Annotated in this window: 59 protein-coding genes (2 of these 59 cut by a window edge); 20 read left to right on the top strand and 39 right to left on the bottom strand. The window is 70.8% G+C overall.

Features of this window, described 5'->3' with window-relative positions:
- A protein-coding gene (locus ABZX22_RS34195) for an AAA family ATPase (protein ID WP_354917422.1) crosses the window boundary here: on the top strand, positions 1–663 show its 3' portion. 66 nt of this gene lie to the left of the window's left edge; 663 of the gene's 729 nt are visible here — the last part of the coding sequence; its start codon lies off the left edge, out of view; the stop codon is at positions 661–663.
- Between the two features lie 256 nt (positions 664–919).
- On the opposite strand, the gene ABZX22_RS34190 is transcribed toward ABZX22_RS34195, so the two are convergent.
- The 6 genes from ABZX22_RS34190 to ABZX22_RS34165 all read right to left on the bottom strand — a co-directional run bounded on the left by ABZX22_RS34190 (position 920) and on the right by ABZX22_RS34165 (position 6833).
- Entirely contained in the window at positions 920–2806 is a 1887-nt protein-coding gene (locus ABZX22_RS34190) for a molybdopterin-dependent oxidoreductase (protein WP_354917419.1), read from the bottom strand.
- A 245-nt stretch (positions 2807–3051) separates the two neighbouring features.
- Positions 3052–3639 carry an RdgB/HAM1 family non-canonical purine NTP pyrophosphatase gene (rdgB, locus tag ABZX22_RS34185; protein ID WP_354917416.1) on the bottom strand — a complete coding sequence of 196 codons (588 nt, stop codon included), beginning with the start codon at positions 3637–3639 and terminating at the stop codon, positions 3052–3054.
- Positions 3636–4355: a ribonuclease PH gene (gene rph / locus ABZX22_RS34180; protein ID WP_354917413.1), complete on the bottom strand. Its 720-nt coding sequence runs from the start codon at positions 4353–4355 to the stop codon at positions 3636–3638. The genes rdgB and rph overlap by 4 nt, the downstream gene beginning before the upstream one ends.
- Before the next feature lie 40 nt (positions 4356–4395).
- On the bottom strand, positions 4396–5148 hold the full coding sequence (locus ABZX22_RS34175) for an MBL fold metallo-hydrolase (RefSeq protein WP_354917411.1): 753 nt from the start codon (positions 5146–5148) through the stop codon (positions 4396–4398).
- A complete protein-coding gene (gene murI / locus ABZX22_RS34170; protein WP_354917408.1) occupies positions 5145–5969 on the bottom strand; it encodes a glutamate racemase in 825 nt (274 codons plus the stop codon). The genes ABZX22_RS34175 and murI overlap by 4 nt, the downstream gene beginning before the upstream one ends.
- Positions 5970–6041: 72 nt before the next feature.
- Positions 6042–6833 (bottom strand): thioesterase family protein, encoded by a 792-nt coding sequence (locus ABZX22_RS34165; RefSeq protein WP_354917405.1) that lies wholly within the window; start codon positions 6831–6833, stop codon positions 6042–6044.
- A gap of 109 nt (positions 6834–6942) precedes the next feature.
- Here ABZX22_RS34165 and ABZX22_RS34160 point away from each other — a divergent pair, with 109 nt between their 5' ends.
- Positions 6943–7260 carry a hypothetical protein gene (locus tag ABZX22_RS34160; protein WP_354917402.1) on the top strand — a complete coding sequence of 106 codons (318 nt, stop codon included), beginning with the start codon at positions 6943–6945 and terminating at the stop codon, positions 7258–7260.
- Positions 7261–7361: 101 nt separating this feature from the next.
- Positions 7362–9170, top strand: a complete 1809-nt coding sequence (locus ABZX22_RS34155; RefSeq protein ID WP_354917476.1) for a DUF3352 domain-containing protein — start codon at positions 7362–7364, stop codon at positions 9168–9170.
- Between the two features lie 86 nt (positions 9171–9256).
- On the opposite strand, the gene ABZX22_RS34150 is transcribed toward ABZX22_RS34155, so the two are convergent.
- Positions 9257–9937: an SDR family oxidoreductase gene (locus tag ABZX22_RS34150; RefSeq protein WP_354917399.1), complete on the bottom strand. Its 681-nt coding sequence runs from the start codon at positions 9935–9937 to the stop codon at positions 9257–9259.
- 265 nt (positions 9938–10202) lie between these two features.
- Here ABZX22_RS34150 and ABZX22_RS34145 point away from each other — a divergent pair, with 265 nt between their 5' ends.
- The gene (locus ABZX22_RS34145; RefSeq protein ID WP_354917396.1) at positions 10203–10730 is read left to right on the top strand and encodes a GNAT family protein; all 528 of its coding nucleotides are present in this window, start codon (positions 10203–10205) and stop codon (positions 10728–10730) included.
- A 128-nt stretch (positions 10731–10858) separates the two neighbouring features.
- Here ABZX22_RS34145 and ABZX22_RS34140 read toward each other — a convergent pair whose 3' ends face one another.
- The 5 genes from ABZX22_RS34140 to clpS form a co-directional block, all read right to left on the bottom strand.
- Positions 10859–11806 carry a cysteine synthase gene (locus ABZX22_RS34140; RefSeq protein WP_354917393.1) on the bottom strand — a complete coding sequence of 316 codons (948 nt, stop codon included), beginning with the start codon at positions 11804–11806 and terminating at the stop codon, positions 10859–10861.
- A 493-nt stretch (positions 11807–12299) separates the two neighbouring features.
- Positions 12300–12578, bottom strand: a complete 279-nt coding sequence (locus tag ABZX22_RS34135; RefSeq protein ID WP_354917390.1) for a MoaD/ThiS family protein — start codon at positions 12576–12578, stop codon at positions 12300–12302.
- Between the two features lie 196 nt (positions 12579–12774).
- Positions 12775–13179 (bottom strand): M67 family metallopeptidase, encoded by a 405-nt coding sequence (locus tag ABZX22_RS34130; protein WP_354917387.1) that lies wholly within the window; start codon positions 13177–13179, stop codon positions 12775–12777.
- 138 nt (positions 13180–13317) lie between these two features.
- Entirely contained in the window at positions 13318–13842 is a 525-nt protein-coding gene (locus ABZX22_RS34125) for a DUF2017 domain-containing protein (protein WP_354917384.1), read from the bottom strand.
- A 10-nt stretch (positions 13843–13852) separates the two neighbouring features.
- A complete protein-coding gene (gene clpS, locus ABZX22_RS34120) occupies positions 13853–14146 on the bottom strand; it encodes an ATP-dependent Clp protease adapter ClpS (RefSeq protein ID WP_354917382.1) in 294 nt (97 codons plus the stop codon).
- Between the two features lie 40 nt (positions 14147–14186).
- Between clpS and ABZX22_RS34115 the strand changes: the two genes are divergently transcribed.
- The 3 genes from ABZX22_RS34115 to ABZX22_RS34105 all read left to right on the top strand — a co-directional run bounded on the left by ABZX22_RS34115 (position 14187) and on the right by ABZX22_RS34105 (position 16760).
- Positions 14187–15476 (top strand): nicotinate phosphoribosyltransferase, encoded by a 1290-nt coding sequence (locus ABZX22_RS34115; RefSeq protein ID WP_354917379.1) that lies wholly within the window; start codon positions 14187–14189, stop codon positions 15474–15476.
- Positions 15477–15543: 67 nt separating this feature from the next.
- Entirely contained in the window at positions 15544–16113 is a 570-nt protein-coding gene (locus tag ABZX22_RS34110; RefSeq protein ID WP_354917376.1) for a nicotinamidase, read from the top strand.
- A 122-nt stretch (positions 16114–16235) separates the two neighbouring features.
- Positions 16236–16760 (top strand): hypothetical protein, encoded by a 525-nt coding sequence (locus ABZX22_RS34105; protein ID WP_354917373.1) that lies wholly within the window; start codon positions 16236–16238, stop codon positions 16758–16760.
- A gap of 123 nt (positions 16761–16883) precedes the next feature.
- Here the strand turns inward: ABZX22_RS34105 and ABZX22_RS34100 are convergent, their stop codons facing one another.
- The 6 genes from ABZX22_RS34100 to ABZX22_RS34075 all read right to left on the bottom strand — a co-directional run bounded on the left by ABZX22_RS34100 (position 16884) and on the right by ABZX22_RS34075 (position 24458).
- Complete coding sequence (locus ABZX22_RS34100; RefSeq protein WP_354917369.1) at positions 16884–18635, bottom strand: DEAD/DEAH box helicase; 1752 nt, start codon at positions 18633–18635, stop codon at positions 16884–16886.
- 115 nt (positions 18636–18750) lie between these two features.
- Positions 18751–19497, bottom strand: coding sequence for a hypothetical protein (locus ABZX22_RS34095; protein WP_354917366.1), 747 nt, complete (start codon positions 19495–19497; stop codon positions 18751–18753).
- 73 nt (positions 19498–19570) lie between these two features.
- Positions 19571–20854, bottom strand: a complete 1284-nt coding sequence (locus tag ABZX22_RS34090; RefSeq protein WP_354917363.1) for an MFS transporter — start codon at positions 20852–20854, stop codon at positions 19571–19573.
- 135 nt (positions 20855–20989) lie between these two features.
- The gene (locus ABZX22_RS34085; protein WP_354917361.1) at positions 20990–22414 is read right to left on the bottom strand and encodes a M43 family zinc metalloprotease; all 1425 of its coding nucleotides are present in this window, start codon (positions 22412–22414) and stop codon (positions 20990–20992) included.
- Between the two features lie 110 nt (positions 22415–22524).
- Positions 22525–22782 carry a DUF3039 domain-containing protein gene (locus tag ABZX22_RS34080; protein ID WP_354917359.1) on the bottom strand — a complete coding sequence of 86 codons (258 nt, stop codon included), beginning with the start codon at positions 22780–22782 and terminating at the stop codon, positions 22525–22527.
- 95 nt (positions 22783–22877) lie between these two features.
- On the bottom strand, positions 22878–24458 hold the full coding sequence (locus ABZX22_RS34075) for a DHA2 family efflux MFS transporter permease subunit (protein ID WP_354917356.1): 1581 nt from the start codon (positions 24456–24458) through the stop codon (positions 22878–22880).
- 121 nt (positions 24459–24579) lie between these two features.
- On the opposite strand from ABZX22_RS34075, the gene ABZX22_RS34070 reads away from it, so the two are divergent.
- Entirely contained in the window at positions 24580–25203 is a 624-nt protein-coding gene (locus tag ABZX22_RS34070) for a TetR family transcriptional regulator (protein ID WP_354917353.1), read from the top strand.
- Here ABZX22_RS34070 and ABZX22_RS34065 read toward each other — a convergent pair.
- Positions 25200–25778 carry a YqgE/AlgH family protein gene (locus ABZX22_RS34065; RefSeq protein ID WP_354917350.1) on the bottom strand — a complete coding sequence of 193 codons (579 nt, stop codon included), beginning with the start codon at positions 25776–25778 and terminating at the stop codon, positions 25200–25202. The genes ABZX22_RS34070 and ABZX22_RS34065 overlap by 4 nt on opposite strands.
- A gap of 120 nt (positions 25779–25898) precedes the next feature.
- Here ABZX22_RS34065 and ABZX22_RS34060 point away from each other — a divergent pair, with 120 nt between their 5' ends.
- A complete protein-coding gene (locus ABZX22_RS34060; RefSeq protein WP_354917347.1) occupies positions 25899–26738 on the top strand; it encodes a hypothetical protein in 840 nt (279 codons plus the stop codon).
- A gap of 12 nt (positions 26739–26750) precedes the next feature.
- On the opposite strand, the gene ABZX22_RS34055 is transcribed toward ABZX22_RS34060, so the two are convergent.
- A complete protein-coding gene (locus tag ABZX22_RS34055; protein ID WP_354917344.1) occupies positions 26751–27362 on the bottom strand; it encodes a TetR/AcrR family transcriptional regulator in 612 nt (203 codons plus the stop codon).
- Between the two features lie 68 nt (positions 27363–27430).
- Between ABZX22_RS34055 and ABZX22_RS34050 the strand changes: the two genes are divergently transcribed.
- Positions 27431–28834 carry an MFS transporter gene (locus tag ABZX22_RS34050; protein ID WP_354917341.1) on the top strand — a complete coding sequence of 468 codons (1404 nt, stop codon included), beginning with the start codon at positions 27431–27433 and terminating at the stop codon, positions 28832–28834.
- 84 nt (positions 28835–28918) lie between these two features.
- Here the strand turns inward: ABZX22_RS34050 and ABZX22_RS34045 are convergent, their stop codons facing one another.
- Positions 28919–30328, bottom strand: coding sequence for an NAD-dependent malic enzyme (locus ABZX22_RS34045; protein WP_354917473.1), 1410 nt, complete (start codon positions 30326–30328; stop codon positions 28919–28921).
- A 186-nt stretch (positions 30329–30514) separates the two neighbouring features.
- On the opposite strand from ABZX22_RS34045, the gene ABZX22_RS34040 reads away from it, so the two are divergent.
- On the top strand, positions 30515–31672 hold the full coding sequence (locus ABZX22_RS34040) for a phosphatidylinositol-specific phospholipase C1-like protein (protein ID WP_354917338.1): 1158 nt from the start codon (positions 30515–30517) through the stop codon (positions 31670–31672).
- On the opposite strand, the gene ABZX22_RS34035 is transcribed toward ABZX22_RS34040, so the two are convergent.
- The 3 genes from ABZX22_RS34035 to ABZX22_RS34025 all read right to left on the bottom strand — a co-directional run bounded on the left by ABZX22_RS34035 (position 31647) and on the right by ABZX22_RS34025 (position 33841).
- On the bottom strand, positions 31647–32276 hold the full coding sequence (locus ABZX22_RS34035; RefSeq protein ID WP_354917335.1) for a cytidylate kinase-like family protein: 630 nt from the start codon (positions 32274–32276) through the stop codon (positions 31647–31649). The two genes, ABZX22_RS34040 and ABZX22_RS34035, sit on opposite strands and share 26 nt — an antisense overlap.
- Positions 32277–32285: 9 nt before the next feature.
- Positions 32286–33218, bottom strand: coding sequence for a tetratricopeptide repeat protein (locus ABZX22_RS34030; protein WP_354917332.1), 933 nt, complete (start codon positions 33216–33218; stop codon positions 32286–32288).
- A 122-nt stretch (positions 33219–33340) separates the two neighbouring features.
- Entirely contained in the window at positions 33341–33841 is a 501-nt protein-coding gene (locus ABZX22_RS34025; protein ID WP_354917329.1) for a MarR family transcriptional regulator, read from the bottom strand.
- Positions 33842–34058: 217 nt separating this feature from the next.
- Between ABZX22_RS34025 and ABZX22_RS34020 the strand changes: the two genes are divergently transcribed.
- Both ABZX22_RS34020 and ABZX22_RS34015 read left to right on the top strand, forming a co-directional pair.
- Positions 34059–35393, top strand: a complete 1335-nt coding sequence (locus ABZX22_RS34020) for a hypothetical protein (protein WP_354917326.1) — start codon at positions 34059–34061, stop codon at positions 35391–35393.
- Between the two features lie 39 nt (positions 35394–35432).
- Entirely contained in the window at positions 35433–36083 is a 651-nt protein-coding gene (locus ABZX22_RS34015; protein ID WP_354917323.1) for a DUF4230 domain-containing protein, read from the top strand.
- Here the strand turns inward: ABZX22_RS34015 and ABZX22_RS34010 are convergent.
- A complete protein-coding gene (locus ABZX22_RS34010; RefSeq protein WP_354917320.1) occupies positions 36080–37717 on the bottom strand; it encodes a DUF885 family protein in 1638 nt (545 codons plus the stop codon). The two genes, ABZX22_RS34015 and ABZX22_RS34010, sit on opposite strands and share 4 nt — an antisense overlap.
- Positions 37718–37887: 170 nt before the next feature.
- On the opposite strand from ABZX22_RS34010, the gene ABZX22_RS34005 reads away from it, so the two are divergent.
- Positions 37888–38040 (top strand): hypothetical protein, encoded by a 153-nt coding sequence (locus ABZX22_RS34005; RefSeq protein ID WP_354917317.1) that lies wholly within the window; start codon positions 37888–37890, stop codon positions 38038–38040.
- 110 nt (positions 38041–38150) lie between these two features.
- Here the strand turns inward: ABZX22_RS34005 and ABZX22_RS34000 are convergent, their stop codons facing one another.
- Positions 38151–39341, bottom strand: a complete 1191-nt coding sequence (locus tag ABZX22_RS34000) for an acetyl-CoA C-acetyltransferase (RefSeq protein ID WP_354917314.1) — start codon at positions 39339–39341, stop codon at positions 38151–38153.
- 139 nt (positions 39342–39480) lie between these two features.
- On the opposite strand from ABZX22_RS34000, the gene mce reads away from it, so the two are divergent.
- The 3 genes from mce (at position 39481) to ABZX22_RS33985 (ending at position 42788) form a co-directional block, all read left to right on the top strand.
- Positions 39481–39906: a methylmalonyl-CoA epimerase gene (gene mce / locus ABZX22_RS33995; protein ID WP_354917310.1), complete on the top strand. Its 426-nt coding sequence runs from the start codon at positions 39481–39483 to the stop codon at positions 39904–39906.
- Between the two features lie 189 nt (positions 39907–40095).
- Positions 40096–41406, top strand: coding sequence for a DivIVA domain-containing protein (locus ABZX22_RS33990; RefSeq protein WP_354917307.1), 1311 nt, complete (start codon positions 40096–40098; stop codon positions 41404–41406).
- A 113-nt stretch (positions 41407–41519) separates the two neighbouring features.
- Complete coding sequence (locus tag ABZX22_RS33985) at positions 41520–42788, top strand: AI-2E family transporter (protein WP_354917304.1); 1269 nt, start codon at positions 41520–41522, stop codon at positions 42786–42788.
- On the opposite strand, the gene ABZX22_RS33980 is transcribed toward ABZX22_RS33985, so the two are convergent.
- The 4 genes from ABZX22_RS33980 to ABZX22_RS33965 all read right to left on the bottom strand — a co-directional run bounded on the left by ABZX22_RS33980 (position 42748) and on the right by ABZX22_RS33965 (position 46110).
- A complete protein-coding gene (locus ABZX22_RS33980) occupies positions 42748–43542 on the bottom strand; it encodes an alpha/beta fold hydrolase (protein ID WP_354917301.1) in 795 nt (264 codons plus the stop codon). The two genes, ABZX22_RS33985 and ABZX22_RS33980, sit on opposite strands and share 41 nt — an antisense overlap.
- 137 nt (positions 43543–43679) lie before the next feature.
- Positions 43680–44390, bottom strand: a complete 711-nt coding sequence (locus ABZX22_RS33975) for an alpha/beta hydrolase (protein ID WP_354917298.1) — start codon at positions 44388–44390, stop codon at positions 43680–43682.
- 20 nt (positions 44391–44410) lie between these two features.
- Entirely contained in the window at positions 44411–44701 is a 291-nt protein-coding gene (locus tag ABZX22_RS33970) for an ATP/GTP-binding protein (protein ID WP_354917295.1), read from the bottom strand.
- Positions 44698–46110: a 3-hydroxyacyl-CoA dehydrogenase NAD-binding domain-containing protein gene (locus ABZX22_RS33965; protein WP_354917292.1), complete on the bottom strand. Its 1413-nt coding sequence runs from the start codon at positions 46108–46110 to the stop codon at positions 44698–44700. The genes ABZX22_RS33970 and ABZX22_RS33965 overlap by 4 nt, the downstream gene beginning before the upstream one ends.
- Positions 46111–46146: 36 nt before the next feature.
- Here ABZX22_RS33965 and nucS point away from each other — a divergent pair, with 36 nt between their 5' ends.
- Positions 46147–46809, top strand: coding sequence for an endonuclease NucS (gene nucS / locus ABZX22_RS33960; RefSeq protein ID WP_354917289.1), 663 nt, complete (start codon positions 46147–46149; stop codon positions 46807–46809).
- 508 nt (positions 46810–47317) lie between these two features.
- On the top strand, positions 47318–47863 hold the full coding sequence (locus ABZX22_RS33955) for a TetR/AcrR family transcriptional regulator (RefSeq protein WP_354917287.1): 546 nt from the start codon (positions 47318–47320) through the stop codon (positions 47861–47863).
- A 131-nt stretch (positions 47864–47994) separates the two neighbouring features.
- Here ABZX22_RS33955 and ABZX22_RS33950 read toward each other — a convergent pair whose 3' ends face one another.
- From ABZX22_RS33950 to ABZX22_RS33930, 5 genes are all read right to left on the bottom strand, one after another.
- Positions 47995–48312 carry an STAS domain-containing protein gene (locus ABZX22_RS33950; RefSeq protein WP_354917284.1) on the bottom strand — a complete coding sequence of 106 codons (318 nt, stop codon included), beginning with the start codon at positions 48310–48312 and terminating at the stop codon, positions 47995–47997.
- 99 nt (positions 48313–48411) lie between these two features.
- Positions 48412–49005, bottom strand: coding sequence for a response regulator transcription factor (locus ABZX22_RS33945; protein ID WP_354917281.1), 594 nt, complete (start codon positions 49003–49005; stop codon positions 48412–48414).
- Positions 49002–50081, bottom strand: coding sequence for a histidine kinase (locus ABZX22_RS33940; protein ID WP_354917278.1), 1080 nt, complete (start codon positions 50079–50081; stop codon positions 49002–49004). Before ABZX22_RS33940 ends, ABZX22_RS33945 begins: the two co-directional genes overlap by 4 nt.
- Positions 50082–50093: 12 nt before the next feature.
- A complete protein-coding gene (locus ABZX22_RS33935; RefSeq protein WP_354917274.1) occupies positions 50094–50810 on the bottom strand; it encodes an ABC transporter permease in 717 nt (238 codons plus the stop codon).
- The gene (locus ABZX22_RS33930) at positions 50807–51757 is read right to left on the bottom strand and encodes an ABC transporter ATP-binding protein (RefSeq protein WP_354917271.1); all 951 of its coding nucleotides are present in this window, start codon (positions 51755–51757) and stop codon (positions 50807–50809) included. The genes ABZX22_RS33935 and ABZX22_RS33930 overlap by 4 nt, the downstream gene beginning before the upstream one ends.
- A 191-nt stretch (positions 51758–51948) precedes the next feature.
- Between ABZX22_RS33930 and ABZX22_RS33925 the strand changes: the two genes are divergently transcribed.
- Complete coding sequence (locus ABZX22_RS33925; RefSeq protein ID WP_354917268.1) at positions 51949–52539, top strand: cob(I)yrinic acid a,c-diamide adenosyltransferase; 591 nt, start codon at positions 51949–51951, stop codon at positions 52537–52539.
- Between the two features lie 248 nt (positions 52540–52787).
- Here the strand turns inward: ABZX22_RS33925 and ABZX22_RS33920 are convergent, their stop codons facing one another.
- From ABZX22_RS33920 to ABZX22_RS33905, 4 genes are all read right to left on the bottom strand, one after another.
- Positions 52788–53177, bottom strand: coding sequence for a DUF2550 domain-containing protein (locus ABZX22_RS33920; protein WP_354917265.1), 390 nt, complete (start codon positions 53175–53177; stop codon positions 52788–52790).
- A gap of 25 nt (positions 53178–53202) precedes the next feature.
- Positions 53203–53607, bottom strand: a complete 405-nt coding sequence (locus tag ABZX22_RS33915; RefSeq protein ID WP_354917262.1) for a F0F1 ATP synthase subunit epsilon — start codon at positions 53605–53607, stop codon at positions 53203–53205.
- A gap of 70 nt (positions 53608–53677) precedes the next feature.
- A complete protein-coding gene (gene atpD / locus ABZX22_RS33910; RefSeq protein ID WP_354917259.1) occupies positions 53678–55111 on the bottom strand; it encodes a F0F1 ATP synthase subunit beta in 1434 nt (477 codons plus the stop codon).
- 1 nt (position 55112) lies between these two features.
- On the bottom strand, positions 55113–55402 hold the end of the coding sequence (locus ABZX22_RS33905) for a F0F1 ATP synthase subunit gamma (RefSeq protein ID WP_354917256.1). Its footprint extends 613 nt past the window's final position; the window shows 290 of its 903 coding nt (coding positions 614–903); its start codon lies beyond the right edge, outside the window; the stop codon is at positions 55113–55115.

Here is a 55402-nt window from a genome sequence, read left to right as displayed (position 1 = left end):
CGCTACCTGGCCGAGCATGGTCTGACGCTTACGGCGCCCGTCACCTTCCTGGTCGGGGAGAACGGCTCGGGTAAGTCCACGATCGTCGAAGCCATCGCTGATGCGTGCGGCATCAACTCCGAAGGCGGCAAGGCCGGTACGAAGTACGCCGGCACGGGCCCGGCCACTCCCTTGGGTGAGGTTCTCGATGCCGAGCTGACCACTCTGGGATGGCGGCTGCTGCACGGCCCCCGGCTCAAGCGGCGGGCGTTCTTCTTCAGGGCGGAAACCCTCTTCAACCTCGGGCGCAACGTCTCCGGCAGATACGGGTTCTGGGAAGAGGACCTGACCGAGCAATCCCACGGCGAGGGGTTCTTCACCGTGCTCGAGCGCATGGTGTCGGGACCGGGGCTGTACCTGATGGACGAACCCGAGGCCGCTTTGTCGTTCCACTCATGCGTGCGACTGGTCGGGCTCATGCACCGAGTAGCCCAAGACGGCGGGCAGATCATCTGCGCCACTCATTCACCGATCCTCGCGAGCCTGCCCGGAGCGCAGATCACCGAACTCGGTGACCACGGCATCGTCACCGCCACCTGGGACGAACTCGAAGTGGTGGACCACTGGCGACGCTTCTTGGCCAAGCCGGACTTCTACCTCCGCTATGCCTTGGAGCCGGATTAGCGCGAGCTCCCATGGCGGCGACCCGGTAGTCGATCTTGCCGGGTCTCGGAAGCCATACGGTGTCCGGCGGTTGCGGGCGGCCTGGCCGCTCCGACCGGGCAGCATCGATCATGCGGCGACCGGAGCCGGCCAGCCAACCCCCTCACGGGAACGGCCAGAGCCGGCCAGCCGACCCCGCACGTGACCCGGCCAGCCAAACCCCTCACAGGAACGACCAAAGCCGGTCAGCCGACCCCTCATCGGACAACAGGGTCGGTCAGTCGACCCGGACCGAGATGGTGTGCCAGCCGGTCGCCCCGTCGGGCGCCACCGGCGCCTGCCGTCCGGTCTGGGTACGGCCCGCCGCGTCTGTCGCCCGCACCTCGATCGTGTGGCCGCCCGCCGTCGCGTCCCAGTCCAGGGCCCACTGCCGCCAGGTGTCCGGCCCCGGCACCTCCGCCAGCCTGGCCCGCTGCCAGGCGCCTCCGTCGATCCGCACCTCCACGGCCGCGACGCCGGTGTGCTGCGCCCACGCCACCCCCGCGATCGTCGTACGGCCGCGCCTCAGCCTCGCGCCGGACTTGGGCACGTCGATCCGCGACTGGGTCTTGATCGGCGCCTTGGCCGCCCACCCGCGCGGCGTCCAGTACGCCTCGTCGAGGTCGAACCGTGTCACCTTGATGTCGACCACCCACTTGGTGGCCGACACGTACCCGTAGAGCCCCGGCACCACCTGCCGGACCGGGAAGCCGTGGTCGACGGGCAGCACCTCCCCGTTCATCGCGACGGCGAACAGCGCGTCCCTGCCGTCCAGCACGACATCCACCGGCGTGCCACAGGTGAACCCGTCCGCCGACGTGGACAGCAGCATGTCGGCGTCGCGCTGGATGCCCGCCGCGCGCAGGACGTCCGCCATCCGCACCCCCAGCCACCGGGCGTTGCCCACGTACTGCCCGCCGACCTCGTTGGACACGCAGGTGAGCGTGATGTCGGCCTCGGTCAGCGGTCGCCTGAGCAGGTCGTCGAACGTGAGCTCGATCGGCCGGTCCACCATGCCGTGGATGCGCAGCGTCCAGGTGTTCGGGTTCACCTGGGGGACGATGATGGCGGTGTCGACGCGGTAGAAGTCCCTGTTCGGCGTGACGAACGGCGACAGCCCGCCGATCCGGAAGTCAGCCCCGCGGGGCAGCGGCCCGGCGGGCGTGGCGGGTCTCGGCAGCGCCACGCCGACCCTGGCCGTGTCACCCACCCGGCGGCCGGACAGCACCTGCCCCGCCACCGCGGCCGCCCCCGCGACGGCGATCCCACCAGCCACGCTGAGCACGAACCGCCGCCGGTCAAGGACGGGTGGCGCATCTCCTGCCCGACTGGCCGCAGAAGAGCTGGGGATCGAAGAAGACGCCGGCGCAAGGGAAGAGGCGGGTGCCGAGGAAGACTCGGGGGCCAGGGAAGACCCCGGCCCAGGAGACGAACCAGGAGCCGAGGAAGACCTCGGTGCCGGAGCGGACTCCGGGATCGGAGAAGACGCCGGTGTGGCAGACGACCCCGGCGCCGAAGAAGATTTCGGGAATGCAGAGGATCCGGGTGCCGAAGGAGATTCCGGGATCGGAGAAGACGCTGGTGCCGCGGGATACTCGGCTGCCGAAGGGGAGGCCGGTGGAGAAGATGCCGGGGGGCGAGTGAAGGTGGAGGGTGATGGTCCGGCCGGAAGGGGCTGCACGGCGTGCCGGAACAGCAGCGTCAACGTCCACGCCCCCGCCAGCGCCCCCACCACCGTCGCGAGCCCGTCGGCGGCGCCCGCGCCCGGCCTGGTGAGCACCGCCAGCAGCCCCACCACCCCGAACACCGCGAAACCCGCCTGACCGAGGCCCACACCGCGCCGTGACAGCACCCCGAGCGCGGCGGCGATGAGCGCGAGCACGACCACCACCCCGGCCACGAGGACCGCCTTGTCGCTCTCCCCGAACGTCGCGATCGCCCACTCCTTGGCAGGCGCGGGCGCCAGGTCAACCAACGCGTCGCCCACCGCGACGACGGGGAACGAACCCGGCCCCACCAGCGCCGCGACCAGGTACCCGACGCCCAGCGCCACCGCTCCGGCGACCAGCCCGACGACCGCTGCCGCCCACGCGGGCACGGCCTTGCCACTCTCCACGCTCTCCACGGGAAAACGCTACGCCCGCCCCGGAGCGGGAGATCTTACGTACCGGTGACGAAACCAGGCGACGTCACGGCGGGTGCGTGTCGCCGCTGGAGTGGCGTGACGGACGGGCGGTCAGCGGTGACCGCGGTGGCCTTGACCCGGCTTGCCGTACGGGAAGGATGGCCGCGCGGCGCACGCTCGCCGCAAAGGGCGGCACGCGGCGTGCCGTACGGGAAGGATGGCCTGCGCGGGGGACGGATGCGTGGTCAGGAGAGTACGGCGGCGACGATCGGGGCGAGGGCGCGGAAGGCGCGGCCGCGGTGGCTGATCGCGTCCTTCTCGGCCGGGTCCATCTGCGCGGTCGTGCGCGACTCCCCGTCCGGCACGAAGATCGGGTCGTAGCCGAACCCGTTGCTCCCCCGCCGTTCCCTCAGCAGCCGTCCCGTCAGCTCGCCCTCGACGACCCGTTCCTCGCCGGACGGCAGCGCCAGCGCGGCCGCGCACACGAACCGGCCGGTGCGCCGCGCGTCGGGCACGTCGGACACCTGGGCGAGCAGCAGGTCGAGGTTGGCGTCGTCGTCGCCGTGCTTGCCCGACCAGCGTGCCGAGAACACGCCGGGCATGCCGTTGAGGGCGTCGACGCACAGCCCCGAGTCGTCGGCGACGGCGGGCAGGCCGGAGCCCTGGGCGACGGCGTGCGCCTTGAGCAGGGCGTTCTCGGCGAACGTCAGGCCCGTCTCGGCCACCTCGCCGATCTCGGGGAACTCCTCGAGGCCCACGACCTCGAACCCGTCGAGGATCCGGCGCAGCTCGACGATCTTGCCGGTGTTGCGGGTCGCCAGCACGATTCTCATCGGCCCAGTGCCTCCTGCTGGTGCAGCGTCAGTTCTTCACAGCCCGTGGCGGCGAGGTCGAGCAGCTGGTCGAGCGCTCGCCGGTCGAACGGCGCGCCCTCCGCGGTGCCCTGGACCTCGACGAACGCCCCGGAGCCTGTCATCACGACGTTCATGTCGGTCTCGGCGGCGACGTCCTCGACGTAGCAGAGGTCGAGCATCGGCGTGGACTTCACCACGCCGACCGACACCGCCGCCACCGAGTCGACGAGCGGGTCGCCGGGGCACATCTTCCTCTCGCGCATCCACGCCACCGCGTCGGCCAGCGCGACGTAGGCGCCGGTGATCGCGGCGGTGCGGGTGCCGCCGTCGGCCTGCAGGACGTCGCAGTCGAGCAGGACGGAGTTCTCGCCGAGCGCCTTGTAGTCGACGCACGCGCGCAGCGAGCGGCCGATCAGCCGGGAGATCTCGTGGGTGCGCCCGCCGATCTTGCCCTTCACCGACTCGCGGTCGTTGCGGGTGTTGGTGGCCCGCGGCAGCATCGCGTACTCGGCGGTCACCCAGCCCTGCCCGCTGCCCCTGCGCCAGCGCGGCACGCTGTCCTGGACGGAGGCGGCGCACAGCACGCGCGTGTTGCCGAATTCCACCAGCACGGAACCTTCGGCGTGCGCGAGCCACCCCCTGGTGATCTTCACCGGGCGAAGCTGGTCAGGGGCGCGTCCATCCTGTCGAGACATGCAGATCACCCTATCCCCGTGTAAGAACGCCCTTGACCGTTCAGGTCAGGTCGTAGACGGCGCCGCTGCGGGCCAGCTCGATCGGCCCGCCGAAGCCGCCGTGCGCGGCCTCCTCGAGCACGGTGGCGCTGTCGTTCCATGGAACCAGGTGGGTCAGGACGAGCCTGCCCGCCTTCGCCTTGGCCGCGTGCTCGGCCGCCTGGCGCCCCGTCATGTGCAGGTCGGGCGTGAGGCCGGGGCGTTCGACGAAGGACGCCTCGCACAGCAGCAGGTCGGCGCCGTCGGCCAGCTTCACCAGTTCGGCGCACTCGCCGGTGTCGCCGGAGTAGGCCAGCGTCCTGCCCGCGTGCGCGACGCGGAAGCCGTAGGCCTCGACGGGGTGGTTGACCAGGCCCGCCGTGACTTCGAAGGGGCCGATGGCGAACCGTCCCGGCGCCAGCGGCCTGAACTCGAAGGCGGTCTCCAGGCCCGGCTCCTCCGGCATGCCGTAGGCGGCGGCGAGCCTTCGGGGCGCGTCGCGCGGCGCGTAGACCGGGATGCGCGGGTACGGCGCGCCCGGCCCGTAGGTGCGGACCACGTGGTAGCCGCAGATGTCCAGGCAGTGGTCGGCGTGCAGGTGCGACAGGCAGATGGCGTCGATGTCGTAGAGGCCGATGTGGCGCTGGAGCGGGCCCAGGGAGCCGCTGCCGAAGTCGAGCAGCAGGCGGAAGCCCTCGGCCTCGACCAGGTAGCAGGACGCTGGGCTGTCGGGTCCGGGAAAGCTCCCCGAGCATCCGACGATCGTCACCTTCATGCGGACCTCCCGTTCGAGGTGGTGCTACCCCCGACAGCGGCCAGCTCGACCGCCTGGATCTCGGGCCCGAGGAAGCGCCTGCCCAGTTCGGCGAAGAGCGCGGAGTCACCGGTCACGCGGAAGCGGTGCTGGGGGGAGGTGGCACCGTTGGCGAGACCGCGGTCGTGGAGGATCCGGTAGACGTCCTTGGCCGTCTCCTCCGCGCTGGAGACGAGCGTGACGTCGTCGCCCGCGACGTAGGAGATGGCGCCGGTCAGCAGCGGGTAGTGGGTGCAGCCCAGGATGAGGGTGTCGCACCCCGCCTCCTGGACGGGTGCCAGGTAGCCGCGGACGACCTCGATGAGCTCGTCGCTCATCGTCTCGCCGCGCTCCACGTACTCGACCAGGCGCGGGGCGGCCACGCTGGTGAGGGTGACGTCGGGGGCGGCGGCGAAGGCGTCCTGGTAGGCCATCGACCCGATCGTCGCGGTCGTCGCGATCACGCCGACCTTGCCGTTGCGGGTGGCCTTGACGGCACGCCTGGTGGCCGGCTGGATCACCTCGACCACGGGAACGTCGTAGCGCTCACGCGCGTCGCGCAGCACGGCGGCGCTGGCGCTGTTGCAGGCGATGACGAGCATCTTGACGTCGTTCTCGACGAGGTGGTCCATCACCTCCAGCGCGTAGCCGCGTAGTTCGGCGATCTTTTTCGGCCCGTACGGCTGGCGGGCCGTGTCGGCCACGTAGGTGATGGACTCGTGGGGCAGCTGATCGATGATCGCCCTGGCGACGGTCAGGCCGCCTACCCCGCTGTCGAAGATTCCAATGCTCGCGTCCGGCACGTTTCAGAGGGTAGGCGACCTGCGGGATCACCACAGCGTAAGAATCCTCACATGGGCGCCCGGCGGGTCGCGTCAGCCGCGTCCCACCCGGGCCAGCTGGCGTGACTGCGCCACCAGCCGTCCGGCCGAGTCCCACACCTCGACCTCCTCGTCGAACCACCCGTCGGCGACGAGCCGTCCGCTGCCCAGCAGGGTGAGCCAGCCGGGAGCGGGCAGCGCGCGCAGGTGCCAGGTGAGGTCGACGGTCGGCGCCCAGCCTCGTTGCCCGGCCGAGAACACCACGGGCGGCAGCGCGTCCACGGCCAGCGCGAGCACGAAGGGGTCGGGGTCCTGCGGCTCGGCCATCCTGAAGTAGGCGCGCGCCTCGGGACGCCCTGTGGGCCGGCCGTGCAGCCATCCGATCGTGGGCGGGTCGAAGCGCATCTCCAGCTGCGCGTTCAACGTCATCCCCGACTCGGGCTTCGGATCGGGCAGCTTGCTGCACTCCGCGATGTCCGGCATCCCAATTACCGACTTATCCGCGTATATCGGCTCGGCGTCGGTCAAGGTGGCCGTCGTCACCAGCGACTCCAGCTGCGCGACGTCGTCCTGGACCAACCTCACCCGCGCGAACGCCGCCGTCCCTCCTGCCTTCAGCGGCTCCACCACCACCTTGGCGGGCCCGGGACGCGGCGCGCGCAGGAACTGCACGGCCGTACTGACCGGGTGCGCGTGCGGCGAGGCGTCCACCGCGGCCCGCAGGAGCACCGCCATCAGGTATCCGCCGTTGAGCGGGCCGCCGATGGAGTAGCCGGGATCGAGGCACACGTCATAGACGCCCTCGTCGATCCTGATCGCCTGCGTCGCCTCGTCGAACTTGGTCATACCTTCTCCCGAACTAAGTTCTAGTGGCTCCATACTCTACGACATTCCGATCACAGCGCGCCTACCTGCGAAAACGCCCTCTCGATGGAAGAGTTGGATCATGGTGGGTTTGACAGCACTCATGGGCCAGTCCGTCTGGGACGCCCGGGGCGTGTGGGTCGGCTACGTGGTCGACGTCCGCGTGGTCAGGAACAGGGACGAGTCCATGCACAGCCATACCGTCGTGGGGCTCGTGGTCTCCGCGCATCGCGCTCCCGTCATGCTCGGGCTGACCAGAGACCGGGAGGGCAGTCTCGGCTGGCTGTCGGAGCTGCTGGCCCGCGTCGTCTACGCGGGTTGCACGTTCGTGCCCTGGGACGCCGTCGACTCCAGCGACACCGGCGAAGTACACCTCACGGCGCTGCGCAAGGAACTGAGCAGGGTCTAGGCTGCGCGGCAAATCTTCCGGTTTCAGTACTTTGCAACCAGCTCTCTAGTCACATGCACTAACTTCTCTGTGGTCAATAAGTCCACATTGTGAGTTGAGTGATGTCGGCGAATACTCCCCCTGGCGGCCAGGATCCGGACCGGACCACGGCCTACCGATGGAACGAAGGACAACCGCAGGGCGGCCAGCCGTACCCGCAGCAGCCCTACCCGCCCCAGCAGCACTACCAGCAGCAGCAGCCGTACCAGCAGCAGCCCCAGCAGCCCCAGCAACCGCAGTACGGCCAGGGACAGCAGGGCTACGGGCAGCAGCAGCCGGGCTATGGCCAGCAGCCGCCGTACCAGCAGACGCAGCAGTTCTCCTACGGCGAGCAGGCCCCGCAGGAGTCGGCGGGATGGCAGCAGCAGGGCCCTGAAGGGTGGGGTCCGCCGCAGCCGCAGCCGGGCAAGAAGGGTGGCAGGGGCTGGCTGATCGCGGGCATCGCGGCCCTTCTGGTCGTGCTCGTCGGCGGTGGCGGCGTCTGGGCCGCCGCCTCCTTCCTCGGCGGTGGCGGCACGCAGCCGCACGAGGTGCTTCCCGGCGGCGCGATGGCCTATGTCCGCATCGACCTCGACCCGGCCGCCAACCAGAAGATCGCGCTGTTCAACCTGGCCAGGAAGTTCACCGTCACCAAGGACACGTTCACCGGTGACGACCCGCGGAAGGCGCTGTTCGAGGCGATCAAGTCCGACAGCGACGACCTGAAGGACGTCGACTTCGCCAAGGACGTGGACCCGTGGCTCGGCAGCAGGCTCGGCCTCGCCGTCCTCCCGCCGCCCGCCAAGGACGAGGATCCCGGCGTCGCCTTCGCCGTCCAGGTCAAGGACGCGGAAGCGGCCAAGGCCGGCATCGCCAAGCTGATGGGTGACGAGAAGTACGGCATCGCCTTCCGCGAGGACTACGCGATCCTCAGCGAGGACCAGGCGGCGGCCGACAAGTACGCCGCGGCTCCCACGCTCGCCGAGAGCGACGACTTCAGCTCCGACCTCGACGCGCTCGGCGAGCCCGGCGTGCTGTCGACGTGGATGAGCTTCGGGAAGATGGTCGAGTTCGCCGAGGCGGACATGGCCGGGCTGCCCGAGCAGTCGAAGCAGATGCTGGAGAAGATGAAGAACGCCCGGTTCGCCGCGGCCCTGCGCTTCGACTCCGCCTACGCCGAGTTCGCCGGCATCGTCCGTGGCGCCGAGGCGATGGCGATCGGCGACCCGCAGGCCGCCGACCTGTCCACGCTGCCCGCCTCCACCGTGGGCGCGCTGTCCATCTCCGGCTTGGACGAGGCGATCACCAAGCAGTGGGGCGAGCTGCAGACGAGCCTGGCCGCGACCGAGGAGGGCGCCGGCTTCCAGCAGTTCGTGGACATGGCCCAGCAGAAGTACGGTTTGGCGCTGCCCGCCGACCTGGCGACGCTGCTCGGCAAGAACCTGACCGTCGCGCTCGACGGCGACGGCCTGGCCAACCTCGACCAGGGCGGCATGCCCAAGGCAGGCGTCAAGATCGTCACTGACCCGGCCAAGGCGCAGGAGGTCATCGGGAAGATCGAGAAGGCCTTCACCGACCAGGGCCAGCCCGCGCCGCAGATCGCCAAGGTCCCCGGCGACGGCACGTTCACCCTCGCGACCACGCCCGAGTACGCGAAGCTGCTGTCGGAGGACGGCGCGCTGGGCGACAGCGAGAACTTCAAGAACGCGATCCCCGACGCCTCCAGCGCGACCTTCGCCCTGTTCGTCGACGTGGACAAGATCGAGCCGCTGTACCTGAACAGCCTCTCCGGCGACGACCAGGCCAACGCCAAGGTCCTCAGCGCGGTGGGCTTCAGCGGCAAGCAGAGCGGCGGCGAGGCCGACTTCTCGCTCCGCGTCCTGTTCAACTGAGCCGACGAAAGGGCCGCGCCCCGGGGACTCCCGGGACGCGGCCCTTCTCGTTCCGTCCGTCCGCGGCGGCCCCACGTGGCGCCCGGTCACCAGGGCAGCGGCCGGCCGTCCCTGAAGAAGCCTCCCGTCGGGCCGTCGTCGGGCAGGGTGGCCGCCCAGACGATGCCCGCCGCGCCCGCCACGACCGGACGACCACCGGGCCCGCCCATGTCGGTGGCCACCCACCCCGGGCAGATCGCGTTGACCAGGATCCCCTCGGGCCGCAACTCACCGGCAAGCATCCTGGTGAGGCCGTTGAGCGCGACCTTCGAGGCGGTGTAGGCGGGGGTGCCGCCGCCCATGCCGGCCAGCGACCCCGCCTCGCTGGAGACGTTCACGATCCGGGGATGCCTGCTCTTGCGCAGCAGCGGCAGCAGGACCTGGACCAGCCGCCACGGGCCGTACAGGTTGGTCTCGGCCGCCTCCCTGACGACGTCCAGGTCGGCGTCGACGGCTCGCTGCCACGTGTCGTAGGTGATGGCGGCGTTGTTGATGAGCGCGTCCAGGCGGCCGAACCGGTCGGCGATCTCAGCCGCCACCCGCTCGGTGTTCTCCTGCGAGGTGACGTCGAGCCGCAGCGGATGCGCCGCGGGCCCCAACCGGCTCGCCGCGGCGGTGGCCGCCTCCAGGGAACGGGCGGTGAGCAGGACGGTGTGCCCCAGATCGGCGAGCTGCCTGCCGACCTCCAGCCCGATCCCGCGATTCCCGCCGGTCACCAGTGTGATCACGACATCGCCTCCACTCCTGCCGATGCTACATCTGCGAAGGAGAGGCGACGCCGGCCGGGGACCGTACCGGCACGCCCTGACCGCCGTCCCCCGACCTGCGGTGACGCACCGGCACCGAGCGGCGCCGGATGCCGTGGTCGCGACGTCTCCGCCCGGCGGGCGCGTGTCCTGCCATGACCGGTGTCCCGGAAAATGCGTTGCGCGCCGGCCGACCGGCTCGATAGGTGTGTGGCCGCCGAACCCCTAGGGAAGGAGACACATCCCCATGCTGACCGGAGAGCGCGTACGCCTGCGAGCCCTGGAGCCTGCCGACAGCGAACTCATGTGGCGCTGGTACCACGACCCGGAGGTCGGCCGCTGGATGGACGGCTCGCCGCCCATCTCGCTCGCGCAGAGCGAGGAGAAGGGCGAGAACCGGCCGCGCAACACCTTCGAGGAGATGTTGCTGGGCATCGAGACGCTCGCCGAGGAGAAGCTGATCGGGTACCTGGCGCTCGGCGACACCGACTTCGTGCACGGCGAGGCCACCCTGCAGAGCATCGCGATCGGCGACCGCGACCACTGGGGCGGCGGCCACGCCACCGACGCGCTGCGGGTGATCTGCCGGTACGCCTTCGAGGAGATCGGCCTGCACCGCATCATGCTCTGGGTCGTCGCCGACAACGCCGCCGCCGTCCACGTGTACAAGAAGGTGGGCTTCGTCGAGGAGGGCAGGCGCAGGGAGGCCTTCCGCAGCAGGGGCACGCGTCACGACTTCCTCATGATGGGACTGCTGGAGTCCGAGCTGCGCTAGACACCCAGGGTCTGCGATCAGTACGAAGCTGTCCTGCCCTCTCGCCACCGCCGAGCCCAGCGGGGCTTGGCGGAGTGACCCGGTGCCGGGGAGGGCACCGCGGCCAGGGCCGAGCCCCCTGGCCGGGATCAGGCCCAGAGCTGGCCTTCGAGCCTGCTCTCCGCCTCGTCGAGGGTTCCCTCGTAGGCACCGGTCGACAGGTACTTCCACCCGCCGTCGGCCACCACGAACACGATGTCGGCCCGCGTCCCCGCCTTGACCGCCTTGGCCGCCATCCCCAGCGCCGCGTGCAGGGCCGCGCCGGTCGAGACCCCAGCGAAGATGCCCTCCGACGCCAGCAGTTCCCTGGTACGGCGCAGCGCGTCACCGGAGCCGACGGAGAACCGCGTGGTGAGCACCGACTCGTCGTACAGCTCGGGGATGAAGCCCTCGTCGACGTTGCGCAGGCCGTACACCAGCTCGCCGTAGCGCGGCTCGGCGGCCACGATCTGCACGCCGGGCACGTGCTCGCGCAGGTAACGGCCGACGCCCATGAGCGTGCCCGTGGTGCCGAGTCCCGCGACGAAGTGCGTCACGGTGGGCAGGTCCTCGAGGATCTCGGGGCCCGTCGACTCGTAGTGGGAGCGCCAGTTGGCCGGGTTGCCGTACTGGTAGAGCATGATCCATGAGGGGTTCTCGGCAGCGAGCTGCTTGGCTCTCCTGACCGCCTCGTTGGAGCCGCCCGCCGCTGGTGAGGAGATGATCTCCGCTCCCCACATCCGGAGGAGCTGGCGACGCTCCTCGGAGGTGTTCTCGGGCATGACGCAGATCAGCCTGTAGCCCTTCAGCTTGGCCGACATGGCCAGCGAGATGCCGGTGTTGCCGCTGGTGGGCTCCAGGATCGTGCAGCCGGGGGTGAGCAGGCCGTCCTTCTCCGCCTGCTCGATCATCCACAGGGCGGGACGGTCCTTGATCGAGCCCGTGGGGTTGCGATCCTCCAGCTTGGCCCAGATCCGGACGTCGTCGGAAGGCGAGAGCCTGGGCAGGCCCACGAGCGGCGTGCGACCGACCGAGTCGATCAGAGAGTCAAAGCGCATGGTCTACGGCTTCCGCTTCGGCGTTCACAGGGATCTGGATGTGACATGACGAATCGTGCCACGAGGCTTCCGGCGTCCGCCCGCCGGGCGGCGACCCGGCCGTCGTCCGGGACCGCACGGACCGCACCGACCAACCAGGATCGGACGGCCGGCCCGCACCGATCTGACGTGGCCGGACGGCTCGGTGGCCGGCGGCACCGATCTGACGGGGTCGGACGGCTCGGTGGCCGGGCCGGCTCGGGAAGACTGATCGGCGTGCCGGCTTCGGAGCGGGCGGCACGGCCTGATCCGGCCGCCGCCCGAGCGCTTCCCCGGAGGGAACGGGCCCCAGCAGGGTGCGCCGTTCCCTCAGGTGTGCCTACTGGTCGTTCCACCGGGTCGGCCGGACGGAGCCCTCCGGCCCGGATCGGGAGGAACGGAGCCGGTTCGGCCCGGACCAGGCCGGACGAGACCGTTCGGCGCGAGCGAGAGGCGACCGGGCTGGCGCGGAGGGTTAGCGGGAGCCGCCCGCGACGGCCGGGAGCACGGTCACGGTGTCGCCGTCCGAGACGGGCGTCTCGAGCCCGCCGAGGAAGCGGACGTCCTCGTCGTTCAGGTACACGTTCACGAAACGGCGCAGCGCGCCCTGGTCGACCAGGCGCTCCTTGATGCCCGGGTGCCGGGCCTCCAGGTTGCTGATCAGCTCGTCGAGCGTGGCGCCCTCGGCGTTGACGGCCTTGGCGCCGTCGGTGTAGTTGCGCAGGATGGTCGGGATGCGAACCTCGATGGCCATCGCGGGTCAGTCTCCTCGTTCAAGTCGTCGTCCACCGGGCAAACACCGGTGCGGGATCTGGGATTCCGTGAAACCGCCGGTCAGCGACAGTCGTAGACGACGACGGACGGAGTGTGCGCGAAGAGGAAGCTCTGCACAGGCCGGACCGTCATGGACAGCAGTGTACCCACGGCGCGGATCGCCACGGTTCGCCGTCTCACGTGATGGTCACCTCTTCCTCGGTGATCACCCCGTCGACGATGCGGTACGAGCGGAGCTCGGGCTGGTCGCCGAGTTCCTCCCTGGTCGAGACGAGGACGTAGTGCGCGTTCGGCTCGGAGGCGTAGGACACGTCGGTGCGCGAGGGGTAGGCCTCGGTGGAGGTGTGGGAGTGGTAGATCACGACGGGCTCCTCGTCGCGGTCGTCCATCTCCCGCCACACCTTCAGCTGCTCGATCGAGTCGAAGCGGTAGAAGGTGGGTGAGCGCTCGGCGTTCTCCATCGGGACGAACCGCTCAGGAACGCCGTCACGACCGGCGATCACCCCGCACGCCTCGTCGGGGTGATCGGCACGGGCGTGCGCAATGATCTTGTCGACAAGATCCTGCGAGATCGTCAGCATGCTGCAGAGATTACCCGGGCCGTCACGAGCTGCTCGACCCCGGAGGGGCGCTCCGGCGCGCGGTCCCGCCAGACGGGAAACACCAGACGGGAACCAAGGGAGACGGGGTCAGCAGGAAAGCGGGAAGGCGGGAGGAAGTCACCAGAGCGCGCGGACGAGGGTGTCCTGGAGGTAGGTCAGCCAGTCGTAGGTCACGAACGCCGGGTACCGGGGATCGTCCTCCGACATCGCGGCGATCTCCTCGTGCACCTCCTCCGTCACCTCCAGCCGCGTGCCCAGCGCCAGCCGTAGGTCGTTGAGGGAGCGCAGCCACGCCTGCGCCTGCTCGGCCGTGAGCTCCGTGCGCCCGGGGCGGGCGGTGTCGAGCATGGTCTGCGCGTCGGCCCGCTTGCCCTCCCGCAACGTCGCCTCGGTGTAGCGGCGGAACTCCTTCGCCGCGGCGTCGTCGGCGTACGCCGAGGGGAACAGCCGGGCCAGCACCGGATCGGTGGGCTTCTCGGCCGCGCCGATGCCCAGCGCGCGCTCCAGCGGGTCGTCGCCGGTCTCACCGGGCGTGACCAGGCCGAGCACCTGCGTCACCATCGAGCGCAGGATCGAGACCTCGGCGGCCTCGAACTGCGCGATGACGCCGCCGCCGTGGCGGGATCTGAAACCCGAACTCACCCGTACCACCTCACGAGAGCGAGTCCGACTGGAGTGTCGCCCACAGGCCGTAGGAGTGAAGAATCTGCACATCGCGTTCCATCTCTTCACGCGTGCCACTCGACACGACGGCCTTGCCCTTGTGGTGGACGTCCATCATGAGCTTCTCGGCCTTCGTCTTGGAGTAGCCGAACACGGTCTGGAACACGTAGGTCACATAGGACATCAGGTTGACCGGGTCGTTCCAGACGATCGTGACCCATGGCAGATCGGGCCGGACGTCCGTTGAAGGACGCTCGACGGCGATTGGAGCGGTGCTACCCACATCCCCGAGTCTGCCCTATCTGGGCCGTAGTCTCGAACTCGTGAGTATGACCATGAGCACTGCGTTGCTTACAGATCACTATGAGCTGACGATGTTGCAGGCCGCCCTGCGGAGCGGGGCGGCGGGGCGGCGGGCGGTCTTCGAAGTGTTCGCCCGCCATTTGCCCGGAGGACGGCGGTATGGGGTGGTCGCCGGCACCGGCCGGGTGCTGGATGAGCTCGAGCACTTCCGTTTCGGTGAGGATGAACTCACCTTTCTCCGGGAGCACGGCATCGTGGACGAGCCGACTCTGGAGTTTCTCGCCGATTACCGATTTTCCGGGAGCGTGTACGGCTACCGCGAGGGCGACCTCTACTTCCCGGGCTCGCCGATCATGGTCGTGGAGGGCACCTTCGCCGAGGCCGTCGTGCTCGAGACGCTCATCCTGTCCGTCCTGAACCACGACTGCGCGATCGCCTCCGCGGCCTCCCGCATGGCCAACGCGGCGGGCACCAGGCCGCTCATCGAGATGGGCTCCCGCCGTACGCACGAGCGGGCCGCGGTCGCCGCCGCGCGCGCGGCCTACATCGCCGGGTTCTCCTCGACGTCGAACCTGATGGCGGGGCGCGAGTACGGCATCCCGACCAGGGGCACGGCCGCGCACGCCTTCACCCTGCTGCACGACAGCGAGCGGGCCGCCTTCGCGGCCCAGATCGCCTCGCTCGGCAAGGGCACGACGCTGCTGGTCGACACCTATGACGTCGCCGAGGCCGTGCGGACGGCGGTGGAGCTGGCGGGCACCGACCTCGGCGCGGTCCGCATCGACTCCGGCGACCTGGCGGCGGCCGCGCAGGAGGTGCGCGAGCAGCTCGACGCGCTCGGCGCCTTCAAGACCCGCATCCTGGTCACCTCCGACCTCGACGAGTACGCCATCGCGGCGCTCGCCGCGGCGCCCGTCGACGGCTACGGCGTGGGCACCTCGCTCGTGACGGGCTCGGGCGTGCCCACGGCCGCACTCGTCTACAAGATGGTGTCCAGGGAGACGGCCGAGGGGACGCTGGAGCCCGTCGCCAAGCGGTCGGTCGGCAAGCCGTCGCGCGGCGGGCGCAAGCACGCCTTCCGCCTGCTCGACGAGCGCGGGCACTACGAGACCGAGTTGGTGACCACCTCCGGCTCGGCGCCGGAGGACGGCATCGCGCTGTTGCACCAGCTGGTGCGCGACGGCGAGATCGTCGGCAGGGAGCCGTTGGACGCGGCGCGCGACCGGCACCGCGGGGCCGTCGCGCGGCTGCCGCTGGAGGCACTGCACCTCGGCAGGGGATACGCGGCGATCCCGACCGAGTTCGCCTGAGCCCCCTGATCTGGACAGGCCCCCGCCGCCCGGGCAGAAGCGGCACGTCGTGAGTAGGCTCGACAGTGTGAGCACCGCATTGATCATCGTGGACGTGCAGAACGACTTCTGCGAGGGCGGCAGCCTTCCGGTGCAGGGTGGCGCCGCAGTCGCCAAGGCGATCAGCGAGCACGTCGCAGCGCATCGTTACGACCACGTGGTGGCCACGCGCGACTACCACGTCGACCCCGGGGTCCACTTCGCGGACGAGCCCAACTACGCCACCACCTGGCCCCCGCACTGCGTCGCGGGCACGAGCGGCGCCGACTTCCACCCCAGCTTCGACACCTCGAAGGTGGAGGAGGTCTTCAGCAAGGGCGCGGGCGCGGCGGCCTACAGCGGTTTCGAGGGCGCCTCCGAGTCGGGTGTCCCGCTGGCCACGTGGCTGGCCGAGCGCGGCGTGCACGCGGTCGACGTCGTCGGCATCGCCACCGACCACTGCGTGCGCGCCACGGCGCTCGACGCGGTCGAGCACGGGCTGGCGGTGCGGGTGCTGCTGGGCCTGACGGCGGGCGTGTCCAGGAACACCACGCAGGCGGCGCTGGGACAACTGAAGGACGCGGGCGCCGTGCTGAGCGGCGCCCCGATGGTCAGCTGACGCCACGCCGGGTAGACAGCGCGCAACCGCCCGATGATGTGATAGTCAAGGCGATGAGAACTCTCCGCTGCCGCGCTACTACGGAGAGCTAGCAAGCTCACCCGACGCGTAGAGGACGTCCCATGCTGTCCATCGCTCTCGGCCTCGCCTGGCTCGTGCTGTCGCCGCTGTGCCTGTGGATCGTCTTCCGCGGCCGCGTCACGGCCAGGATCGGCGCCCTGCTCACGCTGGCCGCGCTGGAGGGGGCGACGGTGGTGCTGAGCCCCGGCCACGAGGCTTCCGACGTCGTCGCGCACGACGTCCCCGCTCCCCCGCGGCCGATCGCGGCGCAGTGCCCGGCGCGGGCGCCCGTCCCGCAGACGGCACGGCTGGCCAGGGACCACCAGCGCCTGGAGCTGTTCTGGTCGGCGCGGCCCGACGAGTGCCAGACCGCCAAGGTCGTCCTGCGCCCGAAGGGACGCCAGTTGCGGGTCTGGGTGCACGAAGGTCCCTGGGACAGCCGGCCCAAGGGGGCGCGCACCGTCCCCGTCCACGTCGTGGGCGACACGGCGTGGCTGCGGATGGCCATCGAGGTGCCGCAGCGCACCCGCTACCAGCCGGTCGACGGGCGCACCGGACGCGACATCGCCGATCGGCAGGATCCCTGACGCCCTCCCGGCAGGCTCCGCGCAGCGCGTCCGTACGGCCGCGCCACGGACTCCTCGCCGTCAGCGCCACAACGACGAAGCGGCCACCAGGTGCACCCTGGTGGCCGCTTCGTCGTCAGCGGGTCAGCGGGATCGTTGCGTCGCCCACTGGCGGATCTTGTCGATGCGCTCCTGCACCTGCTCGCCCGTCGCCTGCGCGATCGGCGGACCGCCGCACGAGCGGCGCAGCTCGGAGTGGATCACCCCGTGGGGCTGCCCGGTGCGGTGGTTCCAGGCACCCACCAGGCCGTTGAGCTCCTTGCGCAGCTCGGCCAGCCGCTCGTGGGGCGACAGCTCCGGCTCGGCGGGCTTGGCCGCGCGCCGCTTGGCGGCCTGCTGGTCGGCCTGGCGCTTGCGCAGCAGCGAGGCGACCTGGTCGGGCTCCAGCAGCCCCGGCAGGCCGAGGAAGTCCTCCTCCTCGGCCGAGCCGACCGCGGCGCCCGTGCCGAACTCGCCGCCGTCGAACAGCACCCGGTCGAAGGTCGCCGAGGTCTCCATCGTCTCGAACGGCAGCTCGTCGCCGAGGACGTCGGGGCTGTCCTTCCTGCGGTTGGCGTCGTCGAGCAGGCTGTCGTCGAGGCCGTCCTCCGGCGGGCGCTTGTTGAGGACGTGGTCGCGCTCGACCTCCATCTCGTTGGCCAGCCCCATGAGGGTCGGCACCGAGGGCAGGAAGACCGAGGCGGTCTCGCCGCGCTTGCGGGCCCGGACGAAACGTCCGACCGCCTGGGCGAAGAACAGCGGGGTGGAGGTCGAGGTGGCGTAGACGCCGACGCACAGGCGCGGGATGTCGACACCCTCGGAGACCATGCGGACGGCGACCAGCCAGCGGTCCTGGGAGGCGGCGAACTGCTTGATCTTCTTGGACGCGCCTGGGTCGTCGGAGAGCACGACCGTGGCGCCCTCGCCGGTGATGTTGCGCAGGTGGCGGGCGTAGGCGCGGGCCGCCTCATGGTCGGTGGCGATGACCAGGCCGCCCGCGTCGGGCACGCCGCGCCGTACCTCGGTCAGGCGGCGGTCGGCGGCCTGCATGACCTGCCGGATCCAGTCGCCCTTCGGGTCGAGGGCGGCCCGCCAGGCCTGGGAGAGCTGGTCCTTGGTCAGCGGGGTGCCGAGCGTGGCGGCGATCTCGTCGCCCGCGCGGGTGCGCCACTTCATCTCGCCCGAGTAGGCCAGGAAGATGACGGGGCGGACGACGCCGTCGGCCAGGGCGGGGCCGTAGCCGTAGGAGTAGTCGGAGACGCTGCGTTTGAAGCCCTCGGCGTCGTCGGCGTACTCGACGAAGGGGATCGGGCTGTCGTCGGAGCGGAACGGCGTGCCGGTCAGGTGCAGGCGCCGGGTGGCGGGCTCGAAGGCCTCACGGATGCCGTCGCCCCACGACTTGGCGTCACCCGCGTGGTGGACCTCGTCGAAGATGACGAGGGTCTTGCGCGCCTCGGTGCGGGCCCGGTGGAGCGCGGGGTGCATGGCGACCTGGGCGTAGGTGACCGCGACACCGGTGTAGTCGCGGGAGGTGGTGCCCTGGCTGTTCTTGAACTCGGGGTCGATCGCGATGCCGACCCGCCCGGCGGCGTCGGCCCACTGACGCTTCAGGTGCTCGGTCGGCGTGACGATGGTGATCGCCCTGATCACGTTCTGCGCGAGCAGTTCGCTGGCGATGCGCAGCGCGTAGGTCGTCTTGCCTGCCCCCGGGGTCGCCACGGTCATGAAGTCCCGTGGCTCGCGTCTGAAATAGAGGTCGAAGGCCTCCTGCTGCCACGCGCGCAGCTTGGTCGCCGTGCCCCATGCGGCCCGGTCGGGATAGGAGGGCGACAGGTGGGATGCCGCGAACGTACTCACGCCATCACCTCTGGGACTCGTGTGCTTCGCTCTCTCACAGTGACCCAAGGGTAATCGGGGGCACCGACAGGACGTGCCGTGCTAAGGGGATCCTGGCCAAGCTCACCTCTGCGTGCTAGGGGGTTTGTCGCACGCTCGTCATCACCGCGTCGAGCGCGTGCCTGCTGGCGGTTTCGTCGGGTTGCAGCAGGCCGACGACGACCACGCTGCTGCCCGGCTTCGTGAGAAGCATCACTCGAAGATACGCCGGTCGGTTCACCACGTCCTTGTACTCCGCGCGCAGCGAACGCGTGTGCCCATCGTACGGGCCGACGGTGATGCGCCTGTCATCGACGACGGTCACCGTGTCGCCGTGCAGCAGCAGGCGCGCGTAGAGCGTGGCCGCCTCGGCGGTCGCCTTCGCCGCGGGAGCCAGGGCCGACCCGGCGGCGGCGGGCGGATCGCTGGGCCGCGCCATCACCAGCGCCCCGCCCGCCGAGCGCGCGGCCGACGTGAAGCCCGTCACCGGCGGCAGGGGGTCCTGCCACCACCCCTCGGGCAGCGGGATCGCGACGCCGGCCGCCGCGTCGACCAGCCGCGCCGCCGGCGCCTGTTCAGGTACGGCCTGCCGCAACGCCATCACGACGAGCCCGGTCCCCAGCCCGCCCGCGACCGCCAGCGCGAGCACCGCCCCCACCCTGGAACGCCACCGGCCGACGGCCCTCCGCGGCGCGGCGGGGGCGCCGTACAGGCGGGCCGACGGCGGCAGCGACTCGGGCCGCGGCTCCGGGTCCGATCGCCGCGCCGTGCGCCTGAGCTGAGGGTTCCAGGGCGGCTCCGGGTCGCGGGAGTCGGGGGGCCACACCCGGCGATCGTCGTCCATGGCGCCGTCTTACCACTCCTTCGCGCGGCCATCAGCGGATTCGTGATCGCTGGGGCGCGAGGGGGAGATGAGTTCAGGCTCTGATCCTGGGAGCGACGGTCAGGGCCGTCAGCGCGACGGCGCCCATGAGGAGCGCGATCACCACGAAGCCGGTGCTGATCTCGGCGGGCGCGTGGCCGATCAGGTTGATCAGCGCGCCGCCGACGCCGATGGCCAGCGCCGAGCCGAGGGTGTCCATGACCTGCAGGGCCGCGGAGTTCTTGCCCTGCTCGGCCTCCGGCGACTGCCGCATCATGGTCACGCTGACCGTGGTGACGGAGATGCCCATGCCGAGGCCGGCCATGATCCAGGCGGGCACGGCGATCCAGCCGCTGAAGGCGGGCAGCACCGTCAGCATCGTGGCCAGCACGCCGAGCAGGACCGCCACGGCGCCGGTACGCAGCAGCTTCTCCGGCGGGAAGGCGCGCTTGCTCTGCAGGTAGGAGCCGGCCGACCAGCCGAGAGCGCCCGTGGTGAGCGCGATGCCCGCCTGGGCGGTGCCGAAGTGCTGGACCTGGGTGAGGACGAGCGGGATGAAGGAGTTGACGCCGAAGAAGGCCGCGGAGTACATGCCGCGCAGCATGATCGTGGTGGGCAGTCCGCGGGCCAGCCTGAGTGCGCCAGGCGGCAGCAGCCTCGGCAGCCCGAACGCCAGCAGGCCCGCGCCGCCCAGGGTCGCCAGCGCGCCGATGACGGCGGACCTGTGCATCTGGTCGACGCCGAACAGCAGCACTCCCGCGCCCGCCGCGGTGGCCCCGGCCGACAGGATCCGCAGCGCCGCGCCCGAGCCGGACTCGGCGCCGTCGTGGACGCTCTGCCTGAGCGCCGGCAGCAGCATGACCAGCGCGGGCACGACCAGCGGGCAGATGCCGTAGAAAACCCAGCGCCAGCCGACGGAGTCGGCCACCAGCCCCGCGACCGCGGGGCCCACCATCGCAGGCACCACCCACGCGGCCGAGAGCCCCGCGAAGACCCTGGGCCTGACCTCCGGCGGGTAGACACGGGCGATCATGACGTAGATGGCGACGATGGCGGCGCCGCCACCCAGCCCCTGCACCACCCTGGCCAGCACGAACAGTTCCTTGGTGGTCGCCGCGCCGGCCAGCGCCATGCCGACGACGAAGAGCGCGACACCGGCCACGAACGGCAGCGCGTGGCCCTTGCGGTCCGACCACAGCCCGGCCACGACGTTGGCGAACAGCCCCGCGATGAGGAAGGCGGAGAAGCTCATGCCGTACAGGTCGAGGGCGTCGAGCTCGCGTGAGATCGCGGGCATCACGACGCCGACGGACATCCCCTCGAAGGCGACGAGAGTCACGCAGAGCAGGATGCCGATGGTCGCCGTGCGGTACTCAGGACCGAAGATTCGAGGAGGTGCGTATGGAGTGTCGAGACTCTTCGGTGCTGTCACCCCAACATCCTAGTTGCACCGGAATCACACCTTGTCGCCGCCTCAGCGGCCCCTGACGGGGGTGACCTTCCTCGGCTTGATGCGCACCGGCCTGCCCGCCATCGGCCCGTCGGGCAGGACGTCCATCATGACCGGCACGATCGGGAAGTCTTCGGAGTCAGGGCCGGGCTGAGCCGGGGAGCCGGCAGGCGCGCCGCCCGCGGCCGCCGCACCGGGCTGGGCACCGGGCTGGGCTCCCTGCTGGGCGCCTCCGGAAGCCGGAGCCCCCTGCTGGGCGCCCGTGGAAGCAGGGGCGGGCTGCTGGCCCGAGGGAGCCGCGGCGGGCGCCTGGGATCCCGCGGCGGCCGATGCGGGTTGCTGGCCCCCTGAAGCGGGGGCGGGCTGCGGGGAGCCCGCCGAGGCCGGGGCCGGTTGCTGCCCCACGGCGGCCGGCGCCGGTTGCTGGCCCACGACTGCGGGCGGAGCAGGCTGCTGGGCGCCCGTGGCAGCCGGGGCCGGCTGGGCGGCCGTCCCGGCCGTGGTGACGGCCTGGGAGCCGGCCTGCGCCGGGGCGAGCTGGGCGCCCGCCGAGGCCGCCTCCGACCGCAGCGCCCGGTAGGCCGCCCACATCTCGTGCATGCGGACCGCCTGACCCTGGGTGAACTCCGTCATGCACCCGTCATAGCTGTAGTCCATGTAGTTGTGGATCGGGTCGAGACCCGGCTGGGCGCAGGTGTCCTTGCCCTCGGGGCAGCCCGCGGTCGGCTGCGCCTGCGGCGGCGTGTCGTCCACTCCGTCACCGGTCCCCGTGCAGCCGTTCTCGAAGGTGTGGAACAGCCCGAGCCAGTGCCCGATCTCGTGGACGGCGGTGCGCCCGCCGTTGAAGTTGGCCAGCGAGCCGCCCGGCAGGCTGCGCCAGTCGACCACGACGCCGTCGGTGCGCGGCATGGTCTGGTACCAGAACGGATAGGTCGAGTAGCCGAGCATCAGGGGGGTGAGCTGGCCGATGTACAGGTTGAGCGTGTCGGACCCGCCCCGGCGCAGCTCCGTCTTGATCGCCGTGTCGTTGGCCAGCGGGTTGGCGAACCACTGCGGCCGGTTCGTGATGGTCACGCCGTCGAGACGGAAGCGTATGCCGGTGTCGGCGCCGCCGTACGAGCCCGCGTAGGCCGCGTTGATGATGGCCACCTGGCTGGCGACCGCCTCGTCGGTGGGCCGCAGGTTGCCGTCGGTCAGCACGTGCACCCACAGCGGCACGGTGACCGAGGCCGCCGGGCCCGCCGACCGCCCGCGCAGCCGCTCCTGAAGGTCGGCGAGCACGTCATCGACGGGTTCGTGGTGGTCGGGCTCGGCGCGGCCACCCGCGGCATGCCCGTGGGCGGCCTGTATGGCGGGCCGGCAGCCCTCAGGTGTGGTCGCGGAGGCTTCCGCGGGTGGTACGGCGACGTGCCCGACAGCGAGCAGGCACATCAGAGCAGCGGCAGACACGCGCCGAGCCATGCAATCCCCCGATACGGCATGAGCTGGTCAACATCGCGACCTTAGCTGCACCGTGGGGCGATCACCCGTGATCGACACTCACTATTTGTTACTGCTTGTTACTGCTTGTTGTCGTCCCCGTCTCCGCCCTTGGGGAGACCCCCATAGATTTCCTTGCATTCAGGGCAGACGGGGTACTTCTTGGGGTCGCGGCTGGGCACCCATACCTTGCCGCACAGGGCGCGGATCGGCGTGCCGGTCACCATGCTTTCGGTGATCTTGTGCTTGTCGGCGTAGTGGGCGAACCGCTCGTGGTCGCCGTCGCCATGCGAGAGCCGCGGCGTGGTTTCCTGCTCAGGAAGGATCTTCGTGCTCACGCCAACGAGTCTATGCGGATCCGGGGCCCGTCCAGGAAAAGGCCCGGCTCCCGCCGCTCGGGGTCGGGAGCCGGGCTTGCCCGCACGGTGTGTCGTCAGCCGACGTGGACGGGCGCGCCCTCGGTCGACTGGCTGCCGCGCTTGACGAACAGCGCCAGGATCGCGGTGAGGATGGCGACGCAGGTGCTCACCAGGAAGGCCAGGTGCATGCCGTCCATGAACGAGCTGTGGACGGCATTGGTGATCACCTGGGCGATCTGGTCCGGCAGGCCCTGGGTGGGCGCCGTGCCGAAGGCGGCCGCCTGCTCCAGCAGGTGCATCTTGTCCGCCGGGATGTCCTTGGCGACCGGGCCGAGGTAACCGGGCAGCCTGTCGGCGATCTCGCCGGCCATGACCGCGCCGAGGATCGCGGTGCCGAGCGCGCCGCCGACCTGCATGGCCGACTGCTGCACGCCACCGGCCACACCGGCGTACTGGGGTTCGACGTTGCCCACGATGATCTCGGTGGCGCCGACGAAGACCGGGGAGAGACCGAAGGCCAGCACCAGGAACGGGATGCCGCTCTCGACGAAGGAGGCGTCGACGCCCAGGCGGGACATCAGGAACATCGCCAGAGCGGTGATCATCAGACCGGCCGCCATCGTGACCTTCGGACCCAGCTTGCCGATCGCCATGCCCGCCAGGGGCGAGGCGATGATCATGCCGGCGCTCATCGGGAGCATCCGCAGGCCGGCCTCGAGCGGCGTCAGGCCGTGCACGCCCTGGAAGAAGAAGCCCAGGAAGAACATGGCGCCGAACATCGCGAAGGCGACCATCATCATCAGGCCGACACCGATGGAGACCGAGGGGTTCTTGAAGATCGACAGCGGCACCAGCGGCTGGCGCGCGATGGCCTGCCACACGATGAACAGCCCCGCCAGCACCGCGAAGCCGATCAGGAAGCCGATGGTCTTGATGTCGCCCCAGCCCCACTCGGGAGCCTTGATGATCGACCAGACCAGCGCGAACATCGCCCCGGACAGCAGCACCACGCCCAGCCAGTCGACCTTCGACATCAGCTGGGACCTGTTCTCCTTGATGATCAACACGCCCATGATCAGCGCCAGCAGGCCGACGGGGCCGTTGATGAAGAACACCGACTGCCAGCTGACGTTCTCCACCAGCAGGCCGCCCACGATCGGGCCCGCCGCGCTGGACAGGCCGATGATGGCACCCCACGCGCCCATCGCCTGGTTCAGCTTCGGCCCCGGGAAGGCGCTGCGGAGCAGGGCGAGCGCGGCCGGCTGCAGCAGCGCGCCGAACAGGCCCTGGAGCACGCGGAAGAAGATCAGCGCGGTGATCGAGCCGGTGAAGCCGATCGCCAGGGACGTCACGGTGAAGCCCGCGACACCGATCAGGAAGATCCGCTTGTGGCCGAAGAGGTCACCCAGCTTGCCCGCGGTGATCAGGAAGACCGCCAGCGCCAGCAGGTAGCCGCTGGTCACCCACTGCAGGTCGGACAGGGACGCGCGAAGTTCCGCGCCGATCACCGGGTTGGCGATGCCGACCACGGTGCCGTCGAGCATCACCATGATCACACCCAGCGACACCGCCAGGAGTGTCAGCCATGGACTGCCCTTCGCACCTCCCTCCGCCTCTGACGGCGTCGGCGCCGCCACCGTCTTGGCTTGAGCCATGGGAGCCCCCTCAGTACGGACGAATCGTTAGCCCGAGCAATTTATGACACAGACTGACAAATGACAAATGGTTTTGTTTGCCAGCACCTGACTTATGGCACACTGTGACAGGGAGGTTGCCATGGGCCTACGAGAACGTAAAAAGGAGAAGACGCGCCTGGCGATCATCGACGCGGCGGTCGACCTGTTCCTCGAACAAGGATACGAGGCGACCACCGTCGAGCAGATCGCGGGTGCGGTCGAGATCTCGGCTCGCACGTTCTTCCGCTACTTCACCAGCAAGGAGCACGTCGTCCTGTGGTTCCACGACCACAGCGAAGGGATCGTCAGCGAGGCGCTCGCGTGCCGTCCCGGTGATGAGCCCCCCTTCGTCTCGCTCCTGCAGGCGCTGCGGGTCATGTTGCACGAGTTCACCGGGGCAACGTCCGAGGACACCGCGAGGTTCCTGAAGATGCGGCAGCTCATGCAGGCCAACCCCGCACTCGCGGGCAAGAGCGTGGCCCGCGGGGTCGAGACCGAGCGGCGGCTGGCCGTCGAGATCGCCAGGCGCCAGGGCCGCGACGCCGAGACCGACCAGCTCCCCCACCTGGTCGTCGCCTACGCCATGGCGACGGTGCGCGTCGGCTTCGAGTGCCCGCGCCCCCAGGAGATCGAGAACGACCTGCCGGCGATGTTCGAGCGCGTGGAGGAGGCGCTCGTCCTCGCCCAGCGGAGCTTCCGGCCCGGCTGGGACCTGGGTGGCTAGTTCATGGTCGGATCGTCGGGGTGGGTGGCGACGAAGGCCAGCTCGCCGCGCTGCCTGCGCAGGACGGTCCGCCACAGGCCACTGGGATCGGCGTTGAAGGTGTCGCCCGCCTCCGAGTCGACGACGTACCACGCGCCTTCGGCGATCTCGCTCTCCAGCTGGCCCGACGTCCAGCCCGCGTAGCCCGCGAAGATCCGCATCTGGGCGATCTCCCCTGCCAGGATCTCCGGCGGCGCGTCCAGGTCGACGGTGCCGAGCCTGGCCACCGACGGCGTGCCGGCGTGGAGCCGCCGCCAGCCCAGGGGCTCCTCCCCGCTGGGCACCGCGGCCAGCGCAAGCGCGCTGTCGGTCTGCACGGGACCACCCTCGAACAGGACGGCGGGCCCGCTCACCAGGGTGTCCCAGACCGGCAGCACCTGGGTGACGGCGATCTCGCTGGGCCGGTTCAGCACGACGCCGAGGGTGCCGCCGTCGACGTCGTGTTCGAGGATCAGCACCACGCTGCGCCGGAAGTTGGGGTCGTCGAGCAGTGGCGTCGCCACCAACAGCCCGCCGACGTAGATCGCCTCCGCCATGCCTCCATCATGACCGGTGTACACGGCATCTCGCGCCCCCAGGTTCGCGATGTTACGGAGCGCATGCATATGGGCACTGTAGGTAGCAAAGATCGCTTTCTCGTGCGCTCAGGAGGAGCCATGACCGCCGGACGCCGACTCGCCCTTCTCGTGGCGGCCGCACCGCTCGGGGCGATCCTCCTGCTGCCGTCGGCCGCCTCCGCGTGGAAGGCGGAGGAGGGCGAGCCGTTCACCATGTCGCTGCGCAGGACCTCCTGCGACACGAACATGGCCGCCGTGGTCCTGAGGAGCACCAGCGACCACCCGTCGGGGTACGCCGTCGCGAAGGACGACCGGCTGGTGGAGCAGGGCACGCTGCGGCCGCACAGGAGCACGACGGTCTACGTGCCGGTGCCGCGCGGCCGTTCGGCGGGGCTCGAGGTCAGCTACACCGCCGACGGCCAGGACGGCAAGCTGGTCGACACGCGGCGCCTGTTCAACGGCTGCCCCCAGCACGGCGACCAGGGCCGCGGACAGGGCGGCGACCACGGCGGCGAACAGGGCCAGGCCCGCTGGGCGCTGTTCGGCGACGACGACGGGCCCGGAGGGCTCTGGGGTGACCGCGACAAGCCCCTGGGCGGCTGGGGCGCCGACGGTCCCTGGTCGAACGGGGGCGACGACAGGCCCGGCGCGTGGGGCGGCGACGGGCCAGGCGCGGACGGGGACGACGACGGCCGCCTGGCGGGGTGGGGACAGGACTGGGGCCACGGCCGCTGGGCGAACTGGCATGACCGCGACGGGCGCCTGCCGCACACCGGGCCGCCCGCGGACCTGCTGGGCAAGCTGGCGACCGGGGCCGGGCTGGTGGTGATGGGCGCGATCGTGTGGTGGTACGGCTCCATCTGGCCGCGCCAGACGCCTGACGGGCCGCTGGTCACCACTCTCACGCCGCGCCGCCGCCATCCGGACCCCGAGCGGTAGGGCGCCGGGAGCTCACCGGACGAAGGCGCCCGCCCTCGCGGCGGCGAGGGCGGCCCTGACCGCCCGCTCGGCGACCCGCTCGTCCACCGGCTCGCGGGTGACCAGCAGCCGGTAGTAGATCGGGGCCGAGACCGCCCGCACCACGTCCATCCCGTCGGTCCCCTCGGGCAGCTCCCCCCTGGTCACCGCCAGGTCGACCACCGCCGCCCACTCCCGCACCCGCCGCAGGTAGAACTCCCGCAACGCGACCTCAGCCTGCTCGTCGCAGGTGGCCGCCGCGATCACGGCCTGCAGTGTCGCCCCCAGCCGCTCGTCGGCGACCGCGCCCAGCACGCCGGCCGCGTTCGCCATCAGGTCGCCCTCCACCGACCCCGTGTCCGCGTGCGGCGCCGACTGGTCGGCCAGCTCCGTCATGAGGTCGATCACCAGCCCCGCCGGCCCGCCCCAGCGCCGGTAGACGGTGGTCTTGCCGACGCCCGCCCGGGCCGCCACCTGGTCCATGGCCAGTCCGTGGAAGCCGCGCTCCACCAGCTCGTCCTGGGTGGCCTCCAGCACCGCGGCGCGCACCCTCGCCGTACGGCCGCCGGGCCGTACCGTTCCCGCCAAATGGGTCTGCTGTTCCATTAAAGCCTCTCATCGTGCTACCGTCTGCCTCATCTTAAAGGAACTTGCGACCCATTAAGGGGCTGTCCATGACCGCGTTGGACGTGTCCGCGCCCGCCACCACCATGACGGGCCGGCAGAAACTGACCCTGACCCTCCTGCTCGGCGCCCAGTTCATGCTCGCCGTCGACTTCTCGATCCTGAACGTCGCCCTGCCCGTCATCGGCCAGGGCCTGGATTTCGCGCTGTCGGAGCTGCAGTGGATCGCCACCGCCTTCGCCCTGGCCGCCGCCGGCTTCACCCTGCTGTTCGGCCGCATCGCGGACCTGTTCGGCAGGCGCCGGCTCTTCCTGGCCGGCATGGCGCTGCTCGGCGTGTCGTCCCTGGCCGGCGGGCTGGCCACCTCGCCCGGCATGCTGCTGGTCGCCAGGGTCGCCCAGGGCCTGGCCACCGCGATCGTGACCCCCGCCGGCCTGTCGCTGCTGACCACCTCCTTCCCTGAGGGATCCCTGCGCGACCGGGCGCTCGGCCTGAACGGCGCGCTGATGTCGGCGGGCTTCACCTCGGGCGCCGTCCTGGGCGGCCTGCTGACCGATCTGCTGAGCTGGCGGTGGGCCTTCTTCGTCAACGTGCCGGTCGCGCTCGCCGTCCTGGTCGCGGCGCCCGCCGTCCTGGCCGAGAGCCGGCACGAGCGGCGGCCTGCGATGGACGTCCTCGGCGCGGTGACCGTGACCACGGGACTGCTCGCGCTGGTCTTCGGCCTCACCCAGGCCGGCGAGTACGGCTTCGCCGCGCCGGTCGCGCTCGGCGCGCTCGCCGCCGGGGCGGTGCTGCTGGTGGCGTTCTGGTTCGCCGAACGCAGGGCCGTCGCGCCCCTGGTGCCTGTCGCCGTCCTCAAGCGGCCGAGCGTCAAGTGGGGCAACCTGGCCGGGCTGATCGCCTTCGCCACCGAGACGTCGCTGGTCTTCCTCATGACGCTCTACCTGCAGAAGGTGCTCGGTTACTCGGCGCTGGCCACGGGGCTCGCGTTCGGCGTGCTCGGCCTGGGCACGGTCGTAGGCGGCGTCGGCGCTTCCCGCGTCATCGCCCGCCTCGGCAGCCGCGCCACGCTGATCGCCGGCTTCGCCGTCCAGGCCGCCGCGACGGCCGCGCTGGCGCTGCTCGGCACCTCGCCTGGGTGGATCTGGCTGCTGCTGGTGGCCACCTTCGTCGGCGGTGTCGGCAACATGCTGGCGATCGTCGGCTTCATGGTGACCGCCACCTCGGGCCTGCCCGACTCCGAGCAGGGCCTGGCCACCGGCCTGGCCACGATGACGCAGCAGGTAGGGATCACGATGGGCATCCCGGTCATGAGCGCGGTCGTCACGGCGGCGATGGCGGCGGGGGCCGACGTGCTGGGCGGGGTGCGGGTCGCCGTCCTGGTCAACGCGGCGCTCGTCCTGCTGGGCGCCCTGGTGAGCGCCGTCCTGCGCCCGAAGCCCACCACGGACTGACCGCCGCGCGACGCGACAGTGGCCGCTCCCCCGGACCAGTCGGATCCGGGAGAGCGGCCACTGTCGCGAAGGGAGCCGCGCGGGTCAGGCCTCGGTGAAGCCGCGCGCCCGGCCACCGGCCGACTCGCGGACGGCCGCGGCGACGGCGGTCGAGACGTCAGGGTGGAAGACGCTGGGGATGATGTAGTTGGGGCCGAGCTCCTCCGGCGTCACCACCGCGGCCAGCGCGCCCGCCGCCGCCAGCAGCATCTGCTGGGTGACCTCCGTGGCCTGGGCGTCGAGCAGGCCGCGGAACACGCCGGGGAAGGCCAGCACGTTGTTGATCTGGTTGGGGTAGTCGGAGCGCCCCGTGGCCACGACGGCCGCGTGCTCGCGCGCGTCGTCGGGCGAGACCTCGGGCTCGGGGTTGGCCAGGGCGAACACCACCGCGTTCGGGGCCATGGTGGCGATGTCGTCGCCGTTGAGGATGCCGGGAGCCGACACGCCCACGAAGACGTCGGCGCCCTTGACCGCGCCGCGCAGGTCGCCGGAGTAGCCCTCGGCGTTGGTGTGCTCGGCGATCCAGCGCAGGGAGTCGTCGAGGTCGTCGCGGCCCTGGTGGACGGCGCCGAGATAGTCGCAGACGACCACGTTGCGCGCGCCCGCGGCCAGCAGCAGGCGCAGGACGGCGGTGCCGGCGGCGCCCGCGCCCGCCATCGTGATGCGCACGTCCTCGAGGCGCTTGTCGACGACGCGCAGGGCGTTGGTCAGCGCGGCCAGCACGCAGATGGCGGTGCCGTGCTGGTCGTCGTGGAAGACGGGGATGTCGAGCAGGTCGCGCAGGCGGGCCTCGACCTCGAAGCAGCGCGGGGCGGAGATGTCCTCCAGGTTGATGCCGCCGAAGCCGGGCGCGATGGCGCGGACGATGGAGACGATCTCGTCGACGTCCTGCGTGTCGAGGCAGATCGGCCAGGCGTCGATGCCCGCGAACCGCTTGAACAGCGCCGCCTTGCCCTCCATGACGGGCAGTGCGGCGGCGGGGCCGATGTTGCCGAGGCCGAGCACGGCCGAGCCGTCGGTGACGACCGCCACGCTGTTGCGCTTGATAGTGAGGCGGCGGGCGTCCTCGGGGTTGCGGGCGATGGCCATGGAGACGCGGGCGACGCCCGGCGTGTACGCCATGGACAGCTCGTCGCGGTTGCGCAGCGGCACCTTCGACTTCATCTCGATCTTGCCACCGAGGTGCATGAGGAAGGTGCGGTCGGAGACCTTGTGGATGACGACGCCCTCGACCGCCTCCAACTGGTCGACGATCTGCTGGGCGTGGTCGGTGTCCCTGGCCGCGCAGGTGACGTCGATGCGCAGCTTCTCATGACCCGCGTTGGTGACGTCGAGCGCGGTCACCACGCCACCCGCCGACTCTACGGCGTGGGTCAGCTGGCTGACCGCCTTGCCTCCGGCGGGCACCTCGAGCCGCACGGTGATGGAGTAGGACACGCTCGGGACGGTGGCCACGTCTATCGCTCCTTTGCGCCTGACCAAGGATGCATCCATGGTGCCACCTCCCACGAGTCCTCTCGACAGCCACCTTTACGGGCGTGTTTACGGACATTTCCGAAAAGGGAGAACTCTTTCTTGATCGGGTGTTCACCGCGTCCGGCGACCGTCGGAGGCGCCCCCACGAACCCCTCGAGGAGCCGCATGCCCCGCCTCACCGCCCTGCTCGCCGCGACCGCGCTGGCCGTCCTCACCTCGGCGGCACCGGCCGTCGGCACCACCGGCAGGTCCGACGTCAGGATCAACCAGATCCAGACGATCGCCACCCACAACAGCTACCACCGCGAGCTGACCGACGCCGAGAAGGACGTCCAGCGCAGGACCGACGCCAACTGGTGGAACCTGCAGTACTCCCATCCGGCCATCCCGCACCAGTTCGGCACGCAGCGGGTGCGCGGGATCGAGCTCGACGTCTTCCCCGACCCGCAGGGCGGCCTCTACACCAAGCCGCTGGTCCGCAGGGACGCCGGGCTGCCGCCGCTGCAGGACCCGGGCCTGGCCACCCCGGGCTTCAAGGTGCTGCACTGGGCCGACCACGACTACGCCACCAACTGCTCGACCTTGGTGGCCTGCCTGCGCCAGGTGCGCGACTGGTCGGACGCCAACCCGGGCCACGTCCCGCTGACCATTCTGACCGAGCTCAAGCGCACCGACCCGGCCAAGGAGGCCATGGGCGGCGCCAAGAGCCCCACGTGGGACGCGGCCCTGCTCGACGCCCTCGACGCGGAGATCCGCGGCGTCTTCTCCGACGACCGGCTCATCACCGCCGACGACCTGCGCAGGCCCAGCCTCTCGCTGGAGCAGAGCGTGCTGAAGTACGGCTGGCCGCGCCTGGAGTCCGCGCGCGGCAAGGTGATGTTCTTCATGGACAACTCAGGGGCCGACATCCAGACGCCCTACCTGACCGGCCACCCCAACCTGGAGGGCCGGGTGCTGTTCACCAACTCCAGGCCGGGCCGTCCCGACGCCGCCTTCATCGGCTGGAACGACCCGCTGGGCGCCAACACCGCCCAGATCCAGGACTTCGTGCGGCGCGGCTACTACGTCCGCACCCGCTCGGACGTGCCGTTCACCGAGGCCAGGTCGGGCGACACCACCCGGCTGAAGGCGGCGCTCGACAGCGGCGCCCAGATGATCAGCACCGACTTCCCCGTCGTCGGCCTGTCGGCGCGCAACGGCAGCGACTACGTGGCCGAGTTGCCCGGCGGCGCGACCGCGCGCTGCAACCCGGTCAGCGCGGAGCGCGGCTGCCGCGACCACACGCTGGAGCCTCGCCTCAGGACAGCGCCTCAGCAGCCGTGACGACGAGCTCGACACAGACCCGCACCGGGATCGCGGTGCTGTCGATGACGAGCTGGTAGTGCTGCGGATCGGCCGGGTCGGCCCGGTAGAAATGCCGGACATATGCCGACCTGGCCCGATCGTTGTCCTCGACCACCCTGCGCGCCTCGCGCTCGGACACCTCCGCGAGCGCCGCCGTCTGCAGCACCCGCCTGCGCAGCGGCGCGTCCAGGCGGACGTGCAGGGCGCCCGGATGGTCGGCCAGCACCAGCGCGCCCGCACGGCCGAGGAACACCCCGCCCGTGGCCCGCGCCGTCTCCTTGATCATGCGTTCGGTGCGGTTGACGAACTCCTCAGGCGCCAGGGGCATCGAGCCCGGCAGGTACATGTCGACTCCCCCGAAGGTGACCGTCGGCAGCCGCATCGCCCCTGAGAGCAGCCGTCCGAGGCCGTGTTCCGCCCTGTCGTCGTGGACCAGCGCCTCTTCCAGGGAGCAGCCGAGCTCCTGGGCCACGGCGTTGGGAATCGCCCGGTCGACGAAGGGGACGCCAAGGCGCTCGGCGACGGCCGGGCCGATGACGCTCCCAGCCGTGCCGTATGTCGCCGAAATGGTGACGACCCGCATGGCTCCAGGCTAGAACAGCGCGCTCGAAAGCGCCCTACGTCCTTTCACCAGAGCCGGGTCGTCGCCGGGCAGCGCCTCGAACAGACCGAGCAGGTGCTTGCGCACGGTGTCGCGTTCCTCGCCCGAGGTGCGCTTGACCACCCCGACCAGCCTGCTGAAGGCCTCGTCGACGTTGCCCGCGAGCATCTCGAGGTCGGCGGCGAGCAGCTGCGCCTCGATGTCGGCGGGATCCTGCATGCGGCGCTGCACCTCGGCGGGGTCGACCCCGGCGGTGCGCTTGATCAGGCCCACACCGGCCAGGCCCATCCGGGCGTCCTCGTCGCCGGGCGAGCGGGCCAGCAGGCGCTCGTAGGCGTCGGCGGCCGCGTCGAGGTCGCCCTCGTCGATGGCCTTCTCGGCGGCCGCGAGGTCGGGGTCGAGGGGCGCCGCCTCGGGCGCGGGGGCGCCGTCCTCGACGGCCGACGGCCTGGCCTCCGGGTTGGCCTGGTAGAACTGCTCGACCGCACCCATCAGCTCGTCGAGCCAGCGGCGTACCTCGGGCTCGGGCAGCACCTGCTGGAACCCGGTCACCGCCTGGCCCTGGAAGATGGCCAGCACGGTCGGCACGGCCTGCACGCGCAGCGCCTGGGCGACCTGCGGGCTGGTGTCGACGTTGACCTTGGCCAGCGTGACCCTGCCGCCGAAGTCGGAGACGACCTTCTCCAGGACGGGGGTGAGCTGGGCGCTGCCGGGGGCGCGCGGAGACCACAGGTCGAGGATGACGGGCACGCTCATCGACCGGTCGATGACGTCGGTCGTGAACGTCTCGTCGGTGACGTCGACCACCGAGGCAGCCGCCTGGGGACCCGCGGCCTCCCGCCGGGCCTGTGCCTCGAGTGCCTGCTTCCTGGCGCCCAGATCCACCGCTCCGTAGAGCGATCCGGGCCGAGAGATGTCCGCCATGCTCCTCATCTTGCCGCATCTTGGTGACTGAAGGCGCAGGAGCCCGCCATGAGCCGGGCCGGGCGCGGCCCTCTGAGGCCGAGCCGCGGGAGCCCGCAACCGGCCGCGGGCGGGCGCGACCCTCAGCCGCCGAAGTCGCCCGAGGCCACCCTGAGCGTGCGGAGCAGGTCGAACATCTCGCGTAGTTCGTCCTCGCCGTACATGGTCATGCCGAAGTCAGCGTTCATCAGGTCGCCGGTCGCGGCGGCCACGATCTCCCTCCCCTTGTCGGTGATCTCGGCGAGGACCCCGCGGCCGTCGCGCGGATTGCGCAGACGAACGACCAGACCCGCCTTCTCCAGGCGGTCGACGGTGTTGGTGACGCTGGTGGGATGCACCATCAGGCGCTCACCGATCTTGGACAGCGGGAGGGCGCCGGTTCTGCTGAAGGTCAACAACACGAGCGCTTCGTATCTGGCGAAGGTCAAGTCATACGGCTTGAGGAGCGAGTCCAGTTGCGACAGCAGGATCTGGTGCGCTCTCATGATCGAAGTGACCGCGGCCATGGCGGAGGACGGCCCGAAGTGAACGCGCCAGGTCTCAGCAGCGCGCTCGATCGGATCGAACGGCAGGTTGAGCGACACACCGTTACGTTAGCGTGCCCTCGTCCTGGTTCGTATGATTACTCAGCGCAACCAGATTCACCGCTTGACCAAGAACCCGGGCGCTAATCATCACGCTCAGTTATGGTTCTCGCACGAAACGGTGACGCGGAGCCCAGGGGACGGCCATGAGCCGGTGTTCCGCGGTCGCTGATGGGGCACGGGGGGTGCTTGATGTATTTCAGCGGGGGGTTTCGCCGTGCGTGAGCACGCCGGCGTCACGCGCGAGGAACTGAAGCAGAGCGCGGCCGTCACGACGGCCGTCCTCTTGGCGCTGGGCCTGGTGGCCGCCTGGAGCGTCCTGATCCCGGGCGTCGACGCGTGGGAGAACATCGTGGTCGCGGTGATCGGGTCGCTGAAGCTGACCGGTCCCGTGGCGGCCGCGTTCGCGGCGTGGGTGGCCGTGCGCAAGCGGCGCGCGCTGCGCGGCAGGACCGTGTCGACGTGGATCGCGCTGAAGGCGCCGCTGGCCATCGTCGTCGTGGTGGTGGGCTCGTTCGCGGCCACCGTGCTGGTGCTGGCGGTCAAGACGGTGCTGACCGAGCAGGCCGGGCGGCTCAACCTGGCGGGCCTGGGCATGGGCATGGCGGGGCTGGCGCTCTACGCCGTCATCGGCTGGGTGGCCGGCTGGCTCGTGCCGCGGGCGATGACGCCACTGGCGGCGGGGCTGGGCTGCTACGCGCTGTTCACCTGGCTGGCCGACGGCAAGACGTGGGTCGACAAGCTCGCTCCCGGCACCGGCGAGCCGTACGACCTGTTCCAGGGGCTGGCCGCCGCCGCCTTCCTCGACCAGACGCTGTGGCTGCTCGGCATCGCGCTGGCCCTGCTGCTCGGCTGGGCCGCGGTGGTGACCAGGCAGGCCCTGGTACTGGCCTTCGCGCTGATGGCGGTCCTCGCCGCGGGCACCGGGGTGGCCAGGCTGGTGACCGAGCCCAAGGCGGCCAGCGCGCTGCCCCTGGTCTACAGCTGCCAGGAGTGGCCGATCACGGTGTGCCTGCACCCCGGCATGCGGGGCGGGCTGACCGAGGTGGGCGACACGTTCACCAAGATCGCTTCAAAGCTGTCGGGCACTCCCGCCGCCTTCACCAGGGTCGAGCAGCGGCCGCTGGGCGAGAGCCTGCGCGCCTCGACGGGCATCGTGCCGATCCACGTGCCCGACCTGTCGGCGGGCTTCGCCGACCAGGCCGCCTACGACTTCGTCGAGAGCCTGGCCGCCGACTGCTCGGGCACGCCCGCCGGCGGCTACCGGGAGATCGTGACGGCGTGGCTGCGCGGCGAGCCGCTGCCCGGCGGGCCGCTGCCCCAGCACCAGTACGCCGCGGCGTGGTTCTCCGGCCTGAGCGAGCACCAGCGCCGCGAGTGGCTGCGCATGTTCTACACCGACTTCCAGTCGTGCCAGCTGTCGGCCAGGCACTTCGGCGGCGGACCTGCGGTCGCCTCGCCCGTCCCCAGCGTCAGCCAGAGCTATCCGGTCTATCCCACCTCGAGCGGCGCGAGCCAGGGTCCGGAGATGTCACCGCAGAGCTGGCGTTGATCATGTAGACACTGGTTGTATGAGGGCAGTGGTGTCTGCATGAATGTTCAGACGGCGGCCACGCGCAGGCGATGGCGATACGTGGCGGGACTGCTGGTGCTGGCGGTCCTGGTGGTGGTGGGCGCCCGGCTGGCCTGGACCTGGCTCAACCCCTTCGAGGAGCGGACCGTGGACCGCAGCCAGCCGGTGCTGCTGCAGTCCATCCACGATCTGTCCAGGTTCGAGGCGGCCACCGGGTCCTTCCAGGTCGTCGTCGACCTGGAGAAGGACGCCCCGTTCCTGCCCGACGCGGTCAAGGGCTCGCGCACCCTGTTCGTCGGCGCCGGCAACGTCGACGCCTACGTCGACTTCGGGTCGCTGGCCAAGGACGCGGTGACCGTCAACGCCGACCGCACCGAGGTCACCGTACGCCTGCCCGCCGCCCAGTTGGAGAAGCCCAATCTCGACAACAGGCGCTCCTACGTCTTCGCCCACCAGCGCGGGCTGATCGACAGGGTGCAGGGCTTCCTGTCGTCGTCGCCGGACAACCAGCAGGAGCTGTACGTCCTGGCCGAGAAGAAGATCTCCGAGGCCGCGGTCGCCAGCGACCTGCGGACCCGCGCCGACGCCAACACCAAGGCGATGCTGGAGGGACTGCTGAAGTCGCTCGGCTTCAGCAAGGTGACGGTGACCTCGACGGCCGCCTCCTAGCCCCGATCCGCCAGGCGGTCGGCCTCCTCGAGGTGGTCGGTGAGGCCGAGCAGCTCCCAGCGCTGGAGGGCGAGCGGCACGTTGCCCTCCAGCCAGAGCCGGTCGTGGAAGGCGCCGAGGTCGAACGCCTCGCCCCGGCGGCGCGACGCGGTGGCCAGCAGGTCGAGCACCTGCAGCTTGCCGATCTGGTAGCTCAGCCCCTGTCCCGGGTTGCCGGAGAAGAACACCGCCTCCTCCCACGCCGTCGCCCGGTCCATCGGCACCGCCTCGGCCAGCACGTCCGCCGCCTGGTCCAGCGTCAGGTCGCCGAGCGCGAGGGCGATGTCCACCTCGACGCGCAGCGCCCGCAACCGCATGGCGTTGGCCACGAACACGGCGCTGTGCGGGGCGTCGTCGAACAGCCCCGACTGCAGCATCAGCTCCTCGTGGTAGAAGGCGATGCCCTCGTTGGCCGCCGAGTCGTAGTAGCGGCGCCGTACGGGATCAGGGTGCCGCCACGACAGCGCCAGCTGCTGGGCGTGCACGCCCTCGTGGGCGAGCTGGGCGCGCGGGTCACGGGCGGCGGCCAGCTCGAAGTACGGCAGGCCCGGCCGGGGCGGCTCGACGTACCTGACGGCGTCGGCGTCGGGGCTCGACTCGACACCGATCTCGTGAGGGACGCCGAGCCACGCCAGCGGCGCCAGGTAGGCGGGCATCTCCGCGAAGCGGTAGCGGCGCAGGGTGGCGGGCTGGCCCAGCAGTCCCCTGTCCACGTAGAAGGCGCGCAGCGCGAGCTCGTCGGCCGCCTCCCGGGCGACGAGGGCCGCGGCGTCGGCCGGGAGGACGGGGTCGGGCGCGTCGCGGTGGCGGTGCCGCAGCGTCGTCTCCATCGCCACCGCCCTGTCCCATTCCTGGCGCCCCATGGCGCGCAGCCGCTCGGCCCCGTACGGCAGCAGCGCCACCCTGTGGAGGAAGAAGGCCAGCCCCTCGGGCCCGACAGCCGTCTCGTCGGCGAACGACGGCATCCGCTCGTCCAGCCACGCGGCGAAGCCGTCGAGCGCCCGCACGGCCGCCTCCGTCGCCTCCCCCAGCCCCTCGTCGGACGGCAGCAGCGGCGCGAGGGCCGACATCGCGGTGTGCAGGGCCGTCCCCGCGCCGTCCAGCAGCGTCATCGCCGAGCGGGCGAACGGCGCGGCGGCGTGGCCCTCCAGGTTCTCGCGGCCCTGGGCGAGCACCGGGGGGATCGCGCCCAGCACCGTGACGATCGAGGCGGCCCGCTCGGCGGTGAAAGGCGGCGGGGGCAGCAGCCGGTTGTAGACGGCCACCAGGGCCTGGTCGACGTAGAAGCAGGGGTTGCGCCGCCACGAGCGCAGCACGTCCAGCTCCCACCGCACCCTGGCCAGCGCCGAGCCCAGCAGCCTGGCGTCGACCCTGACCTCGACGGGCGCTTCGGCCAGGTCGAGCGCGCGCAGTTCGGCGTCGAAGGCGCGCCACGCCTCCCGCCTGGCAGCCACCGCGGCGGCCGACCAGTCGGGGACCCAGCCGGGCGGACGCTCCACCCTGGTGATGTCGTCGGAGGTGTCGGGAGCGGTCGCCATCCGCCACTCCCACCAGCGCTCCGCCAGCTCCCCGAGCACGCCGCCCGCGTCCGCCATCCCGCACCTACCTCCCGATCCCCGCATGCCTAGGCATCGCTCACCCCGCCTTAGGCGTCCTGTGCCGCTACCTCAGGCAGGACATAGGGCATCCGTCCGATGTGGCGGGGCGGGCCTTAGCCCGAATCTAGAGAGTGTCAGGGAAAAACACGACATCACGGGAGACCCGGATGAACCCCGAAATCAACTACGAGATCATGCGGAGCCGGATCGGCGAGCTCCACACCGTGGCCGCGGAGGAGCGGCTGGCGAGGCAGGCGCGCAGGTCGCCGCATGCCGAGCGCCGGCACCGCTCGCTCTTCGCCCGCCTCCGCGCCGCATGATCCCCGTCCGACAGCCCGGCCGCCATCACCTCAGCGGCCGGGCTTTCTCGTCGTCCTGACCGATCCGTTTCCTGACCGATCCGTTTCCTGACCGATCCGCTTCCGACCGATCAGCCGTTCTGCGGCACGCGGATGATGAGGGCGTCGCCCTGGCCGCCGCCTCCGCACAGCCCCGCCGCGCCGAGCCCGCCGCCGCGCCGCTTCAGCTCGTGCGCCAGCGTCAGCACGATCCGCGCGCCCGAGGCGCCGATCGGGTGCCCCAGCGCGATGCCGCCGCCGTTGACGTTCACCTTCTCGTACGGCAGGCCGAGCTCCTTGGCCGACTGGATCACCACGCTGGCGAACGCCTCGTTGATCTCCACCAGGTCGAGGTCGTCCACCGACAGCCCCTGCTTGGCGAGCGCGTGCTTGATCGCGTTGGCCGGCTGCGACTGCAGCGAGGCGTCGGGCCCGGCGACGTTGCCGTGGCGGCCGATCTCGGCCAGCCAGGGCAGCCCCAGCTCCTCCGCCTTCGCCCTGGACATGACCACCACGGCGCACGCGCCGTCGGAGATCTGCGAGGCGGACCCGGCGGTGATGGTCCCGTCGGCGGCGAAGGCGGGCCGCAGCTTGGCCAGCGTCTCCACGGTCGTGTCGCCGCGCACGCCCTCGTCGTCCTTGACGACCACGGGCTCGCCGCGCCGCTGGGGGATCTCGACGGGGACGATCTCGTCGTCGAACACGCCGTTCTTGATGGCGGCGGCGGCCAGCTGGTGGGAGCGGGCCGAGAACTCGTCCTGCTCGGCCCTGCCGATGCCGAGCCCGGCGTTGTAGCGCTCGGTCGACTCGCCCATGGCGCACTGGTCGAAGGCGCAGAACAGGCCGTCGTGCGCCATCGAGTCGACGATCTGCGAGCCGCCGTACTTGACGCCCTTGCGCAGGGCGGGCAGCAGGTGGGGGGCGTTGGTCATGGACTCCATGCCACCCGCGACGACGATGTCGAACTCGCCCGCGCGGATCAGCTGGTCGGCCATCGCGATGGCGTCCAGGCCCGACAGGCAGACCTTGTTGATGGTCACCGACGGCACGGTCATCGGGATGCCGGCCTTGACCGCGGCCTGGCGAGAGGGGATCTGCCCGGCGCCGGCTTGCAGCACCTGGCCCATGATGACGTACTCGACCTGCTCGGGGGAGACTCCGGCGCGCTCGAGCGCGGCCTTGATCGCCAGGCCGCCCAGGTCGACGGCCTGCTGGCCGGACAGGGCGCCGAGCAGGCGTCCGATGGGAGTGCGAGCTCCGGCGACGATGACGGAACCAGACATGGCAGCGGGCCTCCTGTGCACGCGAGGGGACGTTTGACACGATACCCATCGGTGTGGAACGCATCCCAGGGGGCCACTCCCCCTGGGAAGTCCATTCCATCCGGCACAGCCGAGCGACCACCATGGAGGCGGATCACACGTGTTTATGCGCATCGACCACATCGGGATCGCCTGCCACGATCTGGAGGAGAAGATCGCGCTGTTCGAGCGGACGTTCGAGCTGACTGTCGTGGCGCGCGAGACGAACGAGGAGCAGGGCGTCAAGGAGGCGATGCTGCACATCGCCGACGGTGAGGGTGGCGGCTCCTACATTCAGCTGCTCGAGCCGCTGTCGCCGGACTCCCCGGTCGGGAAGTTTCTCGCCAAGCGCGGCGAAGGCGTCCATCACGTGGCATTCGGTGTCCCGGACGTAGCGGACGCCATGCAACAAATCAGCGCGAAAGGCGTCAGGCTGCTGGACGAGCGGCCTCGACATGGATCAATGGGTTCCTCGATCGCGTTTCTGCACCCCAAGGACGTGGGAGGAATGCTCACGGAGCTGGTTCAGGCAACTGGCTCCCGGTAAACGCAAAAAAGGTTCATATGTAACTAGTAACGCAGATAGTTGGACGGGGCCTCCAAGGCGGCAACAGCGGAGTACGCTGGCCTACCACCGGACATGGAGCCTGCTGCCAGGAGCAGGCTCCAGACTCGGATGTCCCGAACCCCCCGTCCGGCCCGTGTAGCCGTCTCGACAACCCAGGATCGAGCCTCCATGCAGTCCGACATCGACGCCCAGCTCAACAACTTCTTCGAGGACGCCCCAGCGCGCGAGTTCGACGTGGTGCTCCGTGGTTACGACCGGCACCAGGTCCACGACCACCTCAAGCAGCTCGACAACGAGCTGCGCCAGTCCCGCGAGCAGGTCACCAGCCTGCAGCGCGACCTGTCCGACTCCCAGCGGCAGCTGCAGGAGCAGGAGCGCCCCACCTACTCGGGTCTCGGTGCCCGCATCGAGCAGCTCCTGCGCCTTGCCGAGGAGCAGGCCACCGAGCTCGTCCAGGCCGCCAGGTCCGAGGCCAACGAGATCAAGGCCCACGCCAAGGTCGAGGCCGCCGACCTGCGCGCCGCCGCCGAGAGCGAGGCGGCCGAGAAGCGCGCCCAGGCCACCCGGGAGGCCGACGACCTGCGCACCACCGCCGAGCGCGAGGCCGAGGAGATCCGTTCGACGGCCCGCCGCGAGGCCGAGGAGCTGACCAACACCACCGAGCGCGAGGCCGCCAAGCTGCGCGCCACCGCCGACCACGAGGTGGCCGAGAAGCGCGCCGACGCCGAGCGCGAGATCGCCAAGCTGCGCACCACCACCGAGCGCGAGGTCGCCCAGCTGCGCGCCTCGACCAAGCGGGAGCGCGACGAGGTCCTCACCACCGCCAAGCGCCAGGCCGACGAGATGCGCGCCCAGGCCCAGCGGGTGCTGGAGGAGTCCGAGGCGAAGCGGGCCCAGGACGAAGCCGAGTTCGAGATCCAGCTCGCCTCCCGCCGCGAGGAGGCCGAGCGCCAGGAGGCCGAGCGCCACGCGACCGCGCAGGCCGCCACCCAGAAGCTGGTGGCCGAGGCCGAGCAGCGGGCGGCGACCGCCGAGTCCCGCGCCACCAAGGCCACCCAGCAGGCCGAGCAGACCCGCCGCGAGGCCGACACCCACGCCAAGCAGCTGGTCGCCAACGCCCGCAAGAACGCCGACCAGGTCGCGTCCGAGGCCAAGGCCAGCGCCGAGCACATCGTCAGCGAGGCCAAGGCCGAGGCCGAGCGCATCCGCACCAGCATGCAGCGCCAGGTCGACGAGCTGACCAGGCAGCGTGACAGCATCACCAGCCACCTCGCGCAGCTGCGCCAGCTGCTCGGCGGCGCGCCCCTTCCTGGCATGGACCCCGAGCCGGCCGTCACCGCCGCCCCGCCGAAGCCGGCCCTGGCCCCTTCGGCGTCCAACGGCAGCGAGAAGCCGGCACCCGCGCCCGCGCCCGCACCCGCCGCTGCGGCCGCCAAGCCGCAGGCCGCGGACGACGACTCGGAGTGGTGGCAGGAGTAGCCCGATCTGGAGGCTGATCGACGGCTGAAGAGAGCCTGGTGACCTTGGGTCGCTAGGCTCTCTTCTTGTCCGTGTACGGCTTGACCGGATCCCCCCACTTCCCTGGAGCCATCGTGACCGCCGACGTCGAGGAACCCGCGTCCCCCGAGCAGGGCCCGCCGGCGGCGGAGCAGGCCACGACGGTCGCGGGGGACCCGGCGGCGGCACCGACCACAGCAGCCATGGCGAGCCCGGCGACGGAACCGACCACAGCACCCGCGGCGAGCCCCGCCACGACGGTCGCGGGGGACCCGGCGGCGCCCCAGGCCGGGGGGTGGAGCCAGGTCGACGGCGCGCTGCCGTACGGGATGCCGGGCAAGCCGCTGGCCCGGGGACCCTTCCTGTTCGGTCTCGTGGGCGGGCTCGGCGTGCTGACCGCGATCGCCATCGGTCATCTGATCACCAACTCGCTGAGCGTGATCATTCTCATCGTGGTGGCGATGTTCCTGGCGGCGGGGCTCAATCCGGCCGTCGAGGCGCTGCAGCGGCGCCGCATGAAGCGGCGCACGTCCATCTCGATCGTCTTCGCCGGCGTCATCGTCCTGTTCGCGCTGTTCGGCCTGGCCATCGTGCCGCCGGTGAGCCAGGAGTCGGCCGACTTCATCGCCGCCGTGCCCGGCTACTTCGACCAGCTCATCGCCAACCCGACGCTCAGGCAGCTGGACGCCGACTACCAGCTCCTGCCGAAGCTGGCGGCGTTCGTCACCGACACGCTCGCGCCCTCGCTCGCCGGCGGGCTGGTCGGCGCGGGCCTGGTGGTCCTGGACGGGGTGTTCACCGGCGTGACGCTGCTGGTGCTGATGCTCTACTTCCTCGGCTCCCTGCACTCGATCAAGGAGTACCTGCTCAAGCTCGTGCCGGCCTCGCGCCGTACCAGGACCGCCGCCATCACTGAGGAGATCCTCGACGGCATCGGCGGCTACGTGGCGGGCAACGTCCTCATCTCCGTCATCGCGGGCGTGCTGAGCTGGGCGTTCCTGACCGTCGCGGGGGCGCGCTACGCCCTGGCGCTGGCCCTGGTGATCGCGCTCACCGACCTGATCCCGCTGGTCGGCGCGACGATCGGCGCGGTGCTGGTGAGCGGCGTGGCGTTCCTGCAGTCGGTGCCGCTCGGCATCGCGTGCGCGATCTTCTTCCTCGTCTACCAGCAGGTCGAGAACTACCTCATCTACCCGCGCGTCATGAAGCGCTCGGTGGACGTGGCCCCCGCCGTGACCGTGATCGCGGCGCTGTTCGGCGGCGCCCTGCTGGGCATCGTCGGCGCCCTGCTGGCCATCCCGGTGGCCGCCGCGATCGCGCTGATCATCCGCGAGATCGTGCTGCCTCGCCAAGCTCGGAGCTGACGAACGCGGCCACGGCCGCGTTGAAGGCCTCCGGCTGCTCGACCGCGCTCAGGTGGCCGGCCCGCTCGATCACCATCAACCGCCCGTCCGGTACGGCCCGCAGCATCGCCTCGGCGTCGTCGCGGGTGGTGAGCCGGTCCTCCTCACCGACGATCACCAGGGCGGGGGCCTTGAGCGCGGCCAGGGTGTCGAAGGAGTCGGGCCGTCCCGCCATGGCCCGCTGCGCCCACGCCACCGCGCCGGGCGGCGCCGACTGGACGAGCCCCCGGACCCTGCCGGAGACCATCGCCCTGCGCTCCTTCGTGGTCGAGCCGATGAGGCCGGGCAGGACCTCCTCGATCAGCACGCCCGTGCCGCCGGACTCCACCTGCCGCGCGATGCGCTCCCTGGCATCCCTGGCCTGGTCGGTGTCCTGGCTCGCCTTGGTGTCGGCGAGGATCACGCCAAGCACGCGGTCGGGGTGACGCCTGCAGAAGGCCATCGTCACGTAGCCGCCCATCGACTGCCCGCCGATCACGGCCCGCTCGATCCCCTCGCCGTCGAGCATGGCGGCGACGTCGTCGGCCATGAGGTCGAGGGAGGGCTCGTCGTCGCCCAGCCTGGAGCCGCCGAACCCGCGCAGGTCGGGGGTGACGACCCGGCAGGTGGCGGCCAGCCCCTCGCGCTGGGCCAGCCACATCGCCGAGGAGAGCGGGAAGGCGTGGAGCAGGACGACGGGGACGCCGGTCCCCGCTGATCTCGTGTAGAGCTGCACGCACCTCACGGTAACCCGGTTCCCCCCGACAATCACCGTGCGGCATGTGCCGATATGCGGCCAAGGGTCTGACCGCTTCTTCCGTGGCGTCAGATCGTCCTCGGCGTGACCGAACGAGAGCGGGCCGCGCTGAAGCCTCAGCCGGTCAGATCGGTGGGCAGCGGGTAGGCCGCCGGGTTGACCCGCTTGACGATCTCGTTCAGCACGATCCGCACGTACGGCTCGCCGACCCACAGGTGCTTGGCCCCGTCGACCCCGATGACCTCGGCCCCCGGCACCCTGGCGAACCTCTCCTTGGCCTCCTCGGGGCGCAGGTAGTCGTCGAACTCCGGCACCAGCGCCACCAGCGGACGCCCGAAGGCGGCCCAGGCGTCGAGATCGTCGTCCGTGGCCCGCTTGAGCGGCGGCGACAGCAGGATCGCGCCCTCCACCAGCGGATCGTGCGCCCACTTCAGCGTCAGCTCGGTGCCGAAGGACCAGCCGACCACCCACACGCGGGGCAGGTCGTGGAACTCGGCGTACTCCAGCGCCGCCGCCACGTCGTAGCGCTCCCCCTCGCCGCTGTCGAAGGCGCCCTGCGAGGTGCCGCGTTCGGAGGAGGTGCCCCTGGTGTTGAAGCGCAGGACCGCCAGGTCGGCCAGCGCGGGCAGCCGGTTGGCCGCCTTCTTGTAGACGTGGCTGTCCATGAACCCGCCGTGGGTGGGCAGCGGGTGCAGGGTCACCAGCGTCGCGACCGGCGGCCTGTCCGCGGGCAGGGCCAGCTCGCCGACCAGGGTCAGCCCGTCGGCGGTGTGCAGCTCGATCGGCTCGCGCCTGGCGGGCAGGACGGTGGCCGCGCGGATCTCCACAGCAGTTCTCCTCGATTCCCTCAGTACCTGCTGCGCCCCGGGCCCCGGTCGAGCCGCTTGCGCCAGCAGGTGGTGTGCCAGTGGCGGCGTTCACTGTCGCCGCCCGTCCAGTTGGGCCAGCTCACGATATGCGGTAGACCCGGCCGGATCTCCTGGTCGCAGCCGGGACAGCGGTAGTTCTTGCCCGAGGAGGCGCCGCTGAGCATGCGGACCTTCCACTCCCCGTCGGGCCACTCCTCCACCCGGTCCGTCGAGCTGGCGAAGCCGATCGGGCGGGAGGAGTCCTTCCGGCGGGCGCGTCGAGGGCTCATGGGCGGGGGAAGCGCGTCAGCCCGGCGGTGACGAGGTGGTCGAGCAGCGGGGCGGGGGCGAGGGAGGGCGAGCGCCGCTCGGCGTAGAGGGCGCGCAGGCCGTCGCGTACCGTGGCCAGGCCGGCGGACTCCAGCAGCTCGAAGGGCCCCGCGGGGTAGCCGCAGCCCAGCCGCATCGCCGCGTCGATGTCACCGATGGCGGCGTAGCCGGACTCGTACATGCCGACCGCGTCGTTCAGGTGGGCGAACAGGAGGGCGTCGATCACCAGGCCGGCCCTGTCCCTGCACGGCACCGGTGTGTATCCGGCGATCTTCAGCAGGTCGCGGGCGCCGAGCACGGCCTCCTGCGCGGTCAGGACGGAGGTGGCCAGCTGCGCCACCTGCCCGGTCAGCTGGACGCGGACGGTCTTGGGCGAGCCGGGGTCGGCGCCGCCCGCCACGAGGATCACGTCGGGGTCGTCGCTGTCCTTGAACCCGGCCGCGGCGAGCCGGTCGGCCAGCTCGGGCAGGCCGACGACGCGGACGGTCCGCGCGGCGGCCTTCTCGGGCTGACCGTCGGCAGGGCCGCCGTGAAAGCCCCTGCCGGACTTGCGCCCGAGCAGCCCGGCATCGACGTAGGAGCGCAGCAGGGGCGAGGGCACGTGCCGGTCGGAGCGCGACTCCTCGAACAGCACTCCCATGATCTCGCAGGCGGTGTCGAGGCCGATCAGGTCGAGCAGCTCGAACGGCCCCATCGGCAGGCCGACGCCGAGCTTCATCGCGTTGTCGATGTCGTCGCGGCCGGCCACGCCCTGGTCCAGCAGGGTCACCGCGTGGTTGAGGTACGGCAGGAGCAGCCGGTTGACCACGAAGCCGGCCCGGTCGCCCACCGTGACCGGTGTCTTGCCCAGCCGTACGGCGAGGTCGGCGATCTCGGAGACGAGGCCGGGGGCAGTGACCACGGTGCCGACCACCTCGACCAGTCCCATGACCGGGGCGGGGTTGAAGAAGTGCATGCCGACCACCCGGTCGGGGCGTGCGGTGGCGGCGGCCAGCGCCGTGACCGACAGCGAGGAGGTGTTGGTGGCCAGGACGGTGGAGGGCTTGCAGAGACCGTCGAGCTCGGTGAACAGCGCGACCTTGACGTCCATGCGCTCCGGGACGGCCTCGATCACCAGGTCGGCGTCGCGCAGGCCGGCGCGTGAGGTGGTCAGCGTGACCCTGCCGAGAATCTCCGCACGCTCGGCCGGGGTCAGCTTCCCCTTCTGGAGCGCCCTTCCCGTGGACCTGTCCAGGTGGTCGCGCCCCCTGGCGAGCGCCTGCTCATCGGCCTCGACGCCGGTCACCCGGATGCCCGCCCGGGCGAAGACCTCCGCTATCCCGGCCCCCATCGTGCCGAGGCCGACCACACCCACCAATTCGAACGCCATGCGACCAGTTTTCCAGAGCCGGTAGGGTTGGCCGTCATGCGGCTGGTCATCGCGCGATGCAGCGTGGATTACATGGGGCGGCTCACGGCACACCTGCCGATGGCGCCGCGGCTGGTGCTCATCAAGGCGGACGGAAGCGTGAGCATCCACGCCGACGACCGCGCGTTCAAGCCGCTCAACTGGATGAACCCGCCGTGCAAGCTCAAGGAGGACGGCGGGGTCTGGACCGTCACCCACGGCAAGACCGGCGAGAAGCTGGTGCTGACGATGGAGGAGATCCTGCACGACTCCTCCCACGAGCTGGGCGTCGACCCCGGGCTGATCAAGGACGGCGTCGAGGCGCACCTGCAGGAGCTGCTGGCCGAGCACATCAGCACGCTGGGCGAGGGCTACACGCTGATCCGCAGGGAGTACATGACGGCGATCGGGCCGGTCGACATCCTGTGCCGTGACGCGGCGGGCGCGACGGTCGCCGTGGAGATCAAGCGGCGCGGCGAGATCGACGGGGTCGAGCAGCTGACCCGCTACCTCGAACTCCTCAACCGCGACCCGCTCATCGCCCCGGTGCGGGGCGTCTTCGCCGCCCAGGAGATCAAACCGCAGGCCCGCGTGCTGGCGGGCGACCGCGGCATCGACTGTGTCACTCTCGACTACGACGCCCTCCGGGGCATCCAGCCCGAGAACCCGACCCTGTTCTAGTCCGTTCCAGTCCTGCCGTCCGGTCCTCCCGTACGGCAAGCCGGGCCGAGGCCACCGTGGTCACCGGTGGCCGCCCATCCATCACGCGTGCTCCGGCAGGACTTCGGCGGGCCGCCGAACGCGGACGCCGGCCGCTCGGCACCTCAGGCCGCCGGCCGACCGGCCCACCGGGGGACCGGCAAACCGGTGGACGACGCCGCCCGCCGACCCCGGGATGCGCGACGCCTGCGCGGGCTCATGCGCGGCGGCGCGACCGCGACCAACGCGGTGATCTCCCTCCGACCTCCTTCAGCCGCCACCCTGACGATCTTGAGCGACTGATCAGGATGATGACCTTTTTGCATGGCCGACGTAAGCGCTAATGTAAACGCTCTTTCCCGATTGCGATCATCCATCCATAATTGTGTGCTCTGGGGGCTCACGATCATGTAGGAATGGGTGAAAAGTGAACCGGTCTTACCGGGGAATGTCGGCCGAGCAAAGGCTGACTGACAGGCGGGAGCGGCTGATGGCGGCCGCGTACACGCTCTACGCGAAACCGGGGTTCGCCGCCACGACGATCGAAAGGCTGTGTACGGAGGCGCGCATCTCCAACCGCGCCTTCTACGAGTGTTTCGGCGGCAGGGAGGAGCTCCTCCAAGCCCTGCACGAGCGCTGCGTCGACGAGGCCCTGGCCGCGGTCTCGAAGGCCCTGCAGGACGCTCCGCCCCAGCTCGAGGCCCGCATCAGCGCCGGGATCACCACCTATATCGGCTTCGCCACGGCCGACTGGCGGCGAGCCCGCATCATGCATGTGGAGGTCCGGCGGTCGGGCGACGTTCTGACCGCCTCGCGGCAACGGGCGATAGACTCCTTCGCGCGCATCGTCGAGGACGTGACGCAACCGTTTCCGGCTTCGGCCCCCCTCGATCGGCACCTGCTCGCGCTCGGGCTGATTGGAGCGCTGCAGGAGCTGCTCATCGAATGGGTGCTGGCCGATCAACCCCCCGAGACGGACGAGCTTGTGCGCACAGCTGTCCATATCTTCCAGCGATCGATTTCCGGTCTCTCCTAATCATTCATTGGCACCTTCCGGATTATCATCCGGAAGGGCGGACATGAGGGAGGGCAGAGCGCGGCTGATCGCGCTCCACCCTCCGATATGGTGTGGCCTCCGGCGTACTCCCGATCCCGCCGGATGTCATCTCAGGCCACCGCGGCCGCCGGCGCTTCCACGCGGAGCACTCGATTCAGCCGAGTCACCGCAAGCACCCGCATGATCCGCGGCGGCACCCCCCGGAGAACGAGGCGGCGATCCGCGCTCAGCGCGCGGCGATGCGTGCCGACGAGAACGCCAAGGCCGGTGGCATCGATCATCTCCAACCGGGAGAGGTCGACGATCAGGTCACCGCGACCCGAGTCGACCGCGTCGTGCAGACGCGGCCGGACCCCTGACACGGTCCCCACGTCGAGCCGCTGCCCGACGTACACCACCTGAGCTCCAGGCGTACCCTTGACCCGCATGCCACCTCCTCAGGTCACGCTGCCATCTAATCACGCAACGTAGTCATGCTCTCTCTCGGGGTGATAATCGGCACACCAACCATCAGTACGGTTACCCGGTCAGAGCCAACCCATGTCCCGAGCCATCCGAATTGCGGTGATTCGGTTGCTCGCACCGAGTTTGGTGATCGCGCTCGACAGGTAGTTGCGGACCGTTCCCTCCGTCAGGTGCATGGCCGCGGCGATCTCGCTGACCGGCGACCCGGCTGCCGCCAGCTCGAGCGCCCGGCGCTCCCGATCGGTCAGCGGGTTCTCCCCCGCCATCATCGCCGAGGCCGCCATCTCCGGGTCGAGGTAGCGCCCGCCGTCACGCACCTTCCTGATCGCCGCCGCCAGCTCGCTGCCCGAGGCGTCCTTGGGGATGAACCCGCGTACCCCCGCCGCCAGCGCCCTGCGCAGGTAGCCGGGACGGCCGAAGCTGGTGAGGATCACGATGGCCTGCCCCGGCAGCGCCTCGGCGACGCTCAGGCCGTCCATGCCGGGCATCTCGATGTCGAGGACGATCACGTCGGGCCGGTGCGCGCGGACCGCGGTCACCACCTGGTCGCCCCTGCCGACCTGGGTGACCACCTCGATGTCCGGTTCGAGGCCGAGCAGCGTGGCCAGCGCCTCGCGGATGAGGTGCTCGTCGTCGGCCAGCAGCACCTTGATCATGCGGGGATCCTCGCCCTCACCACGAACTCTCCCTTGCTCTCCCCTGCCGTCAGCACGCCACCGAGCGCGGCCACCCGCTCGCTCATCCCGGTGAGGCCGGTGCCGGCCGTACCCCTGGACGGTTTGGGGTTGTCGTTGCTCACGGTCAGCTCCACCTCCCCGGCTCCGGCCGCCACCCTGATCCGGCAGGCGGTCGCGGCGCTGTGGCGCAGCACGTTCGTGCTGCTCTCGCGTACCAGCCAGGCCAGCAGCGTGCTGACCTCCTCGCTCAGGCCGTCCTGCGGCAGTTCGAGGGCGCAGCTGATGCCCGCCGCCTCCAGGACCGCTCTGACGCTGCGCAGCTCGGCGCCGAGATCGACCGTACGGTAGCCGCGCACCACCGCGCGGATCTCCTTGAGCGAGTCCCTGGCGAGCCGCCTGACCTCCATCATCTCCTTGGCCGCCTCCCCTGTGGCCAGGCGGGCGGCCAGCTCGCTCTTGACCGCGATGGCCGAGAGGCTGTGGCCGACGATGTCGTGCATGTCGCGCGAGAAGCGCAGCCGCTCCTCGGTGACGGCGAGCTTGGTCAGGGCCTCCCTGCCGTCATGGGCGGCCTTGACCACCGTCCAGAACCAGAACTGGAAGCGGCTCAGCCAGCCCACCATCCCGCCCATCAGCGCGTAGAAGAACACCCCCATCGGCACGATCGCGCTGCAGACCGCGACCGCGCCCAGCCCGATCAGGACCGCCCGCAGCTTGGACACGCGCAGGACGGCCAGCGCCACCCACGCGACGGGAATCCCCGCGGCGGGGATGAACTGCTCGCGGATGAGCACGAAAGCGATCAGCCCGAGCACTCCGGTGATGAGCACCTCACGGCGGGGGTACTCACCCTGGACCACCGTCCTGGCGCCGCGCACATAGCAGACGGTGAAGACGACCAGGAGGAGCGCGACCACCACCAGCCGCCACACGGCGGGCCGGGCGGGATCACCCACCGCCCCCACCAGGCTCAACCAGGGCAGGGTGGCGCCCCCGGCGACGCTCCACAGGGTGGCTCGCCGGAGGCGCTGGTAGTCGGTGCTGATATCGGTCATCTCGCAGCAAACCTAGCTGTGCCGGGGATCCCATCGGAACAGCCACCTGACCAGCAGCACCGCGATGCCGAGCCAGACGACCAGCGCTCCGATCCACGGCAGCGCGTCCACCCACGGTCCGCCGACGTAGCCCATCCGCATCATCTCGGTGATGGGTGTGGTCGGCACCAGCCGCGCGGCGAAGGGCATGTGCTCCAGCGGCACCATGAGCGGCGCGCCCAGCAGCGCGACCAGCAGCACCGGCACCACCGCCACCTGGGCGAACTCCGCGTTCGGCGTGATCCCCGAGAACGCGGCGGCCAGCAGCGCGAACACCGCCGTCCCCAGGACGGCCGCCACCAGCATCATGGGCACGTTCCGCGGCAGCCCGCCGCCCGAGCGGTCGATCCACACGCTCAGCAACGCCACCTGGCCCGCGTACACCGCCAGCCCCGACAGCGCCGCGCCACCGAAGATGGCCGCGGGCGAGCTCTGGCCGCCGCGCAGCCGCTTCAGCACCAGTTCCTCGCGACGCGCGGTGAAGGAGTTGACCAGGTTGATGAAGACCGCGAACACCACCATCAACCCCGGCAGCCCGGTGAGCACGAACGTCTGGTCGCCGTTCTGCGAGAACATCAGGCCGAACAGGAACGGCAGCAGCACCACGTTGACCATCGCGGTCGTGTTGCGGCCCAGCAGCTTCAGATCCATCCTGGCCAGCCGTACGGCATGCAGAGCGTCGGTCCTCATCGCCTGTCTCCCACCACGCGCAGGAACGCGTCCTCGAGGGTGCCCCTGCGCACCTCGAGCCGCTCGAGAGTGAGACCGTGCCCGTCGGCCCAGGCCAGCAGGGTCCGCAGGGCCGGGTGCGCCTCGCCCGCCAGGCTGTAGACGACCTGACTGCCGGTGACGACGGGAGCCGCGCCGGGCAGGAACGGCGGCTCGGCGGGCTCCGGCAGCCTGAAGGTGATCTGGTCGCCCGTGGTGCTCACGACCTCGTCGACCGTGCCGTAGGTGCGGATCACGCCCTCGTGCATGATGGCCAGCCGGTCGGCCAGCCGCTCGGCCTCCTCCAGGTAGTGCGTGGTCAGCAGCACCGTGGTCCCGGCGGCTCTGAGGCCCCTGATGACCTCCCAGGTGGCCTGCCGGGCCTCCGGGTCCATGCCGGTGGTGGGCTCGTCCAGGAAGAGCACCTCGGGGCGGGACAGCAGCGCCAGCGCCAGGTCCAGCCTGCGCTTCTGGCCTCCCGACAGCTGACGGACCCTGGTCTTGGCCTTGGCGGCCAGGTCGACGGTCTCCAGCACGTCCGCCTCGAGGGGCGGACGGCCGGCGTCGGCGCTCATGCCCTTCCAGACCGCGACCGTCTCCGCGACGGTCAGGTCGCCGAGGAAACCGGCCTCCTGCAGCATGATCCCGATGCGCGGGCGCAGCGCCCTGCGCCGGCGGACCGGGTCCAGGCCGAGGACCCGCACGCGGCCCTCGCTCGCCCCGGTGAAGCCCTCCAGGACCTCCATCGTGGTGGTCTTGCCGGCGCCGTTGGTGCCGAGCAGCGCGAACAGCTCGGCCGGGTGCACCTCGAAGGAGATGCCGCGCACCGCCTCGAAGCTCCCGTACCGCTGCCGCAGACCCGCGACCTCGATCGCCGGTCCGTCCGCCGTCGTGGGGGCGACGGGGTCCCGCGTCTCTATCGTCCTCATGCCCATAAGGCTGTCGTTTCGGGATTCGCCGCTGTAGTCGCCGATATCACCGGCCTGCCATGAAGATCGCGCCGAACCCCCATGACATCTGTCACCTCCACCGGCGACCGTCCCGGCCGGCGCCTCGACCGGGTCACCAGGAGATCAGCAGCACCGGCCGTCGCGGCCAGAGCGTCTGCGATGCTGGGGGCATGACGCGCGCAGACAAGGACAAGCCAGTCGTCCTCTCCACGATCTACACCCGCACCGGCGACGACGGCACGACCGCGCTCAGCGACCTGAGCCGCACGTCCAAGACCGACCCCAGACTCGCCGCGTACGCCGACGCCGAGGAGGCCAACGCCGCCATCGGCCTCGCCCTCTCGTACGGCACGCTCGCCCCCGAGATCGCCGAAGTCCTGCGCCGGGTCCAGAACGAGCTGTTCGACTTGGGCGCCGACCTGGCCACCCCGCTCGTCGACAGCCCCGAGTTCCCGCCGCTGCGCGTCGAGCCCTCCTACATCGAGTGGCTCGAATCGCAGTGCGACCGCTTCAACGCCGACCTCAAGCCGCTGCGCAGCTTCATCCTGCCCGGCGGCGACCCGGCCACGGCGCAGCTCCACGTGGCCCGGGTGACGGTGCGCCGCGCCGAGCGTTCGGCGTGGGCGGCCCTGGAGGCGCACGAGGACGTCAGCCCGCTGCCGGCCAAGTACCTCAACCGCCTGTCCGACCTGCTGTTCATCCTGTGCCGCACCTCGCACGACGGCGGCGAGATCCTGTGGAAGCCGGGAGGTACCCGGTAGACGTGACGGCGACCGGCCGGAGTCGCGCTGGAGTGGCGTGATGGACGGGCGGCCACCGGGTGACCGCAGTAGCCGCGACCCGGCTTGCCGTACCGGGGGTTCTTGAACCGTGGAGAACCGCAGCCCGGGGCAGGAAGCCCGCCGCCCGAAGCAGGGCGCCGCCCGAAGCAGAAAGGCCCGGCGCAGGAAGCTCGAAGCGGGGCGCACGGAGCCCGAAGCAGACGGCGACTGTCGCGGAGCCGGGTGGGTCAGGCGACGTCGAGGTAGGCGCTGGGTGGGGCGGATTCGAGCCACGCCAGGAAGCCCGTCAGCGCGTCCTCCGACATCGCCAGCGACACCTCGCCGCAGTCGACCGCCCACAGGCCGCCGCCGAGCTGCTGCCTGGCGGAAACAGTCAGGCCGCGCCTCGCGATCGCGTGGCGCGGCCTGAACAGCACACCCATGAGCGGGATCCAGTGGAGCTCCCCGTCGGCATAGCGGGCTACACCGCTGCGCCAGCCTCCGGGACCCGTGATGGACCCTACCTTGAGTCGACACGGCACGCTCCCGCGGGAACGTGCCAGCGCGAAACCGCGGATCATCATGAGAGCCGCGAGCAGCAGGGCAGCGAGCAGCGCGTCCGTGAGAATCGTCAGCATCGCCGCCCCCGCATGTTGTGAAAGATCAGACGTCCTCGCCGGCCGCGCGCAGCCGTGCCCGAGCCCGCTTGGCCTCGAGCGCCGCGTCGGCGTCCTCCTGGTCCGCCTCGATCGAGGCCTGGGCCCGCTCGAGAGCGTCGCGGGCAGCCGCGACGTCCACCTCGGACCCGAGCTCGGCCGCCTCGGCCAGCACGGACACCTCGTTGTCGGCCACGGAGATGAACCCGCCGTGCACCGCGGCGATGAGGTCCTCCTCGCCGCCGCCGCGCTTCACACGCAGGACCCCGCCCTCGACGAGCACGCCGAGCACCGGTGCGTGTTGAGGCATAATACCGATCTCGCCGTCCACGGTCTTGGCAATCACCATGTCGGCCTCGCCCGACCAGATCTCACGCTCCGGTGAGACGACCCCTACGCGTAGCTTCGCCACTTGTGTAGGTTCCTTTCCGATCAGATGCCAGGTGCGGCACTTGCGCCGCCGCACCTGGCACCGAAGGCGATTACTTGGAGAGTTCCTTGGCCTTGGCGATGGCCTGCTCGATGCCGCCGACCATGAAGAAGGCCTGCTCGGGCAGGTGGTCATACTCACCCTCGCACAGCCCCTTGAACGAGGCGATCGTCTCGTCCAGCGGCACGAACTCACCCGGCTGGCCGGTGAACGCCTCGGCGGCGTACATCGGGTGCGAAAGGAAGCGCTCGATGCGGCGGGCCCGGTTGACGGTCACCTTGTCCTCTTCGGACAGCTCGTCGATACCGAGGATCGCGATGATGTCCTGGAGCTCGCGGTACTTCTGCAGGATCCGCTTGGTCTCCTGGGCCACCCGGTAGTGCTCCTCGCCCACGATCTGCGGGTCGAGGATGCGGGAGGAGGAGTCGAGCGGGTCCACCGCGGGGTAGATGCCCTTCTCCGAGATCGGCCGCGAGAGAACGGTCTGCGCGTCGAGGTGCGCGAACGCGTTGTGCGGGGCCGGGTCGGTGATGTCGTCCGCGGGCACGTAGATCGCCTGCATGGAGGTGATCGAGTGGCCACGCGTCGAGGTGATGCGCTCCTGGAGCACACCCATCTCGTCGGCCAGCGTGGGCTGGTAACCCACGGCGGACGGCATACGGCCGAGCAGGGTGGAGACCTCGGAACCGGCCTGGGTGAAACGGAAGATGTTGTCGATGAACAGAAGCACGTCCTGCTTCTGCACGTCGCGGAAGTACTCCGCCATGGTCAGCGCGGAGAGCGCGACACGCAGACGGGTGCCCGGCGGCTCGTCCATCTGACCGAAGACGAGGGCGGTGTCCTTGAGAACGCCCGCCTCATCCATCTCCAGCCAGAGGTCGTTGCCCTCACGGGTACGCTCGCCGACGCCCGCGAACACCGAGGTGCCCGAGAACTTCAGCGCGACTCGGCGGATCATCTCCTGGATCAGAACGGTCTTGCCGACACCGGCGCCACCGAACAGACCGATCTTTCCACCCTTCACGTACGGCGTCAGCAGGTCGATGACCTTGATGCCGGTGGGCAGCATCTCGGTACGCGACTCGAGCTGGTCGAACGCGGGGGACGGACGGTGGATGCCCCACTTCTCGCTGACCTTGAGGGAGGCGGTCGGCACGTCGAGCGACTCGCCGAGCGCGTTCCACACGTGGCCCTTGACGATGTCGCCGACGGGCACCGAGATCGGGTTGCCGGAGTCGGCGACCGCCGCACCGCGGGTCAGGCCGTCGGTGGGCTGCATCGAGATGGCGCGGACCAGGTTGTCACCCAGGTGCTGGGCGACCTCGAGGGTCAGCGTCTTGGTCTCCTCGCCGAGGATCACCTCGACGGTGAGGGCGTTGTAGATGTCGGGCATCGCCTCGACGGGGAACTCCACGTCGACGACGGGACCCGTGACGCGAGCCACGCGGCCCGTGCCGGTCGTGGTCTCAACAGTCTCTGCAGTCATTTCACTCTTTCCCCGCTGCGGCGTCAGCCAGCGCGTTGGCGCCACCGACGATCTCGCTGATTTCCTGGGTGATCTCGGCCTGGCGAGCCTGGTTCATCTGCTGGGTCAGGACCCGCCTGAGCTCGGTGGCGTTGTCCGTCGCCGACTTCATGGCGCGGCGGCGCGCGGCCTCCTCGGAGGCCGCGGACTGGAGCAGCGCGCTGAAGATGCGCGACTCCACGTACCGCGGCAGCAGCGAGTCCAGAACGTCACCCGCGGTCGGCTCGAACTCGAAGTACGGCGGGATCGTCT

The organism is Nonomuraea sp. NPDC003804, from assembly GCF_040610675.1.
GTDB lineage: Bacteria > Actinomycetota > Actinomycetes > Streptosporangiales > Streptosporangiaceae > Nonomuraea.
This window is presented reverse-complemented; position numbering and strand designations above follow the sequence as displayed.

Bases quoted from the DNA above. Each gene is read 5' to 3' on its own strand.
- ABZX22_RS34050 (WP_354917341.1), top strand. From the start codon at position 27,431: ATGACCGCGTTGGACGTGTCCGCGCCCGCCACCACCATGACGGGCCGG.
- ABZX22_RS34030 (WP_354917332.1), bottom strand. From the start codon at position 33,218: ATGGCGGACATCTCTCGGCCCGGATCGCTCTACGGAGCGGTGGATCTG.
- ABZX22_RS33930 (WP_354917271.1), bottom strand. From the start codon at position 51,757: ATGAGGACGATAGAGACGCGGGACCCCGTCGCCCCCACGACGGCGGAC.
- ABZX22_RS34010 (WP_354917320.1), bottom strand. From the start codon at position 37,717: ATGGCGGACGCGGGCGGCGTGCTCGGGGAGCTGGCGGAGCGCTGGTGG.
- ABZX22_RS34140 (WP_354917393.1), bottom strand. From the start codon at position 11,806: ATGCGCTTTGACTCTCTGATCGACTCGGTCGGTCGCACGCCGCTCGTG.
- ABZX22_RS34015 (WP_354917323.1), top strand. From the start codon at position 35,433: ATGAATGTTCAGACGGCGGCCACGCGCAGGCGATGGCGATACGTGGCG.
- nucS (WP_354917289.1), top strand. From the start codon at position 46,147: ATGCGGCTGGTCATCGCGCGATGCAGCGTGGATTACATGGGGCGGCTC.
- ABZX22_RS34055 (WP_354917344.1), bottom strand. From the start codon at position 27,362: ATGGAACAGCAGACCCATTTGGCGGGAACGGTACGGCCCGGCGGCCGT.
- ABZX22_RS34130 (WP_354917387.1), bottom strand. From the start codon at position 13,179: ATGCTGACGATCTCGCAGGATCTTGTCGACAAGATCATTGCGCACGCC.
- ABZX22_RS33990 (WP_354917307.1), top strand. From the start codon at position 40,096: ATGCAGTCCGACATCGACGCCCAGCTCAACAACTTCTTCGAGGACGCC.
- ABZX22_RS34135 (WP_354917390.1), bottom strand. From the start codon at position 12,578: ATGGCCATCGAGGTTCGCATCCCGACCATCCTGCGCAACTACACCGAC.
- ABZX22_RS34165 (WP_354917405.1), bottom strand. From the start codon at position 6,833: ATGACCAAGTTCGACGAGGCGACGCAGGCGATCAGGATCGACGAGGGC.
- ABZX22_RS34070 (WP_354917353.1), top strand. From the start codon at position 24,580: ATGGGCCTACGAGAACGTAAAAAGGAGAAGACGCGCCTGGCGATCATC.
- ABZX22_RS34035 (WP_354917335.1), bottom strand. From the start codon at position 32,276: ATGCGGGTCGTCACCATTTCGGCGACATACGGCACGGCTGGGAGCGTC.
- ABZX22_RS33955 (WP_354917287.1), top strand. From the start codon at position 47,318: ATGGCGGCCGCGTACACGCTCTACGCGAAACCGGGGTTCGCCGCCACG.
- ABZX22_RS34060 (WP_354917347.1), top strand. From the start codon at position 25,899: ATGACCGCCGGACGCCGACTCGCCCTTCTCGTGGCGGCCGCACCGCTC.
- rph (WP_354917413.1), bottom strand. From the start codon at position 4,355: ATGTCTCGACAGGATGGACGCGCCCCTGACCAGCTTCGCCCGGTGAAG.
- ABZX22_RS34000 (WP_354917314.1), bottom strand. From the start codon at position 39,341: ATGTCTGGTTCCGTCATCGTCGCCGGAGCTCGCACTCCCATCGGACGC.
- rdgB (WP_354917416.1), bottom strand. From the start codon at position 3,639: ATGAGAATCGTGCTGGCGACCCGCAACACCGGCAAGATCGTCGAGCTG.
- ABZX22_RS33945 (WP_354917281.1), bottom strand. From the start codon at position 49,005: ATGATCAAGGTGCTGCTGGCCGACGACGAGCACCTCATCCGCGAGGCG.
- ABZX22_RS34155 (WP_354917476.1), top strand. From the start codon at position 7,362: ATGTCGGCGAATACTCCCCCTGGCGGCCAGGATCCGGACCGGACCACG.
- ABZX22_RS34105 (WP_354917373.1), top strand. From the start codon at position 16,236: ATGCTGTCCATCGCTCTCGGCCTCGCCTGGCTCGTGCTGTCGCCGCTG.
- ABZX22_RS33970 (WP_354917295.1), bottom strand. From the start codon at position 44,701: ATGAGCCCTCGACGCGCCCGCCGGAAGGACTCCTCCCGCCCGATCGGC.
- ABZX22_RS34075 (WP_354917356.1), bottom strand. From the start codon at position 24,458: ATGGCTCAAGCCAAGACGGTGGCGGCGCCGACGCCGTCAGAGGCGGAG.
- ABZX22_RS33925 (WP_354917268.1), top strand. From the start codon at position 51,949: ATGACGCGCGCAGACAAGGACAAGCCAGTCGTCCTCTCCACGATCTAC.
- ABZX22_RS34065 (WP_354917350.1), bottom strand. From the start codon at position 25,778: ATGGCGGAGGCGATCTACGTCGGCGGGCTGTTGGTGGCGACGCCACTG.
- atpD (WP_354917259.1), bottom strand. From the start codon at position 55,111: ATGACTGCAGAGACTGTTGAGACCACGACCGGCACGGGCCGCGTGGCT.
- ABZX22_RS34005 (WP_354917317.1), top strand. From the start codon at position 37,888: ATGAACCCCGAAATCAACTACGAGATCATGCGGAGCCGGATCGGCGAG.
- ABZX22_RS33940 (WP_354917278.1), bottom strand. From the start codon at position 50,081: ATGACCGATATCAGCACCGACTACCAGCGCCTCCGGCGAGCCACCCTG.
- ABZX22_RS34145 (WP_354917396.1), top strand. From the start codon at position 10,203: ATGCTGACCGGAGAGCGCGTACGCCTGCGAGCCCTGGAGCCTGCCGAC.
- ABZX22_RS34175 (WP_354917411.1), bottom strand. From the start codon at position 5,148: ATGAAGGTGACGATCGTCGGATGCTCGGGGAGCTTTCCCGGACCCGAC.
- ABZX22_RS34040 (WP_354917338.1), top strand. From the start codon at position 30,515: ATGCCCCGCCTCACCGCCCTGCTCGCCGCGACCGCGCTGGCCGTCCTC.
- ABZX22_RS33935 (WP_354917274.1), bottom strand. From the start codon at position 50,810: ATGAGGACCGACGCTCTGCATGCCGTACGGCTGGCCAGGATGGATCTG.
- ABZX22_RS33920 (WP_354917265.1), bottom strand. From the start codon at position 53,177: ATGCTGACGATTCTCACGGACGCGCTGCTCGCTGCCCTGCTGCTCGCG.
- ABZX22_RS34095 (WP_354917366.1), bottom strand. From the start codon at position 19,497: ATGGACGACGATCGCCGGGTGTGGCCCCCCGACTCCCGCGACCCGGAG.
- ABZX22_RS33950 (WP_354917284.1), bottom strand. From the start codon at position 48,312: ATGCGGGTCAAGGGTACGCCTGGAGCTCAGGTGGTGTACGTCGGGCAG.
- ABZX22_RS33965 (WP_354917292.1), bottom strand. From the start codon at position 46,110: ATGGCGTTCGAATTGGTGGGTGTGGTCGGCCTCGGCACGATGGGGGCC.